This window comes from Leucobacter chromiireducens (assembly GCF_003917135.1).
Taxonomy (GTDB): Bacteria; Actinomycetota; Actinomycetes; order Actinomycetales; family Microbacteriaceae; genus Leucobacter; species Leucobacter chromiireducens_A.
In genome coordinates this window covers 1-57,671 of sequence record NZ_RPDI01000003.1, presented here as the reverse complement: position 1 = coordinate 57,671, position 57,671 = coordinate 1, and the positions used below count along the sequence as shown (strand labels likewise).

Here is a 57,671-nt window from a genome sequence, read left to right as displayed (position 1 = left end):
GCACGGTCGAGCTGAGCGAGGCGGGCAGACCGATGCCCTGCTGCATCAGAATCCCGCCGCCCTCGACGAACGCGCCGACGCCACCGGCCCCGAACTCGCTGTACACGCTCTCCCACTCGGCCGCCGTGCGGAAGCCGGCCGTCACCGCGAGGATCGTGCCGAGGGAGAGCAGCCCCTCGCCGACCGCCCCGAAGTATCCGACGAATCTCGCGTCGGGTTCGCGGTCGAGCTGCTTCGAGGTCGTGCCGGAAGCGACGGTGCCGTGGAACCCGGAGATCGCGCCGCACGCGATCGTCACAAAGAGGAGCGGGACGAGGCTGGGCGTGCCAGGCGGCGTCGCGGTGTTGACCGCCGGGGCGACGAGGTCATGCCCGGTACCGAGAAACAGCGTGCCGACGAGCACAGCGCTGTAGAGCAGGATCAGGCCGACGAACAACTGCACGCCGTTGATGTAGTCGCGCGGCTGGAGCAACACCCAGACCGGCAGCAGCGAGGCGATCCCGCCGTAGATGAAGAGCGCGACGATCCAGAACGCCGCGGGGCTCATGCCCAGCGTCGTTTCCGGCAGCACCACGGGCACCCGGTCGCCCAGCACGATGAGGCCGTACAGGGAGACCACGCCGACAATCGTGATCGGGATCAGCGGCCACTTCAGTCGGTACACCGCGATCCCGACCAGCAGCGCGACGACGATGGCGCCCCAGGTGGGGATCACCGCGGAGGGCGTGCTGATCAGCAGCCCGGTGATCACCACGGCGAACGCCGCGATCACCATGAGCAGCAGCAGGAAGATCACCACGAGAAACAGTGCGGAGCCGCGCTTGCCGATGTAGCGGGAGGACAGCGCCCCGATCGAGCGCCCCTTGTTGCGCACGGACGCCCAGAGCGCCCCGAGGTCGTGCATCCCGGCGAAGAACACCGTGCCGATCGTGACCCACAGGAAGGCAGGCAGCCACCCCCAGATCACCGCGATTGCTGGTCCGACGATGGGCGCCGCGCCCGCGACCGAGGTGAAGTGGTGCCCCCAGAGAATGAATTTGTTCGTCGGCACGTAGTCGACGTCGTCCTCAAGCTCGTGAGCCGGGGTGGTGAACTTCTCGTCGAGCTGATAGACGCGTTTGGCGAGGTAGCGCGAGTAGAAGATGTAGCCGAGCGCGAAAATGGCGAGGCCGAGAATCATGAGCAGCACGGGATTCATTGGGGGCCCTTTCGTGTGTGCGGCGCAGTGCCGCGGGGATCCCCCACTGCGTGCAGGCTACTGCGATCCGCTGGCGAATCCGAGCACTGATACGCTTTCGAAATCTCCCGCCCGGGTTCCGCACCGTCGGGCCGCAGGCCCGCGGGGCGTCACGCCAGCCGGGAGTGGAATAGAATTGGCCGGATGAACACGACCGCCACTTCCACGCTCGACACCCAGTGGGTGCTCACCCTCTCCTGCATCGATGGCCCCGGGATCGTCCACGCCATCAGTGGCGCGATCGTGGCGGCCGGCGGCAACATCGCGGAGAGCCAGCAGTTCGCGTCAGCAGACACCGGCCGCTTCTTCATGCGGCTCCAGGTCGAGGCGGTGGCGCAGCCGGACACGTTCAACGAGCGGTTCACGAGCGCGCTCGCCCCGGTGACCGAGCGCTACCACATGACCTGGCGGCTCGATCAGGTGGGCCGACCCGTGCGCACGCTCATCCTGGCGTCAACGGCGACGCACTGCGTCAACGACCTGCTCTACCGCCAGCGCGGCGGGCAGCTGCCCATCGAGGTGCCGCTCATCCTCTCGAACCACGAGACCGTGCGCGACATCGCCGAATTCTACGACGTGCCGTTCGAGCACCGCGCCATCGCGTCGCCCGAGGAGCGTGACGCGTTCGAGGCCCGCGTGCTGGAGGCGGTCGCGGAGCACGACATCGAGCTCGTGGTGCTGGCGCGCTACATGCAGATCCTCTCGCCGGGGCTGTGCGAGGCGCTCGCAGGCCGCGCGATCAACATTCACCACTCCTTCCTCCCCGGCTTCAAGGGGGCGAACCCCTACAAGCAGGCGCACCAGCGCGGCGTGAAGCTGATCGGGGCGACAGCGCACTTCGTGACGACCGACCTCGACGAGGGCCCGATCATCGAGCAGGACGTGGTGCGCGTCGACCACTCGTACTCGCCGCGCGAGCTCGTGCAGCTCGGGCAGGACGAGGAGGCGCGCGTGCTGCGCCGCGCCGTTGGCTGGTTCGCGGAGAACCGCATCCTCGCGGACGGCGACCGCACGATCATCTTCCGCTAGATACTCGGACGCTGCGCTGCCCCGAGGCCTTCGGCCCGGAGCAGCGCAGCGGGCGGTGCTGCCCTGCCTAGAGGAGCTCGCGGTGCCGCTCGCGCAGCTCCTCGACCGCGCGATCCAGCGCCGGGTCATCGCCGCGGGCGAGCCCCGCGTACTGCAGCACGACGCCGTCCTCCTGCTGCACGGCCTTCACCCACATGCGGCGGCGCGGCACGAAGAGCGACCACATCAGGCCGCCAAGGCCGGCGAGCGCGAAGAGCAGGATCCAGATCTGCGCAGGGTTCTGCATCACGTCGAACGCGGCGTAGCGCGGCACCTCCTCGAGCGTGATCGTGCCCATCCCGTTCGGCAGGTCGACGGTGTCGCCCGGCGTGAGCGACAGCGAATCCTTGTCGACCGCGCGGCCCGTCAGCTGCTCCATGTTGGTGGTGTCGAGCACGTACACCGACTGCGGCACCTGGCCGTCGATGCCGAGATCGCCCGTGAACACGTCGAGCGTGAGCACCGGGTTCTCAAGGTCGGGGTAGTTGGAGGTGAACGCGCCGGTGTCGAGTTCGGCCTGCGTCGGGTAGAAGAAGCCGCGGAGACCGAGCTGCGTCCCCTCGCCGTCCGGCGTCGAGATACCGAACGGTACCTTCACGACACCCAGGGAGGTCATATTCGTGTCCTGCGGGATGAACGGCATCGACTCCCGGTACACGACCTCGCCGGCGGCGTTCTTGATCGTGATGAGCGGCGCGTAGCCGTTCGAGATCAGGTAGATGGGGGAGCCGTGCACGCGGAGCGGGTGGTTCACCCGGATCGTGTGCTCCTCCTCCGTCTTCCCGTCGGCGCTGATGAGCGTCATGTCGGCGAGGTAGTCCTTCACCTGCCCGAGGGCGTCAATGTTGCCGTCCTCCGGGGTCATGTAGCTCACGTCGAGGGAGTTGAGTCGCAGGCTGAACGGCTCAAGGCTTCCCGTGTCGAACGCCTGGCCGGAGTTCACGGTGTCGTAGTCGATGAGCTGGTTGACCATCGTCTCGCCCTCGACGAGCACCTTCTGCCCGTTGAACGTCAGCGCCGCGCCGATGCCGACGCTGATGAGCACGCCGAGCATGGCGACGTGGAACAGCAGGTTGCCGGTCTCGCGCAGGTAGCCGCGCTCCGCGGAGACCGACACCTCGGTGACGCCGCGCCGCGTCACCTCCTGCGTCTCCACGCGGTACCGCTGCTGCTTCAGGAGCTGCGCTGCTGCGGCGACGGCGCGCTCGCTGAACTCGGCGCGCTCCGCGGGGCTCGCGTCGGGGTTCGAGACGCGTACCTCGGAGAAGCCGGCCATGCGGTTCAGCCGGGCCGGGGTTTTCGGCGGCGTGCCGCGCCAGGCCTTCCAATGGTGCGCGAGGCGCGGCAGTACGCAGCCGATCAGGGAGATGAAGAGCAGCAGGTAGATCGCCGAGAACCAGACGGAGCTGTACACGTCGAATGCCTGGATGGGGAAGGCATCGAGGATCTTGAACAGCGTCGGGTGATCCTGCTCGTACTGGACCACGCCGTTCGGGTCGGCGGAGCGCTGCGGCACGAGCGAACCAGGGATCGCGGCCACCGCGAGCAGCAGGAGCAGGATCAGGGCCACGCGCATGCTGGTGAGCTGGCGCCAGAACCAGCGGCCCCAGCCCTTCAGCCCGAGCTCGGGGGACTCTGCGCGGAGCGATCCGCCCCCGCCGGTGCCGTCGTCGTAATCAGAGGGGCGTGACATAGCCGCCGATCACCGCCTGCAGTGCAAACATCATCTTGCTCCAGAGCCCGGTCACCATGAGGAGACCGATGAGGATCAGCAGTCCGCCGCCGATCAGGTTCACGGCACGGATGTGCCGCTTGAAGAAGGTCATGGTCTGGGTCATCCAACCGAAGCCGAACGCGGCGAGCACGAACGGCAGCCCGAGTCCCAGGCAGTACATGAGCGCGAGCACCACGGAGCGGGCCACCGATCCCTGCTGAAGGCTGAGCCCCATGATGACGGTGAGCGTCGGCCCCATGCATGGCGTCCAGCCGATGGCGAACACCGCGCCGAGCACTGGCGCCCCGGCGAGGCCGAGCTTGGGCTTGAGCTTCAGCTTGCGGGTGTTCTGCGCGCGCGTGAAGAGTCCCATGAACACGAGCCCCATGACGATGACGAACACGCCCATGACGCGGGTGATGATGGGCTCCCACTCGATCAGCCAGACGCCGACGGAGCCGGCCGCCGCGAGGAACGCGACGAGGACCGCGGTGAACCCCGCAACGAACAGTACCGAGCCGAGCACCAGACGGCGCCGGTTCGGCGCTTCCCCCGGCGCGGCGCCGGCGCTCGCGCTCGCGTAGGCGAGGTAGCCGGGCACGAGGGGGAGGATGCAGGGCGACAGGAACGAGACGAGCCCGGCCGCGATCGCGATGAGCGAGGCGGCGAGCAGTTGCCCGTCCGCGACGATCTCGAAAATGCCCACGCGCGGCTACTGCTCGCCGGCCGGGGAGTTCTCGCTGTCCCCCGCAGTGGCTGGCGCATCGCCCTCGGCGAGGGTCTCCTCGATGAGGGTGCGCAGCTGCGATTCTCCGGCGAGCATACCGAGCACGCGGTGCGCGACCCTGCCCTCGCGGTCCAGGATCAGGGTGGTCGGGACGGCGTTCAGCGGCACCTGGCCGGCGAACGCGCGCTGCACGGCGCGGCCGCCCGGCATGTCCATGATCGAGGGGTACTCGACGGCGAACTCCTTGGCGAACTGCTGCGCCTGCTCGGCCTGATCGCGCGTGTTCACACCGAGGAAGGCGACGCCCTGTGTGCTGAACTCGTCGTACGCGGCCACCAGGTCGGGGGCCTCGGCGCGGCACGGCGGGCAGCCCGCGTACCAGAAGTTGACCACGGTGACCTGGCCGGTGAGGTCATCGGAGCTCAGCTCCTCGCCGTGCTCGGTCTCGCCGGAGAACACGACGGGATCGGTGCGCTCTGCCGGTGCAAAGCTCGCCGAGGTACCGTCGCCGGAGACGTAGCCTTTGTCGCTGCCCTCCTCCCACTGCTTCGAGAGATCGCTACCGCCCCCGCTGCTGCACGCGGACAGCGCGAGCGCTGCGCTCAGCGCGAGGGCCGCGACGGCCCAGGTCTTCCTGCGGATCATACGGCCCCCACATCAACGGCGTCGTCGAGCAGGCCGGCGGCCGGGGTGCGGTAGTCGACCTCGAACCAGCGCTCGCCGCGCTTCTCAAAACTCGTGATGCTCGACAGCTCGCAGCGCCGCGAGGCCGGGTTGTGGAAGAGGGGCTTGCCCGCGATGTCGAGGTGCGCCATCCAGATCGGTGACTGGTGAGACACCATCACGATGTCGCCGCCCCGCGTGCTCGCCCAGGCGTCGTCCATCGCCTGCCGCACGCGCGCGGCCACCTGGCGGTAGGGCTCGCCCCAGCTCGGCCGGAACGGGTTCCAGAACTTGTGCCAGTAGCGCGCCTGCTTGAAGGCGGCATCCGGGCCGGAGTTCACCTTGCCCTCGAAGAAGTTCGTCGGCTCGATGATGCCCTCTTCGGTGACGATCTCGAGGCCGAAGGTGCTCGCGATGGGGCGCGCGGACTGCTGCGCGCGCTCCAGCGGCGAGGCGTAGAGCTTCGCGATGGCGCGGTCGCTCCCCGCGAGCTCGAGCGCGGCGGCCTCCGCCATGCGGTGTCCGCGCTCTGACAGGCGGAATCCGGGAATGCGCCCGTACAGCACCAGGTCGGGGTTGTGGACCTCGCCATGGCGCACCAGGTGCAGCAGTTTGTCGCTCACGCTGACCATTGTACGTACGGCGCACCTGAGAATCCCGAGAAGATACCCCCTTGGGGTGTGGGCTGGGGATCCTGCCGCGCGCGTCGGCGCGAGCCGCGCTAGCCGCCCCGCCGCGCGAGCGGAAACGCGTACGTGAACAGGTCGAGCGTGCGCTCGCCTCCGATCCACAGCCCATCGCGCTCGGGCCGGCGCTCGTAGCCGAGCGTCTCGTAGAGCCGGTGCGCGCCGAGCATCGCCGGGCCCGTCTTCAGTACGACGGTGCGGAACCCCGCGGCCGCGGCTCGTGCCGCGACGTCGCGCATGAGCGCGGCGCCGACCCCGCGCCTCCGCGCGGCAGGAGACACCCCGAGCAGGCGCAGATCGAGCTCGTCCGCCGCGACGTCCTCGTGCAGGGGCGGGCCGCCGGCGCGGCGGGTCGTGACGCTGCCGAGCAGCGGCCCGTCGCCCTCCGCCGCGACCCACACGTCGGCGACGCGAGCGCGCACGGCTGCCGCGTGGAACGGATCGCCGCCCGCGTCGCGCTCGCCGTAGTCGTGCGCGTACGCCGCGCCGATGAGCTCATCGATCTCGGCGTACTCCCCTGGTAGCGCCGCGCGCACCGTGACGCTCACGCCGACTCCCGCACGGCGGCGGGCTGCCACCCGAGTGCCGGCCCGATGCTCGTGGCGAGCTGGTGCAGGATGTGCTTCCAGTCGTCGAGCTCGAACTCGAACGGCAGCTCGAAGAGATAGTCGTCGGCGGCCAGGAACGCCGGATCGGTGCGGATGAACTCGACGATCTCGTCGCGCGAGCCGAGCACGTCGCGGGCGATGATCGTCTTGCCGCCGTGCACCTGCTCGGTGCGCGGCGTGCGTGCCTCGGCGTACGCGCGGTACTTCGCCACCTGCTCGGGCCTCGCCCCGTCGGTCGGCACGATCACGCGCGCCACCGATGCGCGCGCCGCGTCGCCAGCCGGGTGCGCCGCGCGGAACGCGTCGATCTGCGCGCGCTGCACGCGCCCGAAGTTCGTATCGCCGGTGTCGGTCGTGCTGATGTTGCTGACGAGCCAGTTCAGCCCGGCGCGCCCCGTCCACTCGGCGGAGCGCAGGGAGCCGCCGCCGTACCAGAGCCGATCAGCAAGCCCGGGGCTGTGCGGCTCGACGCGCTCTGAGTCGATGTCGCCGCCGATGCCGGCATACGGTGGCACCTCTCGGACGCGGTCCCCGGCGAGGAGGCCGCGGAGTCGCTCGATCCGCGCATAGCCGTAGTCCTCGTCGCGCCAGCCCGCGTCGTGCACGAGGTCGTTCACCTCGTCGGCGTACCCGGGCGGGTGCACGCTCACCCCGGTGAGTACGCGGCCGCCCGAGAGCGCGTCGGCGGTACCGAGATCCTCGGCGAGCCGGAACGGGTTCTCGTGTCCGACCGGGATCACCGCGGTGCCGAGCCCGATGCGCTCGGTCTCGCGCGCCACCGCGCCGAAGAACACCGCGGGCGAGGGCAGCCCGTACTGCAGGTGCCTCGTGCGCACCCAGCCGCTGTCGAGGCCGAGCTCCTCCGCGTAGCGGAAGAGTTCGACGCCGTCGCGCAGCCCGCGGCCCGGATCGGCGCGGTCGAAGGGGACGAGGTGGATGAAGCCGAGGCTCTTGAGGGGCCGCGGTGCTGGGGTGTCGGTGGTCATTGCCGTGCTCCTTGGATGATCAGATTTGGTATTCGGGGCCGCCGCGGGCCAGGTGGTACTCGCGGAGGAACGCGCGGGCGCGCTCGCTCGCGTCCGGGCCGAAGAACGCCTCGGGAGAGGCATCGTCGACGATGCGGCCGTGCTCGAGGAACACGACGCGGTCGGCGATCTGCCGCACGAAGTGCATCTCGTGCGAGACGAGCGCCATCGTCTGCCCGGCGGCGGCGATCTCGCGGATGGTCTGCAGCACCTCTCCCACCAGCTCGGGATCGAGGGCGCTCGTCGGCTCGTCGAGCAGCAGCACGCGCGGCTCCATGGCGAGTGCACGCGCGATCCCGACCCGCTGCTGCTGGCCGCCGGAGAGCTGGGCGGGGTAGTGCCCGGCGTGCGCCGAGAGGCCGACCCGGTCCAGCTGCACCGCCGCGGCAGCCTCCGCCTCGCGGCGCGGCACGCCGCGCACGACGCGCAGTCCCTCTGCGACGTTCTCGAGCGCGGTCTTGCGTGCGAAGAGCTGGAACTGCTGGAACACCATCGCGGTGCTGCGGCGCAGCCGGAGCACATCGGCCCGGCTGGCGGCGGCCGCGTCGACCGTCACGTCGTCGACCGTCACGGTGCCGGCATCCGGCCGCTCCAGCAGGTCGAAGCACCGCAGCAGCGTGGACTTGCCGGCCCCGGACGGCCCGACGATCGCGGTGACCCCGCCCGCCGCGAGTTCGAGGTCGAGCCCGTCGAGGATCACGCGCTCGCCGTACGCCTTCGTGATCCCGCGCAGCGCGATCATGCGCGCACCTCGCTCGTTACTCGCGCGAGCTGGGCGCGCACGCGCACCGGGCGCGGTCGCTCCATCGAACGCTCGATCCAGCGCGCGGCCTGCTCGATGAGCACCGTGAGCGCCCAGTAGATGATCGCGGTCGCGAGGTACGCCTCGAAGAAGCGGTAGTCGCGCCCGCCGAGGATCTTCGCGTACGCCGTGATCTCGACGATCGACACGACGAACGCGAGGGAGGACTGCTTGAGCATGCCGATGAAGTGGTTCACGAGCGTGGGGAACGCCACAACGGCGGCGTTCGGCACGGTGACTCGCGTGAGCGTCTGCCACGGGGTCATGCCGAGTGCGTGCGCCGCCTCGATCTCGCGCGTGTCGACCGAGAGCAGCGCCGCGCGGATCGTCTCGGAGCTGTACGCCGCCTCGGTGAGCGCGAACGTGAACGCCGCGACGATGAAGGGCGAGAGCGCCATCGCGTCCCAGCTCGTGCCGAACGCGTGGTTGATGTAGAGGATCGCGATCGGCACCGCGTTCACGTTGAGCAGCAGCTGCACGAGCGGCGGGGTGCCGCGCAGATAGGAGACCAGCACGGCGCAGAGCTGGCTGAGCACGGGCACGCGCGCCAGTTTGACGAGCGCGAGCCCGAGCCCGAGCAGCGTGCCGATCACCGTCGCGACCACGCTGAGCGCGAGCGTCACCGGGATGTACGGCAGCAGATCGAGCACGTACCTCCCGATCGCGGGGAAATCGATGATGGTGTCCACAGCCTGGGCGATTCCCGCTTACTCGCCGGCGGCGAGTGCGGTCTTGGGCGACACGTCGAGGCCGTCGAAGAACTCCTCGCTCAGCTTCGTGAGCGTCCCGTCCGCAGCGAGCGTGCGCAGCGCCCCGTTCAGTTCCTCGACGACGTGGTCTACGTTGGGGGTCTGCTTCGAGATCGCGTACGCCGAGAACAGGTTCGTGCCGTACTCCTCGACGAGCCGCTCGCCGTCGAGCTGGGAGAAGTCGACGTCCACGCCCGTCGCGTAGCCGTCGTAGACCACCTTGTCGCTGAACACGAAGTCGGCGCCGCCCGTCGCGACCTTCTTGTACTGGGACTGCAGGTCGAGCTCGGTGTACTCGATCTCGATCTTCTTGTCGGGGTGCGCCTCGTTGTACGCCTCGAGGATCTTCGTGAAGTTGAGCCCAGGCTCCCCGAAGGTGCGCTTGCCCGCGAGCTCGTCGAGGGTCGTCGCGCCGGCGATGGAGGAGCCCGCGGCGTACGCGACCCCGAACTGGGCCTCGATGTACGGGTCGGAGAAGTCGTACTTCTCGCGCCGCTCCTCGGTGGCCGAGAGATTGTTCGCCACGATGTTGAAGCGGCCGGAGTCGAGCCCGGCGAAGAGCGCGGGGAACTCGGCGATCTGGAACTCGAACTCGAGGTCTTCGACCTGCTCGTCGACGAGCTTGAGGATCTCGATGTCGTAGCCCGTCAGCTCGTCGTTCTCGTCGAGGAACGTGAACGGCCGTGGCGAGCCGCCGGTGGCGACGAGCAGCTTCTGGGGCTCGGCTGCTGCGCCGGAGTCCGTGCCGGCGCCGTCCGCGGAAGCGGCTGGCGCGCACCCGCTCGCGCCGAGCGCGACAGCGGCGAGTGCGCCGACGAGGAGTGTGGTGCGAGCAAAGCGGGTCATGGGTGCGTCCTTTCGGGGACCGTGCGGAGATTTCGGAACACGGGACAGCGTAGGAACGATCGAGTTATTCGCCAAAGTGATATGACACATTGTTGCGAGTTATTAATCGGGCGCGCCCCCGTGTGCGCGCCCGTACGCGCGGTGCGCCCCGGTGCGCGCGGGTAGACTGGTGGGGTGACTGAGCGTGTATTGATCAAGGACCTGCCTGCCCTCGAGGGCGGCACCGTGCGCGTATCCGGCTGGGTGGAGAAGGTGCGCGATCAGCGCTACGTCCAGTTCGTGGTGCTGCGCGACGAGTCGGGCGCCGTGCAGCTCGTGAACGGCGGCGTGCTGCGCGAGCCGGATCCTGAGAATCCCCGTTCGGACATCCTCGTGCCCCGCACGGCCACCATCTCCGAGCTGACGCACGGCACGTTTGTGACCGTGACGGGTGAGCTGCAGCACAACGAGCGCGTGAAGCTCGGCGGTGTGGAGATTCAGATCGAGACGATCGAGGTCGTCACGAAGGCGCTCCCCGACAACCCCGTCGCAGGCGACTCGGGCATCGACGTGCGCCTCGACTGGCGTTTCCTCGACCTCCGCCGCCCCGAGCAGAACCTGGTCTTCCGCGTGCAGACCACCTTCCTGCACGCGCTGCGGAACGTGTGGGTGGAGCGAGGCTTCATCGAGATCCAGACCCCGAAGCTCATGGCCTCAGCCTCCGAGTCGCGCGCAGAGCTGTTCGAGGTCGAGTACTTCGAGGGCAAGGCGTTCCTCGCGCAGAGCCCGCAGTTCTTCAAGCAGATGGCGCAGGCCGCTGGCTTCGGCGGCATCTTCGAGGTCGGCCCGGCGTTCCGGGCCGATCCCTCGTTCACCTCGCGCCACGCGACGGAGTTCACCTCGGTCGACACCGAGCTCAGCTGGATCGACTCGCACGTCGACGTCATGGAGCTGCACGAGGAGCTCATCGTCGCCGGCCTCACCGCGGTCAAGGAGAAGCACGGCGAGGAGATCCAGAAGCTCTTCGGCATCGAGGTCACCGTCCCGGCCCGCCCGTTCCCGCGCGTTCCTCTCGCCGAGGCGAAGGAGATCGTGAAGGCGCGCGGCTACGAGGTGCCCCGCGCTGACGCCGACATGGACCCCGAGGGCGAGCGCCAGATCGCCGCGTGGGCGAAGGAAGAGCACGGCAGCGACTTCGTCTTCCTCACGGACTACGACGCGTCGATCCGCCCGTTCTACCACATGCGCCACGAGGACGACGCGAACCTCACGAAGAGCTACGACCTCATCTACCGCGGCACCGAGATCTCCACCGGCGCCCAGCGCGAGCACCGCATCGAGGTGCTTGAGGCGCAGGCGATCGAGAAGGGCATGGACCCGAAGGAGCTCGAGTTCTACCTCGACTTCTTCCGCTACGGTGTGCCCCCGCACGGCGGCTTCGGCATGGGGCTCAACCGCGTGCTGATGCTGCTGCTCGAGCAGTCCTCGATCCGCGAGGTGACCTACCTCTTCCGCGGCCCGAACCGCCTGCTGCCGTAGTCGCGGCTCCGCACGCGTGTGCCCCGTCGCCCTGTGGGGTGGCGGGGCACACGCGTTTCGCTAGTCGCGGTCGCGGGCGAGGATCTCCCCGGTCGTCGCGTCGATCGTGAGCTCCGTCTCGACCAGCGTCTCGGAGTCGAGAAGGGTGGCCTCCCAGACCACCGAGCCGCGATCCCGATCGAGTGAGAGCGCGATGAGGCGTGGGCTCGGCGACACCTCGCCGGAGATCCGCGCTGCCTCGGCGATGCCGATCTTGGTTGGCTCCCGCTCCTCGGCGTCGAGCGTCACCTCGCGGGAGCGCAGCTCAGCGAGTGAGTCGGCGGCGAGGTCGGCCTCGAAGCCGCGCTCCGGGGTCGTGTTCGTTGGCCCCTCGCTCGGGAAGCGGCTGGTGACCTCCCAAATCCACTGCTCGCGCTCGAACTCGAGCTCGATGGCCACGATGCTGCCGCGCACGCCAGCGCCCTCGGACTCGAAACCCTCCAGCCAGTCCGTGGCCCAGCGCACCTCGGAGGGGATCCCGGTCGCGGGGAAGTCGTCGTGCGTCGGCGCGCCGCCACTCGGCGAACTCGAGCCGGGCCCGGATCCAGATCCGGTGTCGGACCCCGAGCCGGTGCCGGCTCCCGATCCGTCGCCGGGCGGGGGGACGTTCACAGTGATGCAGCCCGTCAGCGCGAGCGCGCACGCCGCGAGCGCCGCGACCGCAGAAATGCGTCGCGAGTGTGAGGAGCGAGTGAGTTTCGGCTTCATCGTGCGTGCCTCCGGCCCTGCTGCTGAGTCCCTTCACCCTACCTCCTGCTCGTGAGACGGGGGTGCCGAATCGACAGCCCCTCCCCAGCGGGCCGGGGCATAATAAGCTCGGTTGCGCGCCGCGCACCCGCGCACCCCACACGAGAGCAGAGCCGAACGACGTGACCTCGACCCTTGCCGCACTGACCGCGACGATCGTTCCAGCGCTGCTGGGGATCGACTGGCTCGACCCCGAAACGCTGCTGAAGGCGGGTGGCTGGGCCGCACTCATCCTCGCGTGCGCCTTCGTGTTCCTGGAGACCGGCGTGCTCGTGCTCGCGTTCCTGCCTGGCGACTCGCTGCTCTTCACGGTCGGCCTGTTCTCCGCGACCGGCATCATCGACGTGCCGATCTGGATCACCTGCCTGCTGCTGTTCGTGTTCGCGTTCGCGGGCGATCAGATGGGATTCATGATCGGGCGCAAGCTCGGCCCCTCGATCTTCAGTCGAGAGAAGAGCCGGCTCTTCAACCCGGAGAACGTGGCGCGCACGCACGAGTTCTTCGAGAAGCACGGCCCCAAGGCCATCATCATCGCGCGCTTCCTGCCGATCTTCCGCGCGTTCGTTCCCGCAGCCGCCGGCGTCGGCAACATGCGCTACCGCCAGTTCATCATCTACAACGCGGTGGGCGCGCTGCTCTGGGGCGTCGGCGTGACGCTGCTCGGCTACTTCCTCGGCCAGATCCCCTTCGTGCGCGAGTACAGCGAAGTGTTCATCATCGTGCTCGTGCTGATCCCCGGCATCCCGATCCTCATCGAGCTCTTCAAAGCTTTCAAGTCCTGGCGTGCGAAGCGCCGCGCCCCGCAGAACTAACCGGGCTCTGGCGGGTGCGGGGGCTCCGCTTATAGACTCAGCGCAAGAGGACGACGCGGTTGCGGCCGACCGTGACGGGGGGAGCGGGAATGAAGCGTTTTGCACCGGTGCTCGGGGGTGTCGCGCTTGCCGCACTCGCCTGGCTCGCACCAGCGGCCGCGGTCGCGACAGCGCCGCCGGCATTCGCGGGTGCGTACGTGCTCGACGGCACCTCGCAGGGGGTGCTCGGCTCGCAGGTGGACGAGCTCGAAGACGAGGTGCGCGAGTTCGCCGCGGAGCACGGTGTGCAGCTGTTCGTGGTGTACGTCGACGAGTTCGAGTCGCCAGAGGATCCCGTCGCCTGGGGGTCCGCGACCGCACAGAAGAACTTCCTCGGCGATGACGCGGTGCTCCTCAGCGTCGCCGTCGAGGACCGGCTGTTCGACCTCAACGCCGCGAAGGACCTCATCTCGGACGCGCAGTACGAGAAGCTCACCGAGGAGTACGTGCGGCCGGCGCTGAAGCGCAGCGACTGGGTCGGCGTCGTCGGTGACACCCTCACGGGCATCGAGAAGACCGTGCTCAACCCGGAATCGAACGGCACCGGGGTCGCGATCGCCGTGATCGGCGGCGTGGTCGTCGTCGGCGGCGTCGCTGCAGGCGTCGCCGTCTCCCGGAAGCGCAAGCGTGAGCGGGAGGCCGAGGGGCAGGTCGCGGAGGCCACGCTCGAGGAACTCGAGGCGCAGGCGAGCGCGCTCCTCGTGCGCGTCGATGACGACCTGCGCAGCAGCGACCAGGAGCTCGGCTTCGCGCAGGCCCAGTTCGGGGCCGCGGCGGCCGAGCCGTTCGCGCAGGCGATCGAGGAGGCCCGTGCGCAGTTGCAGGCCGCGTTCACGCTGCGCCAGAAACTCGACGACAACATCCCCGACACCCCGCAGGAGCAGCGTGAGTGGCTCACGGAGATCATCGCGCGCTGCTCGGGTGCGAAGGAATCGCTCGACGCGCACACGGAGTCCTTCTCGCGACTGCGCGAGGTCGAGCAGCGCGCGCCCGAGGTGCTCGCGCAGCTCCGCGGCGCGGTTCCCGGGGTGGAGTCGCGGCTCGCCGCCGGGCAGGCCGCCGTCGGGGAGCTGAGCGCGCGGTACGCCGAGACGATCGTCGCCGGGCTGCGCAGCAACCTCGCCGAGGCCGAGGCGCGGCTGCGCTTCGTCGGCGAGTGCGTCGCGGCGGCGGAGCGCGAGATCGCGGAGGGGAAGACGGCGGCCGCGGCGGTGAGCCTCCGCGCCGGCGAGGCCGCGCTCGAGCAGGCCGGCACCCTCGCCGACTCCCCGGCAACGATCGGCGCAGAGCTCGCCGAGAGCGCTCGCCAGCTGGAGGCCGCGCACGCCGATCTGCGGGCCGACCTGCAGACGGTCGCCCAGCTCGCGCCGGCGGCTCCCGAGGGTGAGCAGCGCGCGCTGGCCGCGGCCGCCGCGCAGGCGGAGGCCGTGCTCGCCGCGGACATCGCGGGCGATCCAGTCCGCGCGCTCACCGCTGCGGCAGAGGCGAACGTGCAGATCGATGGCGCGATCGGGGCCGCACGTGAGACCGCCGAGCGGCAGCGCCGGGCCGAGGCCGCGCGCGATGAGGCGCTCGTGCCCGCGCGCGCCGAAGTGCTCTCCGCCGAGCAGTTCATCGAGACCCGGCGCGGCGCGATCGGCGCCGAAGCCCGCACGCGCCTCGCCGAGGCCAAGCGCCACCTGCAGCTCGCGGAGCAGTACGCGCACGAGGATCCCGCACGCTCGTACCAGAGCGCCCAGCAGGCAACGCAGTACGCGCGCGCCGCGTACCAGCTGGCCTCGGCCGATGTGTCCGGCTGGGGCGGTGGCCCTGGCGGGTACGGCGGTGGGGGCGGCGGCTCGAACGGCAGCTTCGGCGGCGCGGTGCTCGGCGGCATTCTCGGCGGCCTCCTGAGCGGGGGCGGCTCGGGTGGCGGCGGTGGCGGCTGGAGCGGCTCCAACGGCGGCTTCACCGGCGGCTGGAACGGCGGCGGCTCCATTGGCGGCTCGGGCGGCGGAGGCCGGCGCGGTGGCGGCGGCAGGTTCTGAGCGCGCCGTGGCGCCCGCGCGTCGCACGTATGACTTCATCCGGCCGACGGGGCCGATGAACACCCTCCTCCGAGCTGGTTCGGTGGAACACTAGGAAAGGAAGCCGACATGGCAAAGCAGTCCATCCTTGGCCGTATCGCACAGCTCGCCAAGGCAAATATCAACGCGCTCCTCGACTCCGCGGAAGACCCGGAGAAGATGCTCAACCAGATGGAGCGCGACTACAAGAACAGCATCGCCGACGCGGAGAGCTCGGTGGCGCAGACCATCGGCAACTTGCGCCTCATGGAGTCCGATCTCGAGGAGGATCGCAAGGCGATCGCCGAGTGGGGCAGCAAGGCCGCGGCCGCGTCGGCACAGGCCGAGTCGCTCCGAGCTGGCGGCGACAGCGCCGGCGCCGACAAGTTCGACAACCTCGCGCGCGTCGCGCTCTCCAAGCAGATCTCCTTCGAGAAGGAGGTCGCCACCGCTGAGCCGAGCGTCACCGCTCAGCAGCAGGTGGTCGAGCAGCTGAAGACGGGGCTGCAGACCATGCGCGAGAAGCTCGTGCAGCTGCAGGCGAAGCGCGACGAGCTGGTCTCGCGCGGCAAGGTCGCGCAGGCGCAGTCGCAGGTGCAGGACGCGGTCAAGAACCTCGATGTGCTGGATCCGACGAGCGAGCTCGGCCGTTTCGAGGAGAAGGTGAAGCGGCAGGAGGCGATGGTGCGCGGGCAGGCGGAGCTCGCGGCCTCGACCCTCGACGCGCAGTTCAACGAGCTCGATGACCTCGGCGCGCTGAGCGAGGTCGACCAGCGCCTGCAGGCGCTCAAGCAGGGCGGCAACTAGCCCGGATCACGCGGTGGCCCCTCCCGGAAGCTGAGCTCCCGGGAGGGGCTGCTGCGTGTGCGCCCGGGTGTGCGCCTGGGTGCGCCCGCGTCCCGCCAGCGCGAGCATGGGGAAGAGGAGCACGGTGAGCATGGCCGCGCCCACCATCGCGGCGGCGAGCGGTTCGTCGAGCACCCCGTGCTCCGTGCCGATGCTGCTCACCGCGATGACGAGCGGCAGCGTGGTGGCCGTGCAGAGGGCCGCCGTGCGGCGGTCGCTCGGGGACGTGCCAGGCCCGGCGCCCAGCCAGCCGGGCACCCCGCGGACGAGCAGCATGGCGAGCGCGAAGCCGGGCACCAGCGCGAGCGCCGCGGGGTTCGCGAGCAGTTCGGCGAGCGGGAAGGTGACCCCCGTGGCGATGAAGAACACGGGGACGAGGAACCCGAAGGCCACCGAGTCGAGCTTCGCCTCGACGACCCGGAGCTCCGCGGGATCCCCGCCCTGCAGCACGGCGCGCGCGAGCATGCCGGCGGTGAACGCGCCGAGCAGGAAGTCGACGCCGAGCGCGAGCGCGAGGACCACGAGCGCGGCGAGGATGAGGAGCACGAAGCGCACGGCGAACTGGCCGCTCGTGTGGAGCGTGCGGGACACCATTCGCTGCAGCCAATCGTGCGGGCCGCGCTGAGCGAGCCAGAACGCGGCAGCGGCGACGAGGCCGAATACGATGAGCACGAGCGTGCCGGCGAGGGGCTGGCGGCCGCTCAGGAACACGGAGATCGCAACGAGCGGGGCGAACTCGCCGACCGCGCCGGCGCGAGTGATGGTGTCGCCGAGCGGCGTGCCCGAGAGCCCGGCGTCCCGCAGGATCGGCATGAGCGTGCCGAGCGCGGTGCCGGTGAGCGCCACCGCGATGAGGATCGACGCGTCCAGGCTCGGGCCGAGCAGGAACCCTGCCGCCAGCGCGAGGACCGCCGAGCAGGCCCACCAGCCGAGGGCGCGGCGGCCGGGTGCGCCGCGCAGCGCCCGCGGGGCGATCTCGTTCCCCGCCATGAAGAAGAGCGCGGCGAGCCCGAGCTGGGAGAGCGTCTCGAGGATCTCGGAGTCGGCGACCCAGCCGAGGCCGGAGGGCCCGAGCAGCATCCCGAGCCCGATCTCGAACACCACGAGCGGGACGAGGATCACGCGCCCCGCCAAGGCGGCGAGCAGCGGTGCGACGACCGCGGCGAGGGGGATGAGCAGGGTAGAGAGCTCTGCGGTGGTCACGTCGGTGTGTCCTCTCGTGCGGTTGGGCGAACGGCAATTCATCGTATCGACCCTGATCAGGCAGTGGTGTATCGCTCGTCCGGGGGATGCGCCAGCGCCGGCGTGCGGATTTCGGGTGAATTCGGGGGTGAATTGGGGTGCGAAAATCTACGGGCGTAGCGAAACACCCGTATGGTGAGTTTAGTTCGCAAAATGAACTAAATGTGTCGGGGGTGCACACAGGGGGAAATCTGGCCGTCGGGGGACGGCCAGGATCCGGTGCCAACGCGTGCGTTGGCGTGCCGTTTTTGGGCTTGTCGTGACGCCCGGCGCAGTTTCTATTCACCGAAACTGATGAGGACACCACTTTGTCAATTCGCAAGACACTGACGGCTGCGCTTGGCGCGCTGGTCGTGGCGAGCGGGATCACCCTCCCGGCCACGTCCGCACACGCCGCGCCCCAACCGTCCACGCCGAGCAGTTCGGCCGCAGTATGTACGCCAAGCAGCGGAGTCGGCGGTGTGAGCGGTTCCGGAGATCACAAGCCTCAGCCCGTCGACGCGGGCGTTTCGGTGTACGTGGGAGGCAACTTCACCCGCGTCGCCGGCGCCGAGCTGGAGGGGCGCCTCGCGGTGCGCGGCGACGCAGACTTCGGACGCGGGCTCTACAACCTCGGCTTCGTTGGGGTTGGCTCGGGCATTCTCCCGCCCGTCGGCGCCGACATCGTGAATGTTGGCGGGGCGGTCACCATCCGCGGTGACAAACTGCAGATCCAGAGCCGCACGACCGCAGACGCACCGGCGCCGGGCAACCTCGTGGCCGGCGGCACCATCGTCGACGCGCGCTTCATCGAGCAGCAGCACGCGGATTCGAAGGTCATCTCCGGCGTCGGCGCGCAGGAGGCCCTCGGCGATGCCCTGGGAAGCTGGGCTGCGAACGACTTCGCCTGGCTCAGGGACCTCGCGAAGCGGAACGCAACCGGCGCCCCCGGCACCGTGAGCGAGGAGTGGGGCACGCTGACGCTCACCGGCACGAAGGGGGCGACCCGACACCTCTTCTCGATTGACGCTGCGGTGCTGAACACGGGCAAGGACCTCACCCTGAACCTGGTCAACATCGCCGAAACCGATGTTGTGGTCGTCGAGGTGACCGGCTCGGCGCCGGCGACGCTCCGGCTGAACACCGTGCTGGTCGAGGGCAAGGACCTGTTGACCACCTCGAAGTCGTTCGGCCAGCGCGCGAGCCGCATGCTGTGGACCTTCCCCGACTCCTCGAAGGTGACGATCTCCGGGACCGCGCAGGTTCCCGGCTCAGTGATCGTGCCGACGGCGGGATCCCAGACGACGGTCTCGATCCCGGGCGCGAACGGACGCTACTGGGTCGCGGGCGACCTGACGCAGAACTTCGGTGGCGGTGAGTTCCACAACTTCCCCTTCCTGGGGGATCCCGAGATCACCTGCGAGCCGCCCGTCACCCCAACGGCACTGACGGTTCCCGTTGCACCGACGGTGACGCAGGCGGTGTGCAACGTTGAGACGGGCGAGGTCACCGACCCGGTGGTCGCGCTCGCGAAGACCGAGGGGGTGTCGTACGAGGTCGTCGGCGAGGTCGCCGCGGGTAAGACGGTGACCGTGGTCGCGACCCCCGCGGACGGGAAGAAGCTGGGTGAGGCCGAGGGCTGGACCCTTGCCGAGGACGGCACGGCATCGTTCGAGGTTGTGCTGGAGGATGTGCCGTGCGAGACGCCGCTCGTGGCGGTCGTGCCCGTTGCTCCCGAGGTGACGCAGGCGGTCTGCGACGTGGAGACCGGCGAGGCGTCGGCTCCGCTCGTGACCGTGGCGACGACCGAGGGTGTGGAGTACCGCGTCGACGGTGCGGTGCGCGCCGGGAACACGGTGACCATCGTGGCGACCCCGGCGGCGGGGAAGAAGCTGGCCGAGGCCGAGGGCTGGACTCTCGCCGAGGACGGCACGGCCTCGATGACGGTTGTCCTGGAGGATGTGCCGTGCGAGACGCCGCTCGTTGCGGTCGCACCGGTGGCTCCCGAGGTGACGCAGGCGGTCTGCGATGTGGAGACCGGTGAGGCGTCGGCTCCGCTCGTGACGGTGGCGACGACCGAGGGTGTTTCGTACGAGGTCGTCGGCGAGGTCGCCGCGGGCAAGACGGTGACTGTGGTGGCGACCCCCACCGCAGGCAACAAGCTGGCCGAGGCTGAGGGCTGGACCCTGGCCGAGGACGGCACGGCATCGATGACGGTGGTCCTCGACGCCGCCACGTGCGTGCCGGTTGACCCGGGCCCCGAGCCGAAGCCCGAGCCCAAGCCCGAGCCGAAGCCCGAAACCCCGAAGCCGGTGACCCCGAAGCCCGCGACCCCGAACGCCGAGCCGCCCGCTGGCGGGCTCGCGGTGACCGGCGGCGCAGGCCAGGCGCCCCTCTGGGCCGCGGGCATCGCACTCCTCCTGGGTGCGGCCGCGCTGTTCACGGTTCGCCGTCGGAACACGCGTCAGGGCTAACCGGATCCCTGGCTGCTCCTCCTGCCGGCGGTATCCGGCCGGCCACACCCCCGGCCGGCCGGATACCGCGCGGCGATCCCCAGGAGGAGTCGCGATCAGGAAGCTCGCCGCGGGCCGCGTCCTGGTCGAACGAGCGGGGCGTGGGTGCAACGGCACCCACGCCCCGCTCGTGTATTCACGCGCTGTTCTGGATCCACGCAGTTCGGACTAGCACGTAGATCTGATGTGCGTTCCCAGCCAGCTCGCGGCGTGCGGAGGTACGCTGAGAAACTGTGCTGAGCGAGCTGGAAACCTTCTCAACGATTGCCCTGTATTCGGCGATGATCGTGTACGCAATCGCGTTTGTCTTCTACGCGGTTGACCTTGCGAATCGAAGCGGAGACGCGTCGGTGGCCGGGCGAGAGGCTGCGCCAGCGCAGGCTGCCGCGGGCGGCGGAGTCGCCACCCTGACGCGCACCGCCGCGCCGGCGAAGACCGAGGTGAAGCAGCCGCGATCCCGCGCGCTGCGGATCGGCTTCTCGCTCACCGTGCTCGGCTTCATCCTGCACCTCGGTGCGACCGTGCTCCGTGGCATTGGCGCGGAGCGCGTGCCGTGGGCAAACATGTACGAGTTTGCGCTGACCGCCACCTGCGCGATCATGCTGATCTTCCTGCTCGTGCAGTTCTTCGTCGATCTGCGGTTCCTCGGCACGCTGGTCACCGGGCTGACGGTGCTCTTCCTCGGCATCACCAAGGTCAACTTCTACGTCTCGATCGTGCCGCTCCAGCCGGCGCTCGATTCGTACTGGCTCGTGATCCACATCCTCGTCGCGGTGCTCGCCGTCGCGTTCCTGACGCTCTCGTTCGGGCTGTCGGTGCTGCAGCTGCTGCAGACGCGACGCGACGCGAAGATTGCCGCTGGCGAGCAGCCCAGCATGAACTTCCTGCGCAGCATCCCCGGCGCAGCGCGGCTCGAGGACCTCTCGTACCGCCTGGCGATCATCGGGTTCGTGTTCTGGACCTTCACCCTGATCGCCGGCTCGATCTGGGCTGAGGCGGCCTGGAGCCGCTACTGGGGCTGGGACACGAAGGAGGTCTGGACCTTCGTGATCTGGGTGCTGTACGCCGGATTCATCCACGCACGCGCAACGCGCGGCTGGCGCGGCACCCGCTCGGCCTGGCTGTCGATCATCGCCTACGCTGCGGTCATCTTCAACTTCGCGATCGTGAACGTGTTCTTCAAGGGGCTCCACGCCTACTCGGGGCTCTAACCCCAGACACACCGCGAGCGGCGCCGGCATGAGGTCGGCGCTGCTCGCGGTGTTTCGGGCGAGGGAGTTACTGCAACACCTCGACGATCTCGGCGGGCTCGATGTTCCGACCCGTGTACCGGAACTGCACGGCGTTGATGGCCTCGGTGCTCTCGCTGAGCTGGCGAACCAGGCGCACCACGTTCAGCGGGTCGTCCGACTCGGCGGTGATGATCCAGTCGGCCTCCGAGAGCCCGGCGGTCTCGGTGAGCCGGAGCGCCGCTGAGGCGCGGGTGAGGCCGGCGAGCGCGGTCTCGTCGGGGATCTCGGCGGTGGCGCAGGCCAGCCACGCTGCGGGCGCCTCGAACTCCGCGCGTGCATCGGCGCCCCCGTCGATCGCGTACTCCGCGCCCACTGCGCTCCACGCCCGGATGAGCGGTCGGAGCAGGGCGCAGCGCCGCAGCTGGCGCAGCCCCCACTGGAGATCCTCAATCTCGGATCCTGTGAGGTACACCATGAGGTCGGCGTCGGATCGCAGGCCGCTCACGTCGTACCAGCCGCGCAGGATCACGCCCTCCTCGGCCAGTGACGACGCGACGTCCTCGAGTTCCTGCACGATCGCGGGAACGTCACGCCCGTCCAGTACCACCGGGTGTGACGAGCTCACGCGAAACACCGCGTACAGCGCGAACGAGACCTCCTCCTGGCCGCCGGAGTGCGCGGGCAGTTCGGACACGGACGGACGGGTGCTGGTCTCGGTACTCATGCTCTCATCGTCCCTCGCCCGACCGAACAGTGCAAGGAGATTTCGCGCCCGCCGCAGGCTCGGCTACGGCGTCCGGACGACGGGAAACTCCGTGTTCGGGGTTTCGCCGTCGTCGTACACGGTCGCGGGCGAGCCGATGAGGTTCGCGTCGGGGGTCCCGACCACCTCGTGGTTCTTGTCCGGATAGTCGAATCGGGCGAGCACCCAGCGCATCGCCTCAAGCCTGGCGCGCTTCTTGTCGTTCGACTTCACGACGGTCCAGGGCGCCTGCGGGGTGTCGGTGTAGAAGAACATCGCCTCCTTCGCGGCGGTGTAGTCGTCCCACTTGTCGAGGCTTGCGAGGTCGGTGGGGGAGAGCTTCCACTGCTTCACCGGGTCCTGCGAGCGCGACATGAACCGCTCGTGCTGCTCCGCCCGTCCGACGGAGAACCAGAACTTGATGAGGTGAATGCCCGAGTTGACCAGCATGCGTTCGAACTCGGGAGCGGAGCGGGTGAACTCGAGGTACTGCTGCGGGGTGCAGTACCCCATGACGCGCTCGACGCCGGCCCGGTTGTACCAGGAGCGGTCGAACATCACGATCTCACCCGCCGCGGGGAGGTGCTGCACGTAGCGCTGGAAGAACCACTGCGTCTGCTCCCGCTCGGTGGGGATCTCCAGTGCCACCACGCGGGCGCCGCGCGGGTTGAGGTGTTCGGTGAAGCGCTTGATCGCGCCGCCCTTGCCCGCAGCGTCGCGCCCCTCGAAGATGATCACGATCCGCTCGCCCGTCTCCTTGACCCAGGCCTGCAGCTTCAGCAGCTCGATCTGGAGGGTGTGCTTCTCCTTCTCGTACGCCTTGCGCGAGAGCTTCGTCTCGTACGGGTAGCCCTGGCGCCATGCCGCTCCCGGGTCGCTGCTCGACGGGGAATCGATCCCGAGCAGCTCGGCGATCTCGTCGATCTCGGGGGTCACGTCGACCTGGCCCGGCTCTGCGAGGACAAACGACTCGGTGTCTGGCTGCGTGGTCATGTCGTGATTTTCTTCCACTGTGGTTTCCCTCCAAATATGTGCCTGAGGAGTTGGCCCCCTCTCAGTCTAAAACCGCAGCCGACACACCGAAACTCCATTGGCGGATTCCTCAGCGGCCGGCCTGATCGGCGCAGCGCGCCGCAGTGTTCCCTCACACCCGGGTGCAGCTACGCTGGGGAACAGGTCACTCGATGTGACGAAGCGGCGTGGGGGCGTTAGGGTGGAGCCAGATCAAATGGGTGACCCTGTGGGGGTGACAGTGCGCAGGGACGAGCGGTACCGGCAGCTCAATGACGTCGTTCGTGAGTTCGAGGATGCGTGCGCTGAGCCCTCCGTCGTACCGGCGCTCGAGTTCTTCGACCTGCACGCGCTCGAGATCTGGTTTGGTACGCCGCCGAACCGGCTCCGCGAGGTGCTCAGCGATCTCGTGAAGCGTGGCGCCCCGCCGCGCAGCATCGTCGGTGGCGTCTACGCCTTCCTGCTGGGGGATCCCATCGAAACGCCGCTCCTCGCAACCCGACTCGGCGACGCCGTGCTGCCCGAGACCGAGATGTTCGTGCGGATGTTCGAGCACCGGCTGGGCGGCCGCCTTCGCGAGGCGAGCGCGGCGGCCGAGGAGCTCTCCCGCGCGCGCGTCGACCTCCACGCGATGTTCGATCGCCGCGGCGGCTGGAACCTCTTCCTCTCCACGCAGCTCGGCACCACGGCGATGCTGGCGGGCGATCTCACGCAGGCGCTCGTGTACTTCACTGAGGCGCGCCTGCACCCGCCCGCCCCGATCCTCCGGTTCCTGCTGCGCGAAGCGCTCGCGAAGTCAGCGCTCATCGAGGCGAGCGAGGGCGACCTGGCGCACGCGCGGGAGCACCTCGACGCCGCACGCGCGATTCCCGACTCGACGAGCTGGACGGAGCCTGGCGTCGCCGCGGCGATCGCCGTCGCGGAGGCGTTGCTCGCCGAGGACGGCGACAGCGCGAACGCGATCCTCGCGGACATTCCGGCGGCGCAGCTCGGCGAGATCTGGCCCTTCTACGCCGTCGCGGTGAACCGGGCGTACGGCAACGTCCAGAACTATGTCGCGGCGGACCGGCGGCTCGGTCTGCTCGACAGCATGGCGCTGCCGCGGACGCCGGGGGACGGGTACAGCGGGAGCATCATCCCCATTCTGCGCGCCTCGAACGCGCTTTGCCTCGACAATCCCCGCGCGGCGGAACAGTTCATCGCGCTCGCGGATCCGGCGCTCGCACGCACGCAGCTCGTCCGCGCCCAGCTCAGCCTGAGCACGGGGCAGCCTCGGCGGGCGCTGCAGCAGGTGCTTGAGATGCCCGAGGAGAATCGCGAACTGCGGCAGGTCGGGGTCTGGCGCCACGCGCTACTCGCCGCCGCGCACCTGCAACTCGACCAGCCGGCCGAGTGTGAGACGGTGCTGCAGCGCGCACTCGCGAGCGTTGGCGAGTTTACCGAGCAGGACGTGCGCCAGTTCGAAGACGGCGTGCGCACGTTCGCCGCGCAGCGAATCGAGGGCTGGCCGGCGACCCAGCGTCGGGGCTCGTCCTTCGCGCGCGCGAGCGCCGCGACCGGGAAGAACCTCACGGAGCGGGAGGTGCAGGTGCTGCAGCTCCTCACGAGCGGCAGATCACGCGACGAGATCGCGGCGGCACTGTTCATCTCGGTGAACACGCTGAAGACGCAGCTCCGCTCCGTGTACCGCAAGCTCGGGGTCTCGCAGCGCAGCGCGGCGGTGCTCGAGGCCCAGCGCCGCGGCATCGTCTAGCACAGGGCGGCCGCGTAGCGCGGCATCGAACGGCTGGGTGAACTCGCGGGTGAAATCGGCGCAGGAGCGTGGAATTCGGGCCACTAACCGGGGAGACATTGGTAGCGTGAGACGTGTTCGAACCGGTGTGTCTCTGACCGCCGGGGAACCCCGCACAGTGTGCTCATGCAGGAGTATGCTGACGGGGCGCCTTCGGGGGAGGGCGCACAGAAAACCGGGGAACCGTGTACGTGGTGCAGCGCACCGCGCACATCTCGCCGGGCACAAGCGGTGGGGACCGTCGTGCCCGGCGAGCATGGTCCGCCGCGGAATCTCGGCGAGACGCCCGCTACCGAACGAGTCGCGCGATCGCCGCTGACGCCTCTTCGAGCTTCTCCGCCGCCACCTCGCCGCCGTCCGCCGCAGCAGACGCGACGCAGTGCCGCAGGTGATCGTCGAGGAGCGCGAGCGCGACGCGCTCGAGCGCCTTCGTCGCGGCGGACACCTGGGTCAGGATGTCGATGCAGTACGCGTCCTCTTCGATCATCCGATGCACGCCGCGGACCTGGCCTTCAGCGCGGCGCAGCCGCTTCAGCAGATCGTCCTTGTGCCCGATGTACCCGTGGGTTTCATGCTCGCAGGCTTCGGCCGTCACATCACTCATGCGAGAACCATACACGCGATGCAGCGGCCCGTGGTGCGGGATCGCGCAGGGCGTATCCGCTATTCCCGAAGGGGCGGAACGCGCGGGACTATGGCCGCCTGCGTTCGCGCAGCAGTGTCACGATCCCGCCGATCAGGATCACCCCAACCGCTGCCCAGATGGTGCCGTAGGTGAGCCACTCGTCCGCCCCGATGCGCTCGCCGTTGAGCAGCGAGGCCACGACGAGGAGCGCAGGCTCAAGATAGCTCAGCAGGCCGAACAGGCTGAGGGTGAGGAGGCGGGACGCGGTGAGGTAGAGCATCAGCGCGAAGCCCGTCCAGAGCGCGAAGAGCGGAGCGGCCCACCACAGCGCAGGGTTCGCCGCGGTAGCGTCGCCCTGCACGATCTCGCGGACCACGAAGAACGCCGCGAGGATCGACACCGCGACGAACTCCCAGAACATTCCGCCAAGGTGCGCCGTGCCGAGCGCGCGCCGCAGCACGAAGTACACGGGGTAGCCGAGGGCGACGAGCAGCGTCTCCCAGGACACGCCGCCGACGCGCACGAGCTCGAACCCGACGCCGACGGCCGCGATCCCGGCTGCCACCCACTGCCACCACACGAGCCGATCCTTGTAGAGAATGCGGCCGACCACGATGAGGACGAGTGGGAGCAGGAAGTAGCCGAGCGCCACCTGGAGGCCGCGGCCGTGCATGGGCGCCCAGCTGAACACCCAGAGCTGCGCGGAGACGAGCAGCCCGCAGGCGAGGATCGCGAGGGCGAGCACCGGCTTCGCGCGGACGCGCGCCACGATGTCCGACGCGAGGTGCCACTGCCGCACCGCGACGAGCGCGAGCGCGATCATCGGGATCGTCAGCAGAATGCGGATGCCCCACACGGACTCCGCGGAGGCGGGCGCCAGCATCGGGGTGACGAAATAGACGCCAGCGAACGCCACGGCCGAAGCGACCGAAGCGATGACCCCGCGTGAGCTCTGGGAGGGGGAGCCTGTCACTCCCGGCTACAGAGTGATTGCGCCGACGACTTCGCCGTACGGGGTCTCCCCGACCGGCACGAAGCCCATGTGGAGGAAGAACTCCTCAGGCCCGTCCTCGCCGCGCTCCCAGAGCACGGTCAGCCGGTCGACGCCGCGAGCGCGCGCCTCGTCGATGAGCGCGCTCACCGCGAAGGTGCCGACGCCGGCGCCCTGCGCCTCAGCGTCGACGTTGATGCGCCACAGCGCCGCGCGGAACTCCTCCTGCGGCGCATCGGGATCGAAATTGCCGTGGATGAACCCCACCACCTGATCGCCGTCGAGCACGACGCGCTGCCAGGCGGTGTGCGCCGGCGTGACGGCGGCCGCTGCAGCGTAGGACACGGGAGTAATGAACTGCTCCTGGCCGGGCTTCAGACCGAGCGTGTTCACGGCGACAATGGTCGCAGCGGAGAGTTCTTCGAGTCTGAGTTCGGTCATACCCTTAGGCTAGCGGCTGCGTCGGAACGCGCAAGTCTTGTGTGCGGGATCCATAGTGAACCGTAACCTCTCGGCCATCACGCGAGCGCTGCCCCCACCGCGGCCGCCGGCGAGTCGGCGGCGAGCACCTGGACCCTGCCGCTCAGCTCCAGCTCGGCGAGAAACTGGGATTCGCGAGCCCACTCGTCGAGCGTGGCTCGGATCTCGTCGATGAGGCGCGGCCCGATGAGGCGTAGCCCGCCGCCGATCACCACGGTGTGCGGATCCATCGCGAGGACGAGCAGGCGCACACAGCTCGCCGCACCGCGCACGAGGTCCGCGAACGCGTCGATCGCGTCAGGGTCGCCGGCGTCGACCGCCGCGAGGAGCACGCGCCCGGGGTGCGCGCCGCCCGCCGGCCAGAACGTCGTGAGCGCGGAGCCGCTCGCCACGGTCTCCAGGCAGCCGCGCTGCCCGCACGGGCACGGTCTGGCGAGCGGATCGACGGGAAGATGCCCGATCTCGCCGGCGACACCGTGCGCTCCGCGAAGCGGCACGCCATCGACCACCAGCCCGGCCGAGAGGCCGGTGCCCAGGTTGAGGTACGCGAGCGTGCCGGAGAGCCGCATCAGGTGCGCCGCTCCGATCGCCGCTGCGGTCACATCGTTGTCGAGCGTGATCGTGAGCCCGGTGCGCGCGGCGAGCTCCGGTGCGAGCGGCAGGTGATCGATCCCGATGTTGTACGCGTGCCGCACCACGCCAGCCGCGCGGTCGATCTGCCCGGGGATCCCGATGCCGACCGCGGCAAAGTCGCCGACCGCGCGCCCGGTGTCGCGCGCGAGCGCGTCAAGCGCGGCGCCCGCGGTGCTGAGCACCCCCTCCGCGCCCCCCGCGGTGCGGAGCCGGGTCGTCGCGACCACCCGTCCCTCGGGGTCGAGCGCGACGGCCTCGGTCTTTGAGCCGCCGATGTCCATTCCGATGCGCAGCGCCTGGCTCATGCGTCGGCTCCCTCCGTGATGCGCAGCAGCGCGGCCCCGGCGAGCGCCGACGAGCCGAAGCTCGCGAGCTCGGCCGGGCCGTGCGCGACGCCGGGCGCCGCCGGCCACCCCATGTCGACCGTGAGCACCGGGAACCCGGCGGCGCGCAGCGCGGCGATGCCGGCCACCGCCTCGGGATCGCGGTGCAGATCGCGCCCGATGACGAGCAGTCCAGCCGACCCGGCCGGGTCAGCCGCAGGCAGCCCCCACCCCGGATCAGCCGAGCCGGCGACCCGGATCAGCTCGCGCGCCCCGAACGACGCCGCGGCGCCGGGGACGAGCTCGGCAGCCCCGCTGGCGAACGGACCCCACGGTGCATCGCCGATCGCGAGGTTCGCCTCGGCGTCGACGCGGATCACGCGCGCTGCCGGGTGCGCTGCGAGCCAGGCGCGCGCGTGATCGAGCCCGGCGAAGCTTGCGGCGACGCGGTCGATCTCCGCGCCGCTCGGCAGCGGGGCCGCGGCGGTGTCCGCGTGCTCGGGCGCGGCCGACGCGCAGAGCTCGGCGACCCGCCGCTCCGCCTCACGCACCCGCTCGGGATCGAGGCGGCCCGCCGCGATCGCGTCGAGCACGTGGTCCTCGATCTCGCGCAGTCCGGCCTCGCCGGTCGCGGTGCCGAGGCAGAGCAGGTCGCAGCCGGCGTCGAGCGCGCGCACCGCCGCCTCGGGGATCCCGATCTCGCCGCTCGCGCCGGCCATGTCGAGCGCGTCGGACACGATCGCCCCGGTGAACCCGAGCTCCTCCCGGAGCAGTCCCTGCAGGATGGGGCGGCTGAGCGTCGCAGGGGCCGCCCGGTCGATCTGGGGCAGCAGAATGTGCGAGGTCATGATGGCGCGCGCTCCGGCCTCGATCGCCGCGCGGAACGGCGGCAGCTCGCGCTCGCGCAGCGTCGCGAGGTCGACGTCGACCGTCGGCAGCGCGAGGTGCGAGTCCTGCGTGGTGTCCCCGTGGCCGGGGAAGTGCTTCGGGCAAGCGATGGCCCCGCCGGCCTGCAGGCCACGCACCCATGCCGCCGTGTGGCGCGCGGCGCCAGCGGCGGTCGCGCCGAAGCTGCGTGTGCCGATCACGGGGTTCTCCGGTGTGCTGTTCACATCGGCGTCCGGCGCGAGCGCGAGCGCGAAGCCCGCGGCGCGGATGTCGGTGGCGACGCGGCGGCCGATCTCCTCCGTGTACGCGGCATCGTCGATCCTGCCGAGGATCGCGGCTCCGGGGTACGGCGCGCCGCTCCGGTAGTGCAGACGAGTCACCTCGCCGCCCTCCTCGTCGATCGCGACGAGCGCGCCAGGCGCCGCGCGCTGGAGTTCGTGCCCGAGCGCCGTGAGCTGCGCGCGGTCGACCACGTTCTGGCCGTACACGCAGACCGAGCGGAGCCCATCACGCAGCAGCTCGACGATCCACTGGGGTGCCGTGAGCCCCGCGAAGCCGGGCATCAGCGTGGCGCGCACGGCGCGGCGCAGGGCCGGGTCGTGCGCGTCGCGGTGCGCGCTCATCCCTTCACCGCCCCGCTGACGAGCCCGCTCGTCATGCGCCCCTGCACGAACAGGAAGAAGATGATCACCGGCACCGCGACCAGGGTGGAGGCCGCCATGACCTCGCCCCAGTCGATGGCGCGCGACGAGGACTGCTGGATGAAGCCGCGCAGCCAGAGCGGCAGGGTCTGCATGCTCGAGTCCTGCAGGATCACGAGCGCGACCGTGAACTCGTTCCACGCCTGCAGGAACGCGTACACCCCGCTCGCAACGAGGCCGGGGGCGAGGAGCGGGAAGGTGATGCGCAGGAACGCCTGCGTGCGGCTCAGCCCGTCCACCATCGCCGCCTCCTCGAGTTCCGCAGGGATGCCGGCGACAAAGCCGCGCAGCATCCAGATCGTGAAGGGCACCACCGCTGCGATGTAGATAATACTGACACCGACTACCGAGTTCAGGAGGTTCAGCGAGCCCATCAGCTTGTACTGGGCGATGAACATGCCCTCGGCCGGCAGCATCTGTATAAAGAGGACCGCGAGCACGAAGCTGCGGCGGCCGCGGAACCGGAATCGGCTAATCGCGAGCGCTGCGAGGAACGCGAACAGGAGGCAGCACACGACCGCGATGCCGGCGACCGTGAGGCTGATCCCGAGCGCGCGCAGGAAGCTGCCGTCGGCGAAGACCGCAGCGAAGTTCTTGAGTGAGCCGCCGATGGGCAACAGCGTCGGCTTCGTCTGCTCGAGCACCACGTTCGGCAGTAGCGCCGAGTTCAGCATCCAGTAGACGGGGAACGCCCACGCGATGGCGAGCACGACGGCGAGGCCGCCGAGGATGATGCGGGTGCGGCGGCGTGGGCGTTCGTGCCCGCGCTGCCGGATCACCGAGATCGGAGCGGTGACGGAGCGAGTGTCTGCGCGGCTCATGGCTGTGCATCCTCCTTCACGAGGTTTCGGACGTATGCCCAGCTGAGGGCAATGGTGAGCAGCAGCACGAAGATCGACATGGCGCTGGCCATGGCGAAGTCGCTCGAGCCGACGCCGAGCTGGTAGATGTACGTGCCGAGCACGTCGGTCTGGCTGGCGATCGAGCCGCGATCCTGCAGCAGCTTGATCTGCGTGAACACGCGCAGATCCCAGATGATCTGCAGCAGCATGACGATGCCGAGCACCGGCTTGATCACGGGAAGAATGATGTAGCGCAGCCGCTGCCACGGCGACGCACCGTCCATCTGCGCGGCCTCGAGCACCTCGCCAGGCACCTGCGTGAGCGCGGCGTACACGGAGAACGCGACGAACGGCACGCTCATCCACACCACGATGATGAGCGCGACGGCGAAGAACGACAGCGGCTCCTGCAGCCAGTTGTGGCCCTGCATGGGGAGACCGAGTCCGGTGAGCAGCCAGTTGACGAGCCCGCGCCGCCAGTCGAAGATCCAGTTCCAGATGGTCATGGCGGCGACGACGGGGGTGGCCCAGGCGAGCAGCAGCGCGATCTGCAGCGTGAGGCGGGTCCAGGTCGGAACCGCCTGCATCAGGAGCGCGAGGCCGACACCGATGACCATGGTGGAGCTGGCCGCGATGAGGCAGAACGCGATCGACCGCGCCACCACGAGCCACGTCGTCGGGTTGCTGAACAACGTCGCGTAGTTCGAGAACCACACCCACTCGGGGGGCTGGCCGAACTGCTGCGCGAGCCCGAACTGCTGCATCGACGTGATGACCTGCCACACGATCGGGTAGCCGAGCGCGAGCAGCACGATGAGGGTCGCGGGGAGGAGCAGCGCGTACGGGGTCAGCCGAATGCGGCGTCGCTTGCGCACGGTCGGGGCGCTCTGAGTCATCGTGACCTCTCGAAGATGGGGTGTGGGGTCCGGCGGTGCGCCGGACCCCACGCCTGGAACTGCTTACTTCTGGTTGAGCAGAGCGTTGAGCTCCGCGTTCGTGTCCTGCGCGAGCTGCTTCAGATCGTCAGCGTCGCGGATCTTCGAGAAGAATCCCTCCATGACGTTCTTCGCCTCGACGGCGGCCCAGCCGGGAGCCGCAGGGGTCAGCTTCGAGTTGGACGCCGATTCGATGAGCGCCTGCGCGAACTGGTCATCGCCGAGCGACGACGCGTACTGCTGGTTCGCCGGGCCGAGGCCGTTCTTGCCGAGCATCGTCTGGTACTCCTCGGAGTAGATGATGCGCAGCAGCTCCTTCGCGAGCTCCGGCTCCTTCGACGTCGCCGAGATGCCGATGTTCGAGCCGCCAGCGAAGACGGGGGCCGGCTTGCCGTCGTTGCCCGGCAGCACGAACGTGCCGAACACGTCGTCGTTCCACTCGCGCACGGGCTCACCGTCGTCGTTCGTCACCAGGTCGCCGATCGACCAGTGCGCCCAGCCGGGTGCCATGATCGTCGCGGCAGCGAGCGAGAGGTCGTCGGTGACGTTGCCCTCCTCGTCCTTCACCTGATCGGAGTCGTTCAGGTACTGGTACTGGTTCGCGTCCTTCGCGTCGTTCGGTGCGTTCGACGCGGTGCGGTAGATCTCCTGCAGTTGCTCGAGGCCCTTCAGTGCCTCGGGGGAGTCGAGCGTTGCGGTCCACTCGCCGTCCTGCAGCTCGGCGATCTCGCCGCCGTTCGCGAAGATCCAGGACACGCCGTCGCGCCAGTCCTGGCCACCCAGGTAGAAGCCCGAGAACTTCTCGATGCCCTTCGGGTTCTTCTCCGCGATGGTCTTCACCGCGGCGTTGAACTCGTCGAGCGTCTTCGGCAGTGCGACACCGGCGGCGTCCCACACGTCCTTGCGGTAGAACATGTAGCGCGAGCCGAAGTAGTAGGGAAGCGTGTAGTTCTTGCCGTCGACCTCGCCGACCTCAACGAACGAGGGGAGCAGGTCGTCGCCGCCGAGCTCCTCCTTCATGTCGCTGATGTCGAGGAACGCGCCGACGTTCGTGAAGGTCGGCGACTGCGTGTTGCCGATCTCCGTGACATCCGGCGTGTTGCTCGCGTCGGGCAGCGCGGTGGTGAGCTTCGTGACGAGATCGCCCCAGCCCTGCTCCTCGATCTTGAGCGTCGCGCCGGTCTGCTCGGTGAACTCGGTCTTCAGGTAGTCGCGCAGCTCGTCGGGGGTGTCCCCGCCAGCCAGCCACAGGGTAATCGACTTGCCGTCGCCCCCCGACTCTCCGCCGCCCTGAGCCCCCTGGCTGCAGCCGGTGAACAGCAGCGCCGAGGCCACGGCCGCAGCGGTGAGACCTGTGAGCTTTCTCTCCATGGTGTTCTTCCTTTCGGTGGGCCGCACGCGGGGTGCCGCGTGTAGCGTGTCCTGCGCTCCGGAGGAGCGCGGTCTGAAGCTCGGGAGCTAGCTGATCCCGAGCTGGGCTTTCATGACGATCGCGGTCGCGCCGCGCAGAATGAGGTCGGTGCCCTGCGTGCTCGTGCGAAGCACCAGGTCGCTGTGCGAATCTGGCATCGTTCGGCGGCGCAGGATTTCGAGTGTCGCCTCGGCTAGCGTGCCGCCGATCAACTCGAGCGGCCCGGCGAGCACGATCTCCGCGAGGTTCAGGAGGCCGACCGCCGGTGCGAGCACGATGCCGAGGCGCTGCCCGGCCTCGCGGAGCACGCGCTCGCGCTCGGCCTCTGGGACCTCCGGCCCGGTGGCCGCGGTGAGCGATGGGACGGAGAGCCAGTGCTCGAGCACCTGCTCGCGCGCGTACGGGGCGTCGAGGCCGTGATCGGTGCCGACCATCACCTGGCCGATCTCGCCCGAGGCGAAGCGGCTGCCCGCGACGGTGCGGCCGTCGACGATGAGGCCGGAGCCGACGCCGTGCCCGACGGTGACGAGGATGAAGTTGTCGCTCGACTCCCCGAAGCTGTACTCGGCGAGCGCGGCGACGTTCGCGTCGTTCGCGACGACCGCTGGCAGCCCGGTGCGCTCGGCGATGAGGGCCTGCAGTGGCAGGTTCTCCCAGCCGAGGTTGGGGGCGGTGCGCACGACGCCGTGGTCGTCGACGACGCCCGGAGTGCCGACGCCGACGCCGAGAATCGGCAGCTCAGCGACGGCAACGAGCTCGGTGGCGAGCTTCACGGTGAGGTCGCGGGCCGCGTCGCCGGTCGCCTCGGCGCGCTCGACCTCCACGCGGGAGAGCACGGTGCCGTCGAGCGCAACGACCGCGCCGCGCATCGTGCGGTGGTCGCTGAGGTCGAGGGCGACGACCGCGAACGCGTCGCGGGCGATGTCGACGAGCGTCGCCGGCTTGCCCGGCCGCTGCGACTCGCGCAGGCCGAGCTCCCGGAGCAGGCCCTCGGCGATGAGGTCGGCGACGAGGCCCGACACGGTGACCTTGGTGAGGCCGGTCGCCCGCGCGAGGTCGGCTCGGCTCTGCGCGCCGGTGTCGTGCAGGGTCTGCAGCACGAGTGTGCGGTTGTGGCGCTTGGCGTCGCCGAGGGTCGCCTTCACCCGCGGGCGGAGCGTGCGTGCGGGAAGCCCGAGTCGTTGGCTGCTCGGGGTCGGGGTACGCGACGGTGCGACGGTCATGGAGTTAGTAAAACTAACGAACTAAAGATTCGCAAGTCCTGAGCCACGCGAAGTTGGCGCTCGTAACCGAACCGTGACCGCCGCGCCCTCGCGGTTAGCCGAGTCGCTCGCCCGAATCGGTGGCGAAGAAGTGCAGGTGCTCGGGCGCCGGCGTGAGCACCACGCGCTCACCGGCGCTGGGGTGAGCGCGCCCGTTCACCCGTGCAACGACCTCGACGCGCTCGGCGCCGCCGGCGAGCCCGACGCCCGCAGCGTCCCCGGCGCCGTCGTCGAGGTGGCCGTACAGGTAGCCGTCCGCCCCGAGCTCCTCGACCAGGTCGATCACCACGGGGATCCCGGCGGCGCCGGCCGGCGCGAGCGCGAGATCCTCCGGCCTGATCCCGAGCGTCACCGCGGCATCGCCGGCCGCAGCGCGCACCGCGGCCGGTGCCGGCAGCTCGGTCGCGCCGACCCGCACCGTGTCGCCAGTGAGTTCCGCCGGCAGCAGGTTCATCGCGGGGGAACCGATGAACCCGGCGACGAACAGGTTGGCGGGAGTCTCGTAGAGTTCGCGCGGCGTGCCCAGCTGCTGCAGCTTGCCCTCCTTGAGCACCGCGATACGGTCACCCATCGTGAGCGCCTCGGTCTGATCGTGCGTCACGTAGACGGTGGTCACGCCGAGGCGACGCTGCAGCCCGGCAATCTGCGTGCGCGTCTGCACGCGCAGCTTCGCATCGAGGTTCGAAAGCGGCTCGTCCATGAGAAACGCCTGCGGCTGGCGCACGATCGCGCGCCCCATCGCCACACGCTGGCGCTGGCCACCCGAGAGCGCCTTCGGCTTGCGGCCGAGCAGCGGCTCGAGATCGAGCATCCGCGCAGCCTCGAGCACGCGCGCCGCGCGCTCGTCCCCGCTCACGCCGGCGATCTTGAGTGCGAAGCCCATGTTGTCCGCGACCGTCATGTGCGGGTACAGGGCGTAGTTCTGGAACACCATCGCGATGTCGCGATCCTTCGGCGGCATGTGGGTGACGTCGGTGTCGCCGAGCAGGATCCGGCCGGAGTCGACCTCCTCGAGGCCGGCGAGCATGCGCAATGTCGTCGACTTGCCGCAGCCGGACGGGCCAACCAGCACCAGAAACTCGCCATCCGCGACGTCGAGGGAGAGCCCATCGACCGAGGGTGTGGTGGCGCCGGGATAGACCCGCGAGACGCTGTCAAACGTGAGTGCAGACATGAGAAACTCCTCCACCGGCAGGTACGTGCCGGACGATCCGTTGTAGAAGATGACGCCCTGATGGGCGCCCCGCCCGTCGTTGGGCGGGGCTCAGGCTAGCACGAGGGGTCGCGAAAAAAACTGCGCAGAGCGACAACGCGCGGTACAGTGCTGGCATGCGCCACGGAGTGGGCCGTGGCGCAACGACCCGGGGTGGGAGAGCTGTATGCGCGAGCGCGAAGTCCGAGAAATCCAGGCTGCGCTGCTGGATGGATCATCGGTTCGCCTGGTGGCTCCGCGCGAGACGGGGCGCACGTTTCTGCTCGAGCAGGTGGCCACGGCGATGGAGGCGCGTGGCTTCACCGCGTTCCGGGTGACAGGCCGCCGAGCATTCCGAGACCAGCCCTATGTCGCGCTGCGCGAGGCCGGGCTCGTGAGTCTTCGCGGCGCGCAGAGCGAGAGCGATATTGCCGATGAGCTTGCGGCAGAACTCGATGCCGCAACCCGTCCACTCATCCTGGTCGACGACGCCGAGCACCTCGACCTGGAGTCTGCGTACCTGATTGAGTACTCCCGCGCGCGACGCAACATCCCGACGGTGCTCTCCGCGCCACCGTTCGTGATGCTGGACGCACAGGGCCGTGCCGCAACGAACAAGATCCGTACGCAGGCGCGATACGAGCTCGCCCCGCTCGGGTATGCGCAGATCAGTCTGCTCGCCCAGCGCGTACTCGGCGCGCCAGCACAGCCCGAAGTGCTGTCGCAAGTACTCGCAATGTCGTCTGGACTCACCGGCATTGCGGCAGCGATCCTTCGCACCGCGGCCCAGGAAGGCAAGATCGTGCGACAGGAGAGTGGCTGGGCGCTCGACGCAGATTCGCTCTGGAACGTGCACCTGCGCAGCACCGTCGAACAGCTCATTTTCGGCCTGCAGCGCGACGAGTTCCGAGCGCTTCACGCGCTGGCGCTTGCCGAAAGCGTTGTGGTGGAACGATTCCATGCGATCGCCTCAGCTCCACTGATCGGGCTGACGCAGCATGGGCTCATCACTACCTTCGCCGACGCAGCCGGGGTGGCGCAGGTCGCCCCACGGCCCTCGCTCATCACCGATTACTTCCAACACCAGCCGATCGACCCGCTGCACTATGAAGCGCTCCATCTGTTGTGCGAGCTCGGCGATGCCGAGGCCCAAGAGCGTGCCACCTTGGGGGCGGCGGCAACGCTGGCGCGCGCCGAAACGTTCGACCGCGCGCACAATCGTGGCACCGGGATCGCACGATTCCAACGGGCTACGGGTGACACCGCGCTCGCGAAGGCAACGCGTGATTGGCGGAGCGACCCGTCGGCCGAGCACGCGGTCATCTACTTGGACCACCTGATTACCACCGAAAGCTACCTCCCGGCAGCTGCCGCGGTTTTCGAGCGCACGAGAGGCGGCGGGAGCACGCCGATGGCGATTCGGCTGGGGATGCACCGTCTGTTCTGGGACACTCAGGCAAACCGCGAGGGCGCGAAAGAACGCCTGCGTGCCGCGGTTGCAGCGGAACCGGATCCGGTGGCGCGCGTCGCGTTCGAGGCATTCGAGGCGTATCTCGTGTTCTCGCGACGAGGAATGGAGCCGGACGTCGGACTGGTGGCAGCGGACGGCACAGTTGACCGACGGCTTCACGCTCGCGATCCGCCACTTCATCGGGGTCGTTACCGGTCGTATTCATGAGGAGCTGGAGCTCGAGCGGCTCGATTCTCGGTTCCATCTGCAGCGGGTGATCGCGGGGGTCGGGAACACGATCACGCGATCACGGAGTGTGCGGCCGGATGAGTACGAGCGAGAGCTGCGAGCCGAGTTCGCGGCGGCAAGAGCAACACAGGATTACCGACGTATCACGCTGTCTGCCTACTTTCTCGCGCAGCAGGAAGCCGCGACGTTCCGCGATCTCCTTGCAACGGAGACCGTGAGCGCGACCTTCTCGATCGGGACACCGAGTCTCGCGTATGCCGACTACTTCCTGGCGCAGTTGCGCTGGGCTGCATACCTGCACTATCTGCGCGGCGAAGCCGACCTCGCGCGCTCGGTGCTCGCCGAAACTGCCCGCTATCCAGGCATATTCGGCCCTCTTCCCGCGATGCACCCTGAGTTCGCCACGGCCATCGGGATGCTGGTCGACGGGGACTCTGATGGCGCGGTTGAGCTGCTCAACCGCATCGCGCTGCACTGCCGCGAAATGGAACTCCCCGACGCTGCGTGGACGTACGCGGCGATCGCATTCGTTGAGCGCCCAACACTGGACGTGTTTGCGCAGCTCGAACGCGTCGCAGACGCCTCATCCCATGGAACCCCCGCCATCATGGAGCTCGTGCGCCGAGCACTCGAGGAAGACCCTGCACTCGCGCGGTACGCGCAGCGCATCTCCCTCGACGCCGAGATCTCCACCTCTATCACGTTGCTCTCCGCGATGCTGAAGAAACGGCATCCTGATGCGGGCGGTGAGAACGATCACTTTTCGGAGATTCTCGGCGACACCATTCGCGAACTCCGCGCGTTGCTCGCCGCTGAGGTATCGGCCGCGCTCGATTCCAACGCGGCGCAACGCGGTGGCCCCCAGCTCACAAAGCGCGAGCGCGAGGTGTCGATGCTCGCGGCAACGATGCAGAACCGCGAGATCGCAGACCGCCTGTCCCTCAGTGTGCGCACCATTGAGAACCACCTCGCGCGCGCCATGCGCAAGCTCGATGTGAGCTCGCGCAGCGAGCTGGCCCCGCGGCTCACGGGGAGTGAGTCGCTGTAGTACTCGGCGAACCGGTGCCCCGTATCCTGGTCCTGAACTGCGCCGAGCGACATCCGCCGCTGTGACGCTCGCTGCCCCAGCCGGTGCAGCACCCAATCGCATGGAGGAAATTGAGTGGACGTCATCATCGTGGAGAACGCGGCCGCTGTCGCAGAGCACGCGGCCGCGCGGATCGCTGCACGGATCGCCGAGAAACCGAACGCGGTTCTCGGCGTTGCCACCGGCTCGTCGCCTCTCGGCACCTATGAGGCGCTTGCTACCCGCGTGACCGCCGGCGAGCTCGACTGCTCCGCGGTGAGCGCCTTCGCGCTCGACGAGTACGTCGGCCTGCCGCTCACGCACCCGGAGAGCTACCACGAGGTGATCCGCACGACCGTCACCGAGCCGCTCGGGATCGACGCGGCGCGCGTCCACGTGCCCGACGGCGGCGCGGTCGACCTCGAAGCGGCGGGTGCCGACTACGAGCGCCGCATCCGGGACGCCGGCGGCGTCGACCTCCAGCTGCTCGGGATCGGCGCGAACGGACACATCGGCTTCAACGAGCCCTGCTCCTCGTTCGCCTCACGCACCCGCGTGAAGACCCTCGCGCCGCAGACCCGCGCCGACAACGCGCGCTTCTTCGACGGGATCGACGACGTGCCGCTGCACTGCATCACGCAGGGGCTCGGCACCATCCTCGACGCCCGCGAGCTCCTCCTCGTCGCGCAGGGGGAGGCAAAGGCCGACGCCGTCGCCGCGATGGTCGAGGGGCCGCTCGCGAGCATCTGCCCGGCGAGCGCCCTGCAGCTGCACGCGCAGGCGACCGTGATCATCGACCGGAGCGCGGCGAGCAAGCTGCGCCTGATCGACTACTACGAGCACGTGCAGCGCAACAAGCCGGCCGTGCGGGTCGCCGCGGGGGTCTGAGCCGCCGTGAGCGAGATCATCGCGGCCGGCCGGGTGGTCACGAGCACCGCGGTGCTCACGCCGGGCTGGGTGGAATACTCAGCTGGCCGCACGGTCGCGATCGGCTCGGGCGAGCCCCCACGCACCCCCACCCATGAGTACCCTGAGGGAACCCTCATCCCCGGCTTCGTCGACGTGCACGTGCACGGCGGCGGCGGAGCCGACTACCCGAGTGGCACGGTGGCGGCGGCGCGCACCGCGCGGGAGGCGCACCTCGCACACGGCACCACGCGGACCATGGCGAGCCTCGTCACCGCCGGCCGCGCCGAGCTGCGCGCGCAGCTCACGGCGCTCGCGCCGCTCGTCGCCGACGGCACGCTCGGCGGAATCCACCTCGAGGGGCCATGGATCAGCCCGGCGCGGGCCGGCGCGCACGACCCTGCGCAGCTGCGCGATCCCGATCTGGTGGAGATCGACGCGCTGCTCGCCGCGGCCCCTGGCGCGGTGCGCATGGTGACGATCGCGCCGGAGCTGCCCGGCGCGCTCGCCGCGATCGAGCGGTTCCGCGCCGCGGGCGTTGTCGTGGCGATCGGGCACACCGACGCCGACGCCGCGGGCGTGCGCGCCGCGATCGACGCCGGCGCGAGCGTGGCGACGCACCTGTTCAACGCGATGCCGCCGCTGCACCACCGCACCCCCGGCCCCGTCCTCGCGCTGCTCGCCGACCCGCGCGTCACCGTCGAGCTCATCGCCGACGGCACCCACCTCGACGACGCGCTCGTCGGCTGGCTCATGGCGCAGGCCGGCCCGGATCGGGTCGCCCTCGTCACCGACGCGATGGGGGCGGCCGGCTGCGGTGATGGCGAGTACCGGCTCGGCGCGCTCGACGTCGCCGTGGCCGGTGGTGTGGCGCGCCTCGCCGGCACCGACACGATCGCGGGCAGCACCGTCACGATGGACGCGCTGTTCCAGCGCGCGGTGCGCGGTGCGGTGGGTGCTGGCGGCACGGGCTCTGACATCGCATCCGACGCGGCTGGCGCCGCGCTCCGCGCCGCCGTGCGCATGACCGCGACCACGCCGGCGCGCGCCGTCGGCTGGACCGACGTCGGCGACATCGCCGCCGGACTGCGCGCAGACTTCGTAGTCCTCGACCCAGATCTGCGGGTCGTTCAGGTGTTCTGCGGCGGCAATCCGAACTGAGAAATTATCTCGACGCCGAGATACCCAGCAGAACTCGGGTAGAGTGGTGGGCGGTCCTACCGGACCCCACACCGGGCGCGCACCATTCGCAGCGCCCGCATGAATTCAGCGCGTGGCGCACACTGAGCCGCGCGCCTCCGAGCTCACACAATACGACACTGGGAGAAGCGTTGGCGAAGATCAAGGTAGCAGGCACCGTCGTCGAACTCGACGGCGACGAGATGACCCGCATCATCTGGCAGTTCATCAAGGATCGGCTGATCCATCCGTACCTCGACGTCACGCTCGAGTACTACGACCTCGGCATTCAGCACCGCGACGAGACCGACGATCAGGTGACGATTGACGCGGCGAACGCGATCAAGAAGCACGGCGTCGGCGTGAAGTGCGCGACGATCACCCCCGACGAGGCGCGCGTCGAGGAGTTCGGCCTCAAGAAGATGTGGCGCAGCCCGAACGGCACGATCCGCAACATCCTCGGCGGCGTGGTGTTCCGCGAGCCGATCATCATCTCGAACATCCCCCGCCTCGTACCCGGCTGGAACAAGCCGATCATCATCGGCCGCCACGCGCACGGCGACCAGTACAAGGCCACTGACTTCAAGGCCGGCGCCGGCAAGGTCACCATGACCTTCGAGCCGGCTGACGGCTCGGCGCCGCAGCAGTTCGAGGTCGTCACTCTCCCCGAAGGCGGTGGCGTGATCCAGGGCCAGTACAACTTCAACGACTCGATCCGCGACTTCGCGCGCGCCTCGTTCAAGTACGGCCTGTCGCGCAAGTACCCCGTCTACCTCTCGACGAAGAACACGATCCTGAAGGCCTACGATGGCCAGTTCAAGGACATCTTCCAGGAGGTCTTCGACGCCGAGTTCAAGGCGCAGTTCGACGAGCTCGGCCTCACCTACGAGCACCGCCTCATCGACGACATGGTCGCCTCGGCCATGAAGTGGGAGGGCGGCTACGTCTGGGCGTGCAAAAACTACGACGGCGACGTGCAGTCGGACACGGTTGCGCAGGGCTTCGGCTCGCTCGGCCTGATGACCTCCGTGCTGATGACGCCGGACGGGCAGACCGTCGAGGCTGAGGCCGCGCACGGCACGGTGACGCGTCACTACCGCCAGCACCAGCAGGGCAAGCCCACCTCGACGAACCCGATCGCCTCGATCTTCGCGTGGACGCGCGGGCTCGCGCACCGCGGCAAGCTCGACGGCAACCAGGAGCTCATCGAGTTCTCGGAGGCTCTTGAGGACGTGGTCATCAAGACTGTCGAGTCCGGCAAGATGACCAAGGACCTCGCGCTCCTCGTTGGCCCTGAGCAGGCATTCCTCACGACCGAGGAGTTCCTCGGCGCGATCGACGAGAACCTGCAGGCCCGCCTGGCCTAGCGCACAACCACTTCGCCCGCGTGGGCCCCCCTTGGGGGGGCCCACGCGGGCGAAGTGGTTGTGTGGGGGGTGTGGGCAAGGGGTGCGCGCTGCGGGCCCCATGCCCACACCTCTTGAGAAGTGGCAAACCGACGCTTCCCGCGCCCGAAGCGTCGGTTTGCCACCACTCGATTCCCCCGCGATCCCCTACGCTCGGGGGAAGAGGCAGGGGGGCTCACACGCGAAGCCCGGGCGAGTGGCGCACAGCGCACTCCTTTCTCGCGTGGCCGCATCCACGCCGGCGTAGCCTGGGACGGCGGGCCAGCGGAAGCCCACCGTTCCCGCACCTGGAGGTGGATGATGAGTGCACGCACACTGCCCGCACCGCGCCCAATCGAGGACATGACGGTTGACCTGTTGATCGTCGGGTCCGGCACCGGCCTCGCGACCGCGCTTGCTGCGGACGAGCGAGGTTTGACTGTCGCGGTGGTGGAGAAGACCGCTTACGTTGGCGGGTCGACCGCGCGATCCGGCGGAGCCTGCTGGCTGCCCGCGAGCCCCGTGCTCGCCCGTGACGGCGCAGTCGACTCGCTCGAGCGCGGCGACGAGTACGTTGAGGCGGTGGTGGACGGGCGGAGCCCACGCAGCCGGTGGCGACCATACCTGGACTACGGCGCGGAGGCGGTGCGCATGCTTGAGCGCACCACCCCGCTCCGGCTCCGCTGGGTGCGTGGGTATTCGGACTATCAGCCCGAGCTTCCAGGCGGAAACGCCGCTGGCCGCTCCGTCGAGGCGCGGCCGTTTGACCTGTCACGGCTCGGCGCCGAGCGCGCGCGCCTTCGATCTGCACCGATGGCCGCGCCACTCCCGATGCCGGTCACCGGCGCGGATTACAAGTGGCTCAACCTCATCGCTCGTGTACCGCTGCGTGCGCTGCCGCGGGCGATCTGGCGGGTGGTTCAGGGGATCGGTGGCCTGAGCATCAAGCGAGAGTATGCTGCCGGCGGGCAAGCCCTCGCAGGCGGCCTCTACGCGGGGGCGCTGCGCGCAAGGATCCCAATCTTCACTGAGACCGAGCTCACCGAGCTGATTACTGATGATGAAGGTCGGGTGGTGGGTGCCCGGCTGCGGCAGGGTGTGCGCGAGGTGACCGTGCGCACGCGTCGTGGTGTGGTGCTGGCCGCCGGCGGCTTCGATCACGACATGCGGTTGCGCCGCGCGCACCAGTCGCCCGGTCTGGTGCGCGACCTGAGCTTGGGCGCTGAGGGCAATACGGGGGACGCGATCCGCATCGGCCAGGAGGTGGGGGCCGATGTGCAACACATGGGGCAGGCCTGGTGGTTCCCCGCGGTTGCGCCAGTGGATGACACATCGGAGCCCCAGATCCTACTCGCTGAGCGTTCGCTGCCTGGCTCGTTCATGGTCGATGGGCACGGGAAACGCTTCGTGAACGAGGCGTTGAACTACATGGCGTTTGGGCAGGAGGTGTTGCGTCGCGAAGCAGCTGGGGATCCGGTCGGGCGCATGTGGCTCGTGTTTGACCAGCGGTATCGCAATGACTTTCTGTTCGCAGGTCAAGTGTTTCCGCGGATGCCATTGCCGCGGCACTGGTTCCGGGCTGGCATTGCGCATCGCGGCTCAACCCCGGCGCTCCTGGCGCGAGCGATTGGGGTGCCTGTCGCCGATTTCGAGTCCACGTTTCGGCGGTTCAACGCGCACGCGGGCGCGGGCGTCGACGAGGACTTCCAGCGTGGCAATTCTGCCTACGATCGTTACTACGGTGATCCGACGCGCACCCCGAATCCGAACCTGCGGCAGCTCGACGGTGAGAATCTTTACGCAGTCGAGGTGGTGCTGTCCGATTTGGGGACCTGCGGCGGCTTGCGCACGGACGGGGCGGGCCGTGTGCTGAGCGACGCCGACTCGGTGATCCCCGGGCTCTTTGCGCAGGGGAACACTGCGGCGAACGCGTTCGGCGAGGTGTATCCCGGGGCTGGCGCGACGGTGGGTCAGGGCATTGTGTACGGGGTGGCGATCGTTGACGGGATCCTCGGCGAGGGCGCGGCGCGATAGCCTCGCTCGCTCGCCTCGAGCGTCCCCGAGCGCCCCAGCGCCCCCCAACGCGGAGAAATCTGATATCTCGGAGCTCGCATGCGCGAATGCTCCGAGATACCAGATTTCTCCGCGGGAAGTGGGGGCCGGGGGGAGTGGGGGCCGCGGAGTGAGGGCCGGGGAGCGGGGTGCGAGCTGGCTACACCGGGGCGCGGCGCGTCGAGTCGCGCACGTCGAGCGTTGCGCGCGGCACCTCGAGCGGACCGGTCGGCGTGCGCCCCTCCGCCAGGCCGACCGCGACCTCGACCGCCCGCGCGGCGATACCCTCGGGGTGCAGGTCGAGCGTGGTGACGCTCGGTGTGGAGATGCGGTTCTGGATCGCCCCCGATCCCGCAGCGACCAGGAGATCCTCGGGGATTCGGATGCCGCGCGCCACGGCGGCGGCGGTGAGGCCAGCCGCGTGGCGGCCGGTGAGGCAGAAGATCGCGTCGGGCCGCGTGCCGGCCGCTCCGAAGAAGCGTTCGGCCGCGGCCTCGCCCACCCCTTCGCCCTCGCTCTCGGGGAACGCTGCGATGTCGGGGGTCAGCCCGTGCCGCGCGCACCATTCCAGGTACGCGTCCTCCGACTCGCGGTTCCACGCGTTCTCGTCGGTGCCGGTGAGGAGCGCGATGCGCGTGCCCCCGGTCGCGCGGAGGTGATCGAGCACGAGGATGGCCTCCTCCCAGTCGCGGGTGGCGAGCTCGATGAACTGTCCGGGCCGCGCGGGATCGGAGCCGACCGAGACCACCGGGATGTGCCGCTCCGACAGCAGTGTGAGCACCGGATCGTTGGCGAACGGCTCGGTGACGATGTACGCGTCGGCAGCCGTCGCGCTGAGGGGGGCGTCCGGCCTGGTCGGGTCGTCGATGAGCATCATGCTGTAGCCGTGCTCCATCGCGGCGAGGGAGGCCGCGCCGGCCATGCGGAGGAAGTAGTCGACGCCCTCGGGGAGGAACGTGTCGAGGCTGTGGAGTGGCCGGATGACGAGCGCGAGCAGGCCGAGGCGCGAGTTCTGCAGGCCCTGGGCGATGGGGCTTGGCCGGTACCCGATCTCGTCGGCGACCTGTTCGATGCGCGCGATCGTCTCGCGGCGCACGACCCCTTTGCCGTTCAGGGCGTGCGACACGGTCGTCGGAGAGACGCCTGCCGCTCGGGCCACGTCTTTGATCGTCGGTCTCCCGCTGCGCTGCACCTCGCCAGGATAGCCGCTTCGCACTGGGGGACAGGGGCAGGAAGCGGGGGAAATGGCCCAAGCTGTTACCGAATCGTGAAAACCAAACCGTTTTGCACAAATCGTTTTGGGTGTTAGCATCCTGCGTGGGTCTTCGTTCGGCATCGCGCCGGACCACAGGGGATTCAATGACGAAACTTCGAATGGAGAACAACGTGAAACTCGCACCGATGCGGGCGTCCATCGCCCTCTTCGCCATCGCGGGCCTTGCGCTCACCGGCTGCGCTTCCGGCAGCCGTGGGGGCGACGCCGGCGGCGCAAACGCCGAAGACGCCCTGCTGCAGACCACCCCGGAGCCCGCGGCCGACGCCGAGAAGGTCACCTGGAACTCCACCTACGGTGAGCTCGCAAGCCTCGACCCCGTGAAGGCGTTCAACTACCCCGAGAACACGATCGTCTCGAACCTCTGCGAGCCGCTCTTCCAGATGCAGCCCGACTTCTCGGTGCAGCCTAACCTGGCGACCGAGGCGAACACCGAGGACGGCAAGACCTGGACGCTCGGGATCCGCGACGACGTCACCTTCTGGGACGGCACCCCGATGACCGTGCAGGATGTCGCGTTCTCCCTGGGCCGCCACATCGACCCGGCCGAGGGCAGCTACTGGGGCGGCGGCACCGTCGCGAACATCGCGAAGGTGTCCGCGAGCGGCGACTCGGAGCTGACGATCGAGCTCAAGACGCCGGACTACACGCTCCCTTCCTCCCTCAGCACCGTGATCGGTGTCGTCGTGCAGGAGAAGCAGCGGAAGGCCGCTGGCGAGAATTACGGCAACCCCGAGACCGGCGTGATGTGCACCGGCCCGCTGCAGTTCACCCCGGGCAACTGGAAGCAGGGGCAGTCGATCACGCTCGACCGCTACGACGGCTACTGGAACGCCGACAAGCAGGCCAACGCCAAGCAGGTGGAGATCGGCTTCGTCGTCGACCCGACCGCGATCGCGAACGGGCTCGCCACGGGCGAGATCCAGGGCTCGTACGATGTTCCGCTCCCCGCGCTCGGCACGCTGTCGAGCAGCACGAGCGGCAAGCTGTACGCCGGCCAGGGCATGCAGGACATGGCCATCATCTCCACCGGTGATGGGCTCTTCGGCGACCCGGCCGTGCGCCGCGCGCTGACCCGCGCGACCGACCGCCAGGCGATCGCCGACACGGTCTACGAGGGCACGGGCACCGTGTCACGCTCGGTCGTGCCGCAGTCCGCGTGGGACGCCGTCGAGGGCGTCGCCGAGCTGCGCGACGAGCAGCTCCCTGACCTGAGCTTCGACATCGAGGCGGCGAAGGCCGAGCTCGAGGGCGCAGACCTCGACCTGTCGCAGCCGATCAAGATCGCCTACCCGAGCGAGCGCAGCTTCTACGCTGACATCCTCAACGAGATGGCGAACGGCGCGAAGGAGCTCGGGATCACCCTCGAGCCCACCGGCGTGCCGAGCGCGCAGTTCGGCGCGTTCTTCTCGGACCCCGAGGCACGCAAGGGCTTCGACGGCTTCGTCACGACGAACTACCTGAGCGCCCCGGATCCGCTGCTGCACCTCATCAGCGTCGCGAAGACGGGCAGCGATCAGAACTACGCGAAGTTCTCCGACCCGAAGGTTGACGCAGCGCTCGACGCCGCGATCGCTGAGCCCGACGCGCAGAAGCGCGCCGAGCTGACCGTCGAGGCCGAGGCGCTCATCATGGCCGCGCAGCCGTGGGTGCCGATCAACGACCTCGCCGTGCGCATGTACATGGACGAGAGCATCACGGGCGCGCCAGCGTCGTTCGTCTACCTGTACTACCCCTGGGCTGCCGATCTCGGCGCAACGGCCTAGCGCGTGATCGCAGCAGGAAAGGATCGTCCATGATCTACCTTGGAAAACGGCTTGCCGCCCTCGTCGGCGTGCTCATCGTGTCCAGCTTCATCGTGTTCGCTGGCATGTACCTTGCCCCGGGCAGTCCCGAGCAGTTCCTCGTCCAGGGGCGCACGGTCAGCCCGGAGGTGCTCGCGGCCATCCGCGAGCAGTACGGTCTCGATGATCCTTTCCTGCTGCGGTACTGGCACTGGCTGCTCGATGTGCTGCAGGGCGACCTCGGCCGCTCGCTCATCACGCAGCAGGACGTGACGACGCTCGTCGCGTCCCGCCTCCCCACCACGCTGTACCTGGCGCTGTTCGCCGCGATCCTCATCGTCGTCTTCGGTGTGGGCCTCGGCGTGCTCGCCGCAACGAAGTCCGGCGTCTTCGAGAAGCTCGTGGTCTTCGGCTCGAACCTCGGCTTCGCCGTGCCGACCTTCTTCGCCGCGCTCGTGCTCATGTTCCTCTTCGGTTCGAGCCTCGGCTGGTTCCCGGTCTCCGGATCCGGCGAGGGGTTCGTCGACCGGCTCTGGCACCTCACGCTTCCCGCGATCGCGCTCGCGTTCCCCGGCATCGCCGTCGTGGCGCGTATCACCCGCACCGCGGTGCGCGAGGAGCAGGGCTCCGAGCACGTCGTCATGGCGATCGCGCGCGGCGTGCCCAAGCAGCTCGTGCTGTGGCGGCACACGATCCGCAACTCGATGCTGCCGGTCTCCACCGTGATCGGCACGCAGATCGCCGGCCTCCTCGCGAGCGCCTTTGTGATCGAGTACGCCTTCACGCTCGACGGGATCGGCTCGCTGCTCGTCAACTCGGTGCAGAAGAAGGACTTCGCGGTGGTGCAGGCGATCGCCCTCATCATGGTGCTGGCCTTCGGCCTCATCAACCTCATCGTCGACCTGCTGTACGCGGTGATCGACCCCCGTGTCCGCCTGAGCCAGGGAGTGGCAGCGCGATGACCGAGCAGAACTTCACGAAGCGCCCCGACGCGAACACGCGCGCGCAGGACACCGTTGCGGTGCAGCTGCTGCGCAAGCACCGCGGCGACGTGCCCACCACCGGCTGGCAGGTGCTGCGCCGCCGCCTCGGCCCCGTCGGCATGGTCAGCCTCGCGATCATCGTGCTCGTCGTGCTGATGGCGCTCCTCGCGCCCGTGATCGCGCCGTACGACCCGTTCGAGGGCAGCGTCACCGCGCGCCACGAGGCGTGGAGCCTCGCACACCTGATGGGCACCGATCAGTCGGGCCGCGACATTCTCTCCCGCATCATCTGGGGTGCGCGGACGAGCCTCATCGGGCCAACGATCGTGATCCTGATCACCGCGTTCCTCGCCACCACCCTCGCCCTCACCGCGGTGTGGTTCGGCGGCAAGGTCGACGCGTTTATCAGCCGGATCCTCGACATCCTCTTCGCGTTCCCGAACATGCTGCTCGCGATCCTCGCGGTGGCGATTTTCGGGCCGTCGCTGCTCACCGCATCGATTGCGCTCGCCATCGGCTTCACCCCGTACTCGGCGCGCGTCATCCGCTCGGTGGCGCTGCGCGAGCGAAACCTCCCATACGTGGCCTCCGCGCAGCTGCAGGGCATCTCCGGTTTCCTCATCACCGTGCGTCACATTCTGCCGAACGTGCGCACCCAGATCCTCACCGGCATGACGATCAACTTCGGCTACGCGATGATCGAGCTCGCGGCGCTCTCGTTCCTCGGCCTCGGCGTGCAGCCGCCCACCCCGGACTGGGGCCTCATGGTCTCGAACGGGCAGGCCTCGCTGCAGCAGGGCTTCTGGGAACAGAGCATCTTCGCCGGCCTCATGATCGTGATCACCGTCGCCGCGTTCGGCTACGTCGGCGAACAGCTCGGCGGCCGCCGCGCCGCAGGAAGGACCCGCTGATGCTGCACATCGAACAGCTCGTGCTCACGGTCACCGACCCGGACACCGGGCGCGAAACCGAGATCCTGCACGGCAACGCTCTGACGCTCGGGCAGGGGGAGGCGCTCGGCCTCGTCGGCGAGTCGGGCTCCGGCAAGTCGATGACCCTTAAGTGCATCCTCGGCATCGAGCCGAGCGGCGCGCGCGTCGACGGACGCATCGAACTCGACGGCACTGACCTGCTCGCCACGACGGGCGAAGAACTGCGCAGGATCCGCGCCGAGGATCTCGCGCTGATCGCGCAGAACCCGCACGGCGCGCTCAACCCGGTGCTGCCGGTCGGCAAGTACCTGATCGAGGGCATGTCCGACGCGCGGTCCATGAGCCGCGCCGACGCCGAGGCGAAGGCCGCGGAGCTGCTCCGATCAGTGGGGATCGCGGACACGGAGCGCGTGCTGCGCTCGTACCCGCACCAGCTCTCCGGCGGCATGCTGCAGCGCGTGGTGATCGCGGGCGCAATCTCGGGCTCCCCGAAGCTGCTGCTCGCCGACGAGCCGACCACCGCGCTCGACGTCACGACGCAGGCCGAGGTCGTCGCGATCCTCGACGAGATGCGCCGGGAGCACGGCCTGTCCATGATCTTCGTGACCCACGACCTCGACCTCGCCGCCGCCGTCTGCGATCGCCTCGCGGTGATGAAGGACGGCGAGATCCTCGAGATCGGCACGCCGGACGAGATCCGGGACCGCCCGAAGACCGAGTACACGCGAAACCTCATGGCGGCGCGGCCCATGCTCTACCCGGCCGGGCATCCCACCGGTCCCGGGCTGGGGGAGCGCGCCGGCGAAGCCGCGACGAAGGAGCAGGGCGAATGAGCGACACCGCAATCATCGAGGCGCGCGGCCTGAGCCGCACCTTCCACCTCAGCCGCAAGGCGAGCGTCGCGGCGCTCGACGACGTGAGCTGCGAGCTGCGCGCTGGCACCTGCCTCGCGGTCGTCGGCGAGTCGGGGTCAGGCAAGTCGACGCTCGCGCGCGTGATCGTCGGGCTCGAGTCCGCCGACTCCGGCACCGTGCGGATCGCCGGCAGTGACGTGCAGCCGACCACCGCCCGCCGCGAGCTGCGCAAGCGCGCGAAGCTCGTGCAAATGGTGTTCCAGGATCCGCAGGGCTCCCTCAACCGCTCCCTCCCCGTGAGCGCGACGATCGACGAGATGCTCCGCGCGCACCGCCCCGACCTCGACCGGGCGGGACGCCGCGCGCGCGTCCTCGAACTGTTCGCGGAGGTGGGCCTCACCGAGCGTCACGCCGACGCGAAGCCCGCTGCGCTGTCCGGCGGGCAGAAGCAGCGCGTGGCCATCGCACGCGCACTCGCCGCAGAGCCCGAGATCATCGTGCTCGACGAGGCGGTGTCGGCGCTCGACGTGTCCGTGCAGGCCCAGGTGCTCGCGCTGCTCAAGCGCTTGCGCGAGGAACACGGGCTGTCCTACCTCTTCATCACCCACGACCTCTCGGTGGTGCGCGACATCGCCGACGACGTCGTGGTGATGCGGCAGGGGCGCATCATCGAGCGCGGCACGGTCGACGAGGTGCTCGACGCCCCGCAGGATCCCTACACGCAGCTGCTCATCGCCTCGGCGCCGCGCCCCGGCTGGAAGCCGCAGCGCGGCCTCCGGGACGCTCTGCTCGGCACCGGCACGAAGGAGAGCTCAGGCCCGTAGCGATCCCCCGCTGCTCCGAACCGAGCCGAGCCGCTCGCGCCAGGGTGCCCCGCAGGGACCCCGGCGCGGCCTCGGCGCGCCAGCAACCGCTTCATCCCGCCGCGCGGCCCACCACGCGCGGCGCCGAACCCCAGAAAGAACCACACCATGACCGAGAAGACGAGCCGCATCCACCTGGATCTCAGCGGCGGCACCCGGTACGAGCTCGGCCGCGCGCGCGGCCACGCACTGCGCGACACGCTCGCCGCGGCTGCCGAGCAGTACACGAACCTGTTCCGCATGATCGAGGTCGATCCCGATCGAGAGCGCGCCGGCATCGCCACCATCCTGGAGACGCTCGCTGAGTGGCGCCCTGAGGTCGTCGAGGAGCTGCGCGGGATCGCTGAAGGATCAGGGGTTCCGCTCGACCGCGTCGTCGCGCTCAACGCCCGCACCGAGATCCTTGCGCTCGGTAACCGCGCCGCGAACGAGTGCTCCACCCTCACCTCCGTGATCGACGGGCACCGCTTCGGCGTGCAGACGTGGGACTGGCACATCGAGTTCGACGGGCTGTGGCACACGCACACGGTCGCGGGCCCCGGCTACCGCTACGCGGGGCTCACCGAGCAGGGCATTGTCAGCAAGATCGGCGTCAACGAGGCGGGGCTCGGGCTGCACTTCAACATCCTCGGGCACGCCGACGACCACCCCGAGGGCGTTCCCATGCACGTGCTGTCGAGCGTGGTGCTCACCGAGTGCGCGACGATCGACGAGGCGCTCGCGCTCATCCGCAGCGCGCCGATCACCTCGTCGTCGGCGTTCACGATGGTCGACGCGACGGGCGCCGTGTCCGTCGAGATGAGCCCGGCCGGCGTGTTCCCCATCCCCGAGGTCGCGGGATCCGTGCAGCGCACGAACCACTTCCAGCACGCGACCCCGCTCGGCGGCCAGAAGACCGAGCTGTACGAGCCGGACTCCTCCGAGCGGCTCGAACTGGTGCGGGAGCGATTGGCCGCCGGCCTGCCCGCGGCGCCTGATGCGATGGTGCGCCTGCTGCTGTCGGGCGAGGGGCAGCCGCCGCTCACCTGCGTGCCCGACATGTCGAAGGCGTTCGGCGACCGCTGGGCCACCCTCGCGACGGTGATCACCGACCCGGACGCGCGCACGATCCGCGTGCTCGACGGCATGCCCACCGACGCAGAGACGGGCACCTGGCGGGTGCTGACGGCGTAGGCCGCGTCGCGCCCACCAACCCCGCAGGAGAAATCTGGGATTTCGGAGGGTTTCCCGTGAAACCCTCCGAAATCCCAGATTTCTCCTGCGGGAATTGGGAACGGGCGTGGGGATTGGGGCTGCGGGAACGGGGCACCGCGGGAACGGGCGCGGGTGCAGCGCGCGCAGCGCCGACTAGCCGCGCAGCAGCTCGCGCACGCGCGGGATCACCTCCGTGCCGTACAGCTCGATGCTCTGCATCAGCTCGGCGTGCGGCATCGTGCCGTTGGCGTACTTCAGGTCGAAGCGATCGGCGCCCAGCGTGCGCACGGTCTGCGCGATGCGCTGCGCGACCGTCTCGGGCGATCCGACGTACAGCGAGCCAGTGTCGGCCTCGCGCTCGAACTCGGCGCGCGTGGTGGCCGGCCATCCGCGCTCCCCGCCGATGCGGTTGCGATTGCGTTCGAAGTGCGGCCACAGCTGCTCGCGCGCCTCGGCGTCCGTTGGGGCGACGTGGCCGGGCGAGTGCACGCCGAGCGGCATCTGCGCGCGGCCGAGCTCCTCCTGCGTGCTGCGGTACAGCTCCGCGAACGGCAGGAAGCGCGCCGGATCCCCGCCGATGATGGCGAGCATCATGGGAATGCCTACCTGCACCGTGCGCAGCACCGAGTGCGGGCTGCCGCCCACCCCGATCCACGCGTTCACCCCGTTGGGCTGCTCCGTCTTCGGGTACACCTCCTGCTCAACGAGCGCGGTGCGGTGCCGCCCCGACCAGGTGACGGGCTCCTCGGCGCGCAGCCGCGCGAAGAGCTCGAGCTTCTCGGAGAACAGCTGGTCGTAGTCCTCGAGCCGGTAGCCAAAGAGCGGGAACGACTCGGTGAACGAACCGCGGCCGAGGATCACCTCTGCGCGGCCCGAGCTCACGGCGTCGAGCGTGGCGAAGCGCTCGTACACGCGCACCGGATCGTCGCTCGAGAGCACCGTGACGCCGGTACCGAGTAGGATCCGCTCGGTCTGGCCGGCGATCGCGGCGAGCGCGATCTCGGGGGAGCTGAGCGCGAAGTCGTCGCGGTGGTGCTCCCCGAGGGTGATGGCGTCGACGCCGATGCGGTCGGCGAGTGCGGCCTCCGCGACGACGTCGCGCAGCACCTGTGCGTGCGAGTTCCGGCTGCCGTCCGCGGCGAACGTGACGTCGCCGAAGGTGTCGAGGCCGAGGATGAGCTGCTCGGCTGAGGCGCCGGCGACCGTGGACGGATGTGTCATGCCCGATACAACCCCACTCGGATCGCGGCTATTCCGCGTTCAGGCGCTTCCCACGCGGTGCGCGGTCTGCCGCCTGGCGAGCTACGCGCGGCGTCGGCGCGAGGTGAGGTAGCCGACCACGGCACCGGCGACGCCGAAGAGCGCGGGCCACACCCAGAAGATCCCGAGCGAGAGGAGTGCGGCGACGGCTGCGGCGAGCAGCATGAGTTCGAAGAGCGCGGCGGCGAAGTAGTCGACGCGCAGCACGGGGCGCGGGGAGAGGAAGAGCGCCCACAGCAGCACCGACAGCACGAGGAGCCCGAGCCCGGTGAAGATGCCGGGGAAGGGGAGCGGCCAGGACAGGAAGCCCCACACCGTGATCACGACGATGGCGACGAGGTGGAACAGGCCACGGGCGAGCTGGAAGCGCGCGGCCGTGCGTGCGGACTGGGAGGAGGCGGTGCTGGTCACCCGCCCAGTCTACCCGCTGCTCGCGGCGTGGTTCAGCGTCGCGCCGGGGAAGTGGTCCACTGCCGAAGGGCTCGCTACCGTAATCACATGGACCAGGCGCGACCGTCAGCCGGGCCCGCTTCACCGGGGGTGCCCGGGGCGGGCTCGATCGCCGGCGTGCGCGTCTTCGAGCCGGACGGCAGCTTCAGCGCGCCGCGCGAGCTCCGCTGGGAACACGGCAGCTTCGTGGCAGCGGCAACCGCCGCCGCGGACACCGCGGCCCCCGCGCCGCAGCGCCCACTCGGCCGCGCCGATGCGGAGCTCTGGGCGCTCCCCGGCCTCGTCGACGCGCACGTGCACGCGGCCTGGCACGCCTTCGACGAGGACGATCGGCGCGGGATCGCTGCCGCGGACCGCCACACTGCGACCGCCGCCGGCCTCGCGCGCACCCTCGCCGCCGGCATCACCCGGGTGCGCGATGCCGGTGGCCTGAGCCGCGCCGAGCTCGCGGCCCTGCCCGCGGCTGAGCGCCCGGACGTGCAGCTCTCGGTGCGCTTGCTCGATCGCGCCGCGGCGGACGCAGCGGGCGGGCTCGACCGGGCGGTGGGCGAGGTGCTCGACGCCGGCGCCCAGTGGGTGAAGCTCGTCGGCACAGCCGGGGTGGCGAGCCCCGCGGGCGCCGGCCTGGAGCCCGTGTTCTCCGCTGCCGAGGTGCGTGCGGCGGTGGCGCGCGCCGAGCGCGCCGGCGCCGCGGTGATGATGCACGCCTGGGGCGGGGACGCGATCGACGACGCGATCGCCGCCGGCGCCGCGAGCATCGAGCACGGCATCTTCCTGACCGATCAGCAGGCGCGCGCCGCGGCCGCGGCCGGGCTCACGCTCGTCCCGACGCTGCGGATCTACCGCCTCGTGCAGCGCATGATCGACGCCGGCAGCCTCCACGCGGCGTTCCGCGCCAGAGTGACCGAGGCGATCGGGGCGCACCCGGCCGCCGTGCGCCGAGCCCGCGACGCCGGGCTCCCGATCGCGGTCGGCACGGACTCGGGAACGCCCGATCAGCACGGCACCGCAGCGCTCGAGGTTGACGCGCTCCGCGGCGCGGGGCTGAGCGCCGCCGAGGCGCTCATCGCCGCAACGCGCACGGGCGCCGCGCTGCTCGCGCGCGCCGATCGGGATCGCGGCCGTGCCGTCCGCGCGGACGCGCACGCCGGCACCCTCCGCCCCGGCGCCGCGGCCGACGCCGTGTTCTTCTCACGCGATCCGCGTGAGCTCGGGGCGCTCGCCGATCCGGCAGCGATCGTCGGCGTGCTGCGCGCCGGAGTCCTGCACGCCGCCCCACCAGCCTCCCCCTTGAAAGGACCACTCACATGACCGCACTGAATTCCGGGCGTCGCCGCCTGGCGCTCGCCGGAGCCGCGCTTGCCGCCGCGCTCGTGCTCTCCTCCTGCGCCGCCGGCGCAGCGCCGGGCGACGCCGCAGCCGGCGGCGATCCCGTCGCCGGGGGCACGCTCACCTTCGGGCGGGTCGCCTCGGCCGACAATCTCGACCTCAACCAGCAGATCACCGCGAACAATGCGTTCGCGATCGACAAGATCTTCGAGCCGCTCGTCAGCTTCGACGAGCAGGGCGAGATCGTGCCGTGGCTTGCGGACTACACGGCGAACGACGCCGGCACGGAGTACGTGTTCACGCTGCGCGAGGGGCTCACCTTCTCGGACGGCGCCCCGGTGACCCCGGCTGACGTGGTTTTCTCCCTGAACCGGCACCTCGAGGTGGAGGGGCCGCTGCCGCTCACTGCGCCGATCACGGGCATCACGGAGACGGGTGAGCGCGACGTCACGATCACGCTCGAGACGCCGTACACGCCGTTCCTGTCGGAGCTCGCTGGCTTCTCGAACGGGATCTTCCCGAAGGACTTCGGCGGGCAGAGCGAGGAGGAGTTCTTCCAGCAGCCCGTTGGCACCGGGCCGTTCGCGGTGGAGACGTTCGACCCGAACGGCGACCTCAGCTTCGTGAAGAACGAGCACTACTGGCAGGAGGGGAAGCCCTACCTCGACGGGCTCGAGTACCGCGTCATCGCCGACGACGCGCAGCTGCGCCAGCAGCTCGCCGCCGGCCAGATCGACGCGATCGACACGGTGCCGGCTGCCAACGCGGCCGAGGTGGACTCCGCCGCGGACACGGTGCTCTCGAACACCTCCGGCTGGGCGACCGAGCAGGTGTTCTTCAACACGCAGCGCGAGGAGCTCGGCGACCAGCACGTGCGCCGCGCGATCGCGCACGCGCTCGACCGCGAGGGCATCACCGCCGCGACGACGTTCGACACCGCTGAGGTGGCGAACGCGCTCCTGCCGCCCACGATCACGGACTCCGCGAACGACACGGTGACGCCGCTCGCGTTCGACCTCGACGCGGCGAAGGCCGAGCTCGCGAAGTCGGCGTTCCCCGACGGCTTCAGCACGACCCTGCTGATCGCGAGCGGCAACGCGCAGCGCGCGCAGATCGCGCAGATCGTGCAGGAGTCGCTCGCCCAGATCGGCATCGAGGTGAAGATCGAGCAGCTCGACATCGCGGTGTTCCGCGAGCGCTTCTTCGCGTACGACTTCGACATGATGCTCAACAGCGGACAGTCGGACGCCCCCGACCCGAACGGCTTCATCACGTTCCAGGCCGACCCTGAGGGCTTCAGCAAGTCGTACTGGACGCACTACACGAACGACGAGGTGACGAAGCTCATGCACGAGGGCCGCACCACGGCGGAGGGCGCCGAGCGCTCGAAGATCTACGCGGACATCCAGCAGATCCTCGCGGACGACGTGCCCTACATCCCGCTCTTCTTCCCCGCGAACCTGAAGGCGACGACGAGCGACGTGCACGGCTTCACGGTGCTGCCGAACGGCAGCGTCAGGTTCCAGGACGTCTGGCTCGCCGGCGGCGGCGCGTAGCCGAAGCGACGAACTGACGCGTGCGCGCGGGGCCCGTGGCCCCGCGCGCACTACAGTGATGACGTGGTGACGAGGAACGAGCGGGCGCGGGGGCTCGTGCGCGGGATCGGGCGCGAGCTCGTCCGCGTGCTCGCGCGCGTCGTGCCGGTGATGCTCGGCGTCGTCATCGCGGTGTTCTTCCTGCTCCGCATGGTGCCGGGGGATCCCGCCGCCATGATTCTCGGCGAGCGCGCCACCCCGGAGTCGATCGCGGCGCTCCGCGCGGAGCTCGGCCTTGACCTGCCGCTCTGGCAGCAGTTCACCGACTTCGCGTGGGGCATCCTCACCAGCCTTGACACCGGGAACTCCCTCGTCACGGGGGCGTCGACGCGCGAGCTCATCCTCGCGAAGGCGCCGGTGAGTCTCGGGATCGTGCTCTTCGCCGTGGTGCTCGCCGTCGCCATCGCGGTGCCGCTCGCGTTCGCCGCGGCCCTGCGCCAGGACGGCTGGATCGACCACGTGGTGCGTGTGCTGCCGGCGGTGGGGATGGGGATGCCGCTGTTCTGGGTGGGGCTCCTGCTCATCATCGTGTTCGGGGTGCAGCTGCGCTGGTTCCCCGTCGGCGGCGTCGGGACGGGGCCGGGCGAGCCGCTGCGGAGTCTCTTCCTGCCGGCGCTCGCGGTGGCGCTCGGCATGGCCCCGCCGCTGATCCGCTCGCTGCGCGCCCAGCTGATCGACGTGCTCGCGGCCGACTTCGTGACGACGCTGCGTGCCGCGCGCATCCCCGAGCGCCGCATCCTCGGCAGGCACGTGCTGCGCTCCGCTGCGCTGCCGACGCTCACCCTGCTGAGCGTCAACACGGCGTACCTCATCGGCGGCACGCTCGTCGTGGAGAAGGTGTTCGGGATCAACGGGCTCGGCACGCTGCTCTTCCAGTCGATCGGCAGCCGCGACTTCCCCGTGGTGCAGGGGATCGCGCTGTACTGCGCCGTGCTCGTGGTGCTCGTGACCACGCTCGCCGGCGTGCTCTCCGCCGCGCTCGATCCGCGGCTGCGCAGCGTCGCAGACGCCGGCCAGATCACCGCCGCAGCCCAGCAGCACGGGGCCGCGCGATGAGGGCGCTGCGCCGGGCCGCCGGCTCTCCGGCCCTCGTCGCCGGCGCGATCCTCACGCTCGCGCTCGTGGCGCTCGCGCTGCTCGCCCCGGTGATCGCCCCGGCCGACCCGGCGGCGCAGAATCTCACCGGTGGCCTGCAGCCGCCCTCGCCCGAGCACTGGTTCGGCACCGACCAGCTGGGGCGCGACGTGCTCTCGCGCATGCTGTTCGCCGCGCAGACCGACCTCCGACTCGCGGTCACCGCGGCGCTCGCCCCGTTCGGCATCGGCATCGTCGTCGGCCTCATCTCCGGGTACTTCGGGGGCGCCGTTGACTGGGTCGCCTCGCGCGCGACCGACACCGTGATCGCATTCCCCTTTTACGTCATCGTCATCGCGATCGTGTTCGCGGTCGGCGCCGGCGAGGGTGGCATCGTGCTCGCTTTCGCGCTCGTCGGTTGGGTGGGCTACGCGCGCGTGCTGCGCGCGATGACCGCGGCGCTGCGCGAGTCCGGCTGGGTGCAGGCGGCGCGCGGCGGTGGGCTGTCGCACGCGCGCATCCTGCTGCGGCACGTGCTCCCGAACGTGCTGCCGCAGGCGCTGGTGCTGCTCGCGACGGAGATCGTGCTCATCATGGTCGCGATCGTGACACTCGGCTACCTCGGGCTCGGGATCCAGCCGCCGACGCCCGACTGGGGCACGATGATCGCCGACTCGCAGCAGTTCATCACGACGCACTGGTGGCTGCCGACGTTCCCCGGGCTCGCGGTCGTGCTCACCGGTATCGCGTTCTCGCTGCTCGGCGACGGGCTCGGGGACGTGCTGCGCGTCGGCGCGCGGCCGCCGGCGCGCGCCCGCGCGCGCGTGC

At 69.8% G+C, this 57,671-nt stretch carries 51 protein-coding genes (1 of these 51 running past the window's edge); 24 read left to right on the top strand and 27 right to left on the bottom strand.

The features are described 5' to 3' along the window. A protein-coding gene (locus EGM46_RS02240) for a carbon starvation CstA family protein (RefSeq protein ID WP_125098543.1) crosses the window boundary here: on the bottom strand, positions 1-1,198 show its 5' portion. Its footprint begins 530 nt before the window's first position; 1,198 of the gene's 1,728 nt are visible here — the first part of the coding sequence; the start codon lies at positions 1,196-1,198; its stop codon lies beyond the left edge, outside the window. 183 nt (positions 1,199-1,381) lie between these two features. Between EGM46_RS02240 and purU the strand changes: the two genes are divergently transcribed. After that, positions 1,382-2,266 carry a formyltetrahydrofolate deformylase gene (gene purU, locus EGM46_RS02235; RefSeq protein WP_125098542.1) on the top strand — a complete coding sequence of 295 codons (885 nt, stop codon included), beginning with the start codon at positions 1,382-1,384 and terminating at the stop codon, positions 2,264-2,266. Between the two features lie 67 nt (positions 2,267-2,333). Here the strand turns inward: purU and resB are convergent, their stop codons facing one another. The 9 genes from resB to EGM46_RS02190 form a co-directional block, all read right to left on the bottom strand. Next, a complete protein-coding gene (gene resB, locus EGM46_RS02230) occupies positions 2,334-3,998 on the bottom strand; it encodes a cytochrome c biogenesis protein ResB (protein ID WP_125098541.1) in 1,665 nt (554 codons plus the stop codon). After that, positions 3,982-4,725: a cytochrome c biogenesis CcdA family protein gene (locus EGM46_RS02225; RefSeq protein WP_125098540.1), complete on the bottom strand. Its 744-nt coding sequence runs from the start codon at positions 4,723-4,725 to the stop codon at positions 3,982-3,984. Before EGM46_RS02225 ends, resB begins: the two co-directional genes overlap by 17 nt. Before the next feature lie 6 nt (positions 4,726-4,731). Continuing rightward, the gene (locus EGM46_RS02220; protein WP_125098539.1) at positions 4,732-5,391 is read right to left on the bottom strand and encodes a TlpA family protein disulfide reductase; all 660 of its coding nucleotides are present in this window, start codon (positions 5,389-5,391) and stop codon (positions 4,732-4,734) included. Next, entirely contained in the window at positions 5,388-6,041 is a 654-nt protein-coding gene (locus EGM46_RS02215; protein WP_206427475.1) for a histidine phosphatase family protein, read from the bottom strand. The genes EGM46_RS02220 and EGM46_RS02215 overlap by 4 nt, the downstream gene beginning before the upstream one ends. Before the next feature lie 89 nt (positions 6,042-6,130). After that, positions 6,131-6,643, bottom strand: a complete 513-nt coding sequence (locus EGM46_RS02210) for a GNAT family N-acetyltransferase (RefSeq protein ID WP_164512788.1) — start codon at positions 6,641-6,643, stop codon at positions 6,131-6,133. Then, positions 6,640-7,689 (bottom strand): LLM class flavin-dependent oxidoreductase, encoded by a 1,050-nt coding sequence (locus EGM46_RS02205; RefSeq protein ID WP_125098537.1) that lies wholly within the window; start codon positions 7,687-7,689, stop codon positions 6,640-6,642. Before EGM46_RS02205 ends, EGM46_RS02210 begins: the two co-directional genes overlap by 4 nt. 19 nt (positions 7,690-7,708) lie before the next feature. Beyond that, positions 7,709-8,470, bottom strand: a complete 762-nt coding sequence (locus tag EGM46_RS02200) for an amino acid ABC transporter ATP-binding protein (protein ID WP_125098536.1) — start codon at positions 8,468-8,470, stop codon at positions 7,709-7,711. Further along, positions 8,467-9,219 (bottom strand): amino acid ABC transporter permease, encoded by a 753-nt coding sequence (locus EGM46_RS02195; protein WP_164512787.1) that lies wholly within the window; start codon positions 9,217-9,219, stop codon positions 8,467-8,469. Before EGM46_RS02195 ends, EGM46_RS02200 begins: the two co-directional genes overlap by 4 nt. Positions 9,220-9,237: 18 nt before the next feature. Further along, positions 9,238-10,125 (bottom strand): transporter substrate-binding domain-containing protein, encoded by an 888-nt coding sequence (locus EGM46_RS02190; protein WP_164512786.1) that lies wholly within the window; start codon positions 10,123-10,125, stop codon positions 9,238-9,240. A 189-nt stretch (positions 10,126-10,314) separates the two neighbouring features. Here EGM46_RS02190 and aspS point away from each other — a divergent pair, with 189 nt between their 5' ends. Continuing rightward, the gene (aspS, locus tag EGM46_RS02185) at positions 10,315-11,643 is read left to right on the top strand and encodes an aspartate--tRNA(Asn) ligase (RefSeq protein ID WP_125098639.1); all 1,329 of its coding nucleotides are present in this window, start codon (positions 10,315-10,317) and stop codon (positions 11,641-11,643) included. Positions 11,644-11,703: 60 nt separating this feature from the next. Here the strand turns inward: aspS and EGM46_RS14825 are convergent, their stop codons facing one another. Next, positions 11,704-12,390 carry a PepSY domain-containing protein gene (locus EGM46_RS14825; protein ID WP_206427474.1) on the bottom strand — a complete coding sequence of 229 codons (687 nt, stop codon included), beginning with the start codon at positions 12,388-12,390 and terminating at the stop codon, positions 11,704-11,706. A 161-nt stretch (positions 12,391-12,551) separates the two neighbouring features. Here EGM46_RS14825 and EGM46_RS02175 point away from each other — a divergent pair, with 161 nt between their 5' ends. The 3 genes from EGM46_RS02175 to EGM46_RS02160 all read left to right on the top strand — a co-directional run bounded on the left by EGM46_RS02175 (position 12,552) and on the right by EGM46_RS02160 (position 16,132). Then, the gene (locus tag EGM46_RS02175) at positions 12,552-13,241 is read left to right on the top strand and encodes a VTT domain-containing protein (protein ID WP_125098533.1); all 690 of its coding nucleotides are present in this window, start codon (positions 12,552-12,554) and stop codon (positions 13,239-13,241) included. Positions 13,242-13,330: 89 nt separating this feature from the next. Beyond that, positions 13,331-15,307, top strand: coding sequence for a TPM domain-containing protein (locus tag EGM46_RS14660; protein ID WP_164512785.1), 1,977 nt, complete (start codon positions 13,331-13,333; stop codon positions 15,305-15,307). 108 nt (positions 15,308-15,415) lie between these two features. Next, positions 15,416-16,132, top strand: coding sequence for a PspA/IM30 family protein (locus tag EGM46_RS02160; protein ID WP_125098532.1), 717 nt, complete (start codon positions 15,416-15,418; stop codon positions 16,130-16,132). Positions 16,133-16,138: 6 nt separating this feature from the next. On the opposite strand, the gene EGM46_RS02155 is transcribed toward EGM46_RS02160, so the two are convergent. Next, the gene (locus EGM46_RS02155; protein ID WP_125098531.1) at positions 16,139-17,374 is read right to left on the bottom strand and encodes a cation:proton antiporter; all 1,236 of its coding nucleotides are present in this window, start codon (positions 17,372-17,374) and stop codon (positions 16,139-16,141) included. 500 nt (positions 17,375-17,874) lie between these two features. Here EGM46_RS02155 and EGM46_RS02150 point away from each other — a divergent pair, with 500 nt between their 5' ends. Beyond that, complete coding sequence (locus EGM46_RS02150) at positions 17,875-19,866, top strand: choice-of-anchor A family protein (RefSeq protein ID WP_164512784.1); 1,992 nt, start codon at positions 17,875-17,877, stop codon at positions 19,864-19,866. 320 nt (positions 19,867-20,186) lie between these two features. Beyond that, a complete protein-coding gene (gene ccsB, locus EGM46_RS02145; RefSeq protein WP_125098638.1) occupies positions 20,187-21,116 on the top strand; it encodes a c-type cytochrome biogenesis protein CcsB in 930 nt (309 codons plus the stop codon). 67 nt (positions 21,117-21,183) lie between these two features. On the opposite strand, the gene EGM46_RS02140 is transcribed toward ccsB, so the two are convergent. Together EGM46_RS02140 and ppk2 are read right to left on the bottom strand one after the other, a co-directional pair. Next, on the bottom strand, positions 21,184-21,861 hold the full coding sequence (locus tag EGM46_RS02140; RefSeq protein ID WP_125098529.1) for a chlorite dismutase family protein: 678 nt from the start codon (positions 21,859-21,861) through the stop codon (positions 21,184-21,186). Positions 21,862-21,924: 63 nt separating this feature from the next. Further along, positions 21,925-22,872 carry a polyphosphate kinase 2 gene (ppk2, locus tag EGM46_RS02135; protein ID WP_125098528.1) on the bottom strand — a complete coding sequence of 316 codons (948 nt, stop codon included), beginning with the start codon at positions 22,870-22,872 and terminating at the stop codon, positions 21,925-21,927. Positions 22,873-23,125: 253 nt separating this feature from the next. Between ppk2 and EGM46_RS02130 the strand changes: the two genes are divergently transcribed. Beyond that, entirely contained in the window at positions 23,126-24,643 is a 1,518-nt protein-coding gene (locus EGM46_RS02130) for a helix-turn-helix transcriptional regulator (protein ID WP_125098527.1), read from the top strand. A gap of 328 nt (positions 24,644-24,971) precedes the next feature. Here the strand turns inward: EGM46_RS02130 and EGM46_RS02125 are convergent, their stop codons facing one another. From EGM46_RS02125 to EGM46_RS02080, 10 genes are all read right to left on the bottom strand, one after another. Then, positions 24,972-25,286, bottom strand: a complete 315-nt coding sequence (locus EGM46_RS02125) for a metal-sensitive transcriptional regulator (protein WP_125098526.1) — start codon at positions 25,284-25,286, stop codon at positions 24,972-24,974. 88 nt (positions 25,287-25,374) lie between these two features. Then, positions 25,375-26,280, bottom strand: a complete 906-nt coding sequence (gene rarD / locus EGM46_RS02120; protein WP_125098525.1) for an EamA family transporter RarD — start codon at positions 26,278-26,280, stop codon at positions 25,375-25,377. Positions 26,281-26,286: 6 nt separating this feature from the next. Next, entirely contained in the window at positions 26,287-26,739 is a 453-nt protein-coding gene (locus tag EGM46_RS02115; RefSeq protein WP_125098524.1) for a GNAT family N-acetyltransferase, read from the bottom strand. Positions 26,740-26,816: 77 nt separating this feature from the next. Beyond that, positions 26,817-27,716, bottom strand: a complete 900-nt coding sequence (locus tag EGM46_RS02110) for an ROK family protein (RefSeq protein WP_241156125.1) — start codon at positions 27,714-27,716, stop codon at positions 26,817-26,819. Next, entirely contained in the window at positions 27,713-29,245 is a 1,533-nt protein-coding gene (locus tag EGM46_RS02105) for a glycoside hydrolase family 3 protein (protein WP_125098523.1), read from the bottom strand. Before EGM46_RS02105 ends, EGM46_RS02110 begins: the two co-directional genes overlap by 4 nt. Beyond that, a complete protein-coding gene (locus EGM46_RS02100; RefSeq protein WP_125098522.1) occupies positions 29,242-30,144 on the bottom strand; it encodes a carbohydrate ABC transporter permease in 903 nt (300 codons plus the stop codon). The genes EGM46_RS02105 and EGM46_RS02100 overlap by 4 nt, the downstream gene beginning before the upstream one ends. After that, on the bottom strand, positions 30,141-31,061 hold the full coding sequence (locus EGM46_RS02095; RefSeq protein ID WP_125098521.1) for a carbohydrate ABC transporter permease: 921 nt from the start codon (positions 31,059-31,061) through the stop codon (positions 30,141-30,143). Before EGM46_RS02095 ends, EGM46_RS02100 begins: the two co-directional genes overlap by 4 nt. A 63-nt stretch (positions 31,062-31,124) precedes the next feature. Next, a complete protein-coding gene (locus EGM46_RS02090) occupies positions 31,125-32,471 on the bottom strand; it encodes an extracellular solute-binding protein (RefSeq protein ID WP_125098520.1) in 1,347 nt (448 codons plus the stop codon). A gap of 87 nt (positions 32,472-32,558) precedes the next feature. Continuing rightward, the gene (locus tag EGM46_RS02085; protein ID WP_125098519.1) at positions 32,559-33,734 is read right to left on the bottom strand and encodes an ROK family transcriptional regulator; all 1,176 of its coding nucleotides are present in this window, start codon (positions 33,732-33,734) and stop codon (positions 32,559-32,561) included. Between the two features lie 94 nt (positions 33,735-33,828). Continuing rightward, on the bottom strand, positions 33,829-34,947 hold the full coding sequence (locus EGM46_RS02080) for an ABC transporter ATP-binding protein (protein ID WP_125098518.1): 1,119 nt from the start codon (positions 34,945-34,947) through the stop codon (positions 33,829-33,831). 205 nt (positions 34,948-35,152) lie between these two features. Between EGM46_RS02080 and EGM46_RS02075 the strand changes: the two genes are divergently transcribed. The 6 genes from EGM46_RS02075 to EGM46_RS02050 all read left to right on the top strand — a co-directional run bounded on the left by EGM46_RS02075 (position 35,153) and on the right by EGM46_RS02050 (position 43,234). After that, the gene (locus EGM46_RS02075; RefSeq protein WP_125098517.1) at positions 35,153-36,643 is read left to right on the top strand and encodes an ATP-binding protein; all 1,491 of its coding nucleotides are present in this window, start codon (positions 35,153-35,155) and stop codon (positions 36,641-36,643) included. Then, positions 36,579-37,712: a helix-turn-helix transcriptional regulator gene (locus EGM46_RS14920; protein WP_241156124.1), complete on the top strand. Its 1,134-nt coding sequence runs from the start codon at positions 36,579-36,581 to the stop codon at positions 37,710-37,712. Before EGM46_RS02075 ends, EGM46_RS14920 begins: the two co-directional genes overlap by 65 nt. A 114-nt stretch (positions 37,713-37,826) precedes the next feature. Then, positions 37,827-38,618: a glucosamine-6-phosphate deaminase gene (nagB, locus tag EGM46_RS02065; protein ID WP_125098516.1), complete on the top strand. Its 792-nt coding sequence runs from the start codon at positions 37,827-37,829 to the stop codon at positions 38,616-38,618. A gap of 6 nt (positions 38,619-38,624) precedes the next feature. Then, positions 38,625-39,797 carry an N-acetylglucosamine-6-phosphate deacetylase gene (locus EGM46_RS02060; protein WP_241156123.1) on the top strand — a complete coding sequence of 391 codons (1,173 nt, stop codon included), beginning with the start codon at positions 38,625-38,627 and terminating at the stop codon, positions 39,795-39,797. Positions 39,798-39,967: 170 nt separating this feature from the next. Continuing rightward, complete coding sequence (locus tag EGM46_RS02055; RefSeq protein WP_125098515.1) at positions 39,968-41,182, top strand: NADP-dependent isocitrate dehydrogenase; 1,215 nt, start codon at positions 39,968-39,970, stop codon at positions 41,180-41,182. A gap of 339 nt (positions 41,183-41,521) precedes the next feature. Next, positions 41,522-43,234, top strand: coding sequence for a 3-ketosteroid-delta-1-dehydrogenase (locus tag EGM46_RS02050; protein ID WP_125098514.1), 1,713 nt, complete (start codon positions 41,522-41,524; stop codon positions 43,232-43,234). Between the two features lie 178 nt (positions 43,235-43,412). On the opposite strand, the gene EGM46_RS02045 is transcribed toward EGM46_RS02050, so the two are convergent. After that, on the bottom strand, positions 43,413-44,411 hold the full coding sequence (locus tag EGM46_RS02045; RefSeq protein ID WP_241156122.1) for a LacI family DNA-binding transcriptional regulator: 999 nt from the start codon (positions 44,409-44,411) through the stop codon (positions 43,413-43,415). Between the two features lie 200 nt (positions 44,412-44,611). Between EGM46_RS02045 and EGM46_RS02040 the strand changes: the two genes are divergently transcribed. The 6 genes from EGM46_RS02040 to EGM46_RS02015 all read left to right on the top strand — a co-directional run bounded on the left by EGM46_RS02040 (position 44,612) and on the right by EGM46_RS02015 (position 51,114). Beyond that, positions 44,612-46,291: an ABC transporter substrate-binding protein gene (locus tag EGM46_RS02040; RefSeq protein WP_241156121.1), complete on the top strand. Its 1,680-nt coding sequence runs from the start codon at positions 44,612-44,614 to the stop codon at positions 46,289-46,291. Between the two features lie 29 nt (positions 46,292-46,320). Next, a complete protein-coding gene (locus tag EGM46_RS02035) occupies positions 46,321-47,271 on the top strand; it encodes an ABC transporter permease (protein ID WP_125098512.1) in 951 nt (316 codons plus the stop codon). Further along, positions 47,268-48,203, top strand: a complete 936-nt coding sequence (locus EGM46_RS02030) for an ABC transporter permease (RefSeq protein WP_125098511.1) — start codon at positions 47,268-47,270, stop codon at positions 48,201-48,203. The genes EGM46_RS02035 and EGM46_RS02030 overlap by 4 nt, the downstream gene beginning before the upstream one ends. Continuing rightward, the gene (locus EGM46_RS02025) at positions 48,203-49,057 is read left to right on the top strand and encodes an ABC transporter ATP-binding protein (protein WP_125098510.1); all 855 of its coding nucleotides are present in this window, start codon (positions 48,203-48,205) and stop codon (positions 49,055-49,057) included. Before EGM46_RS02030 ends, EGM46_RS02025 begins: the two co-directional genes overlap by 1 nt. Further along, positions 49,054-49,902 carry an ABC transporter ATP-binding protein gene (locus tag EGM46_RS02020; protein ID WP_125098509.1) on the top strand — a complete coding sequence of 283 codons (849 nt, stop codon included), beginning with the start codon at positions 49,054-49,056 and terminating at the stop codon, positions 49,900-49,902. Before EGM46_RS02025 ends, EGM46_RS02020 begins: the two co-directional genes overlap by 4 nt. A gap of 147 nt (positions 49,903-50,049) precedes the next feature. Then, the gene (locus EGM46_RS02015) at positions 50,050-51,114 is read left to right on the top strand and encodes a C45 family autoproteolytic acyltransferase/hydolase (protein ID WP_125098508.1); all 1,065 of its coding nucleotides are present in this window, start codon (positions 50,050-50,052) and stop codon (positions 51,112-51,114) included. A gap of 174 nt (positions 51,115-51,288) precedes the next feature. Here the strand turns inward: EGM46_RS02015 and EGM46_RS02010 are convergent, their stop codons facing one another. Further along, positions 51,289-52,356 carry an LLM class flavin-dependent oxidoreductase gene (locus EGM46_RS02010; protein ID WP_125098507.1) on the bottom strand — a complete coding sequence of 356 codons (1,068 nt, stop codon included), beginning with the start codon at positions 52,354-52,356 and terminating at the stop codon, positions 51,289-51,291. An 81-nt stretch (positions 52,357-52,437) separates the two neighbouring features. Beyond that, on the bottom strand, positions 52,438-52,806 hold the full coding sequence (locus EGM46_RS02005) for a DUF2568 domain-containing protein (RefSeq protein WP_125098506.1): 369 nt from the start codon (positions 52,804-52,806) through the stop codon (positions 52,438-52,440). A gap of 87 nt (positions 52,807-52,893) precedes the next feature. Between EGM46_RS02005 and EGM46_RS02000 the strand changes: the two genes are divergently transcribed. From EGM46_RS02000 to EGM46_RS01985, 4 genes are all read left to right on the top strand, one after another. Then, positions 52,894-54,156: an amidohydrolase family protein gene (locus EGM46_RS02000; protein ID WP_125098505.1), complete on the top strand. Its 1,263-nt coding sequence runs from the start codon at positions 52,894-52,896 to the stop codon at positions 54,154-54,156. Beyond that, positions 54,153-55,730, top strand: coding sequence for an ABC transporter substrate-binding protein (locus EGM46_RS01995; RefSeq protein WP_125098504.1), 1,578 nt, complete (start codon positions 54,153-54,155; stop codon positions 55,728-55,730). The genes EGM46_RS02000 and EGM46_RS01995 overlap by 4 nt, the downstream gene beginning before the upstream one ends. 63 nt (positions 55,731-55,793) lie before the next feature. Then, the gene (locus EGM46_RS01990; protein WP_241156120.1) at positions 55,794-56,825 is read left to right on the top strand and encodes an ABC transporter permease; all 1,032 of its coding nucleotides are present in this window, start codon (positions 55,794-55,796) and stop codon (positions 56,823-56,825) included. Continuing rightward, positions 56,822-57,671 (top strand): ABC transporter permease (locus EGM46_RS01985; protein ID WP_164512782.1); only part of this gene is annotated, 850 nt, incomplete at its 3' end. The genes EGM46_RS01990 and EGM46_RS01985, both read left to right, overlap by 4 nt.

Bases quoted from the DNA above. Each gene is read 5' to 3' on its own strand.
- EGM46_RS02205 (WP_125098537.1), bottom strand. From the start codon at position 7,689: ATGACCACCGACACCCCAGCACCGCGGCCCCTCAAGAGCCTCGGCTTC.
- ppk2 (WP_125098528.1), bottom strand. From the start codon at position 22,872: ATGACCACGCAGCCAGACACCGAGTCGTTTGTCCTCGCAGAGCCGGGC.
- EGM46_RS02115 (WP_125098524.1), bottom strand. From the start codon at position 26,739: ATGACCGAACTCAGACTCGAAGAACTCTCCGCTGCGACCATTGTCGCC.
- EGM46_RS14660 (WP_164512785.1), top strand. From the start codon at position 13,331: ATGAAGCGTTTTGCACCGGTGCTCGGGGGTGTCGCGCTTGCCGCACTC.
- EGM46_RS02025 (WP_125098510.1), top strand. From the start codon at position 48,203: ATGCTGCACATCGAACAGCTCGTGCTCACGGTCACCGACCCGGACACC.
- EGM46_RS02030 (WP_125098511.1), top strand. From the start codon at position 47,268: ATGACCGAGCAGAACTTCACGAAGCGCCCCGACGCGAACACGCGCGCG.
- EGM46_RS02105 (WP_125098523.1), bottom strand. From the start codon at position 29,245: ATGAGCGCGCACCGCGACGCGCACGACCCGGCCCTGCGCCGCGCCGTG.
- EGM46_RS02085 (WP_125098519.1), bottom strand. From the start codon at position 33,734: ATGACCGTCGCACCGTCGCGTACCCCGACCCCGAGCAGCCAACGACTC.
- EGM46_RS02190 (WP_164512786.1), bottom strand. From the start codon at position 10,125: ATGACCCGCTTTGCTCGCACCACACTCCTCGTCGGCGCACTCGCCGCT.
- EGM46_RS02010 (WP_125098507.1), bottom strand. From the start codon at position 52,356: ATGACACATCCGTCCACGGTCGCCGGCGCCTCAGCCGAGCAGCTCATC.
- EGM46_RS02080 (WP_125098518.1), bottom strand. From the start codon at position 34,947: ATGTCTGCACTCACGTTTGACAGCGTCTCGCGGGTCTATCCCGGCGCC.
- EGM46_RS02125 (WP_125098526.1), bottom strand. From the start codon at position 25,286: ATGAGTGATGTGACGGCCGAAGCCTGCGAGCATGAAACCCACGGGTAC.
- EGM46_RS02035 (WP_125098512.1), top strand. From the start codon at position 46,321: ATGATCTACCTTGGAAAACGGCTTGCCGCCCTCGTCGGCGTGCTCATC.
- resB (WP_125098541.1), bottom strand. From the start codon at position 3,998: ATGTCACGCCCCTCTGATTACGACGACGGCACCGGCGGGGGCGGATCG.
- EGM46_RS02160 (WP_125098532.1), top strand. From the start codon at position 15,416: ATGGCAAAGCAGTCCATCCTTGGCCGTATCGCACAGCTCGCCAAGGCA.
- EGM46_RS02095 (WP_125098521.1), bottom strand. From the start codon at position 31,061: ATGACTCAGAGCGCCCCGACCGTGCGCAAGCGACGCCGCATTCGGCTG.
- EGM46_RS01995 (WP_125098504.1), top strand. From the start codon at position 54,153: ATGACCGCACTGAATTCCGGGCGTCGCCGCCTGGCGCTCGCCGGAGCC.
- EGM46_RS02200 (WP_125098536.1), bottom strand. From the start codon at position 8,470: ATGATCGCGCTGCGCGGGATCACGAAGGCGTACGGCGAGCGCGTGATC.
- ccsB (WP_125098638.1), top strand. From the start codon at position 20,187: ATGATCGTGTACGCAATCGCGTTTGTCTTCTACGCGGTTGACCTTGCG.
- EGM46_RS02050 (WP_125098514.1), top strand. From the start codon at position 41,522: ATGAGTGCACGCACACTGCCCGCACCGCGCCCAATCGAGGACATGACG.
- EGM46_RS02015 (WP_125098508.1), top strand. From the start codon at position 50,050: ATGACCGAGAAGACGAGCCGCATCCACCTGGATCTCAGCGGCGGCACC.
- EGM46_RS02140 (WP_125098529.1), bottom strand. From the start codon at position 21,861: ATGAGTACCGAGACCAGCACCCGTCCGTCCGTGTCCGAACTGCCCGCG.
- EGM46_RS02020 (WP_125098509.1), top strand. From the start codon at position 49,054: ATGAGCGACACCGCAATCATCGAGGCGCGCGGCCTGAGCCGCACCTTC.
- EGM46_RS02100 (WP_125098522.1), bottom strand. From the start codon at position 30,144: ATGAGCCGCGCAGACACTCGCTCCGTCACCGCTCCGATCTCGGTGATC.
- purU (WP_125098542.1), top strand. From the start codon at position 1,382: ATGAACACGACCGCCACTTCCACGCTCGACACCCAGTGGGTGCTCACC.
- EGM46_RS02040 (WP_241156121.1), top strand. From the start codon at position 44,612: ATGACGAAACTTCGAATGGAGAACAACGTGAAACTCGCACCGATGCGG.
- EGM46_RS02090 (WP_125098520.1), bottom strand. From the start codon at position 32,471: ATGGAGAGAAAGCTCACAGGTCTCACCGCTGCGGCCGTGGCCTCGGCG.
- EGM46_RS02075 (WP_125098517.1), top strand. From the start codon at position 35,153: ATGCGCGAGCGCGAAGTCCGAGAAATCCAGGCTGCGCTGCTGGATGGA.
- EGM46_RS02220 (WP_125098539.1), bottom strand. From the start codon at position 5,391: ATGATCCGCAGGAAGACCTGGGCCGTCGCGGCCCTCGCGCTGAGCGCA.
- EGM46_RS02000 (WP_125098505.1), top strand. From the start codon at position 52,894: ATGGACCAGGCGCGACCGTCAGCCGGGCCCGCTTCACCGGGGGTGCCC.
- EGM46_RS02110 (WP_241156125.1), bottom strand. From the start codon at position 27,716: ATGAGCCAGGCGCTGCGCATCGGAATGGACATCGGCGGCTCAAAGACC.
- EGM46_RS02215 (WP_206427475.1), bottom strand. From the start codon at position 6,041: ATGGTCAGCGTGAGCGACAAACTGCTGCACCTGGTGCGCCATGGCGAG.
- EGM46_RS14825 (WP_206427474.1), bottom strand. From the start codon at position 12,390: ATGAAGCCGAAACTCACTCGCTCCTCACACTCGCGACGCATTTCTGCG.